Source organism: Lachnoanaerobaculum saburreum DSM 3986 (assembly GCF_000185385.1).
GTDB lineage: Bacteria > Bacillota > Clostridia > Lachnospirales > Lachnospiraceae > Lachnoanaerobaculum > Lachnoanaerobaculum saburreum.
Window position 1 is genome coordinate 1,567,354 of sequence record NZ_GL622296.1, and the last position, 52,330, is coordinate 1,619,683.

Genomic DNA, 52,330 nt, shown 5'->3' on the forward strand with positions numbered 1-52,330 from the left:
AACAATATTGAAATCTACAGATATAATTGACTGTAAAAGTGATTGTGAGACTTATATACAGTTTAATTTAATAAAAATTAAAAAAAACAGTAAAAGTATTGAAATTAAAAACATGAAAAAATTATCTGAATTTATTCAAAAAGAAAAAAATGGAAGAATAACTATTTGTGGAGAAAATGGAAGCGGTAAATCCACTATTCTTGCCGTATTAAAGGAAAAACTTGGTGATGATGCATATTTGTTTAGCCAATATTTAAACTTATATTTTGATGGTTCAGATAGTGATAGTAAGTCAAGTGGAGAGGAAGTGGTTATAAAATTAGAAAATATTTTAAATAAAGTTTATGTAAAATATCTTTTATTGGATGAGTGGGACGCGAATTTGGATAAGCATAATATTTCCATATTGAGTAGTAAAATAGATGATGTAGCAAAGCATAAACTGATAATTGAAGTCAGACATAGGAATAATAAGTAGGATAATTACAAAAACAATTTATAGACAAGTGTCTATTAAAGTTCTAATGTTGATATTTACAAATGTGTTGATTTACAATATACTTACATCTTGTTAATGAAGTTTTAGAGAGGTTAGATGAGATGAAGGAAACAAACCGAAAGGATTTTGCGGGTTTTATTGTAGATCATAATAAGGGAATAAGAAGAGTTTTTTTGATTTTGCTCTTTATTTCACTGATTTTTACACCATTTGTAAATATAAACTATGATTTGACAAAATATTTGCCTGCAAATGCACCTTCAAAGGCTGCAATAAATAAGATGGAAGAGACATTCGGATATCCCGGTACTGCAAGATTGATGCTAAAGGATGTGACTATATATGAAGCCAATGCTATGAAGCAGCAGCTTGAAAAAATAGAGGGAGTGGACAGAATACTTTGGCTTGATACCACTGAAAATGTATATGAGTCAAACAGCTTTATGAAGGATGATGATGTATCAGATTACTATAAAGATAATAAGGCTGTAATGGATGTAACATTTGTAAAAGGGGATTCAAGTAAGCTTACACATAAAGCCATTGACAAGATTGAAGAAATAATAGGAGATAAGGGATATCTGGTAGGAAGTGCGCCACAGAATAAATTTACCGAAGAAGAAGTTTCATCACAGATGAATCTTATACTTGCAATAGGTGTAATATTTGTATTTTCGGTACTCCTTGTAACAACCAGTTCATGGTTTGAACCTGTGCTTTTTTTAAGTGTTATCGGAACTGCCATATTTATAAACAGAGGTACAAATATATTCTTAAACAGTATTTCATTTATTACAAATAATGTATCGGCGGTACTACAGCTTGCAGTGTCTATGGACTATTCAATATTCCTGTTGAATGCCTATAAGGTAGAACAAAAAAAGGAGACAGATAAGACTGTTGCACTGAAGAATGCACTTAGAACATCTATAAAGACTATTTCAGCCAGTTCGCTTACTACATTTGTCGGTTTTATTGTCTTTGTAATAATGAAGTTTTCAATGGGCTTTGACCTTGGCATTGTACTGGCAAAAGGAATTGTATGTTCCATATTTTCTATAGTATTTTTTATGCCTTCACTGATACTTAGCTGGATGCCTATTATTGAAAAGACAAGGCATAGAGAATTTTTGCCGGAATTTGACAAGACTTCAAAGTTTGTAAACAAGGTTTCAAAGGGATTTTTTATATTTGCAATGATTATACTGATTCCTTCATATGTGGCACAGGGAATGACAAATTTTATGTATGGTAATGATGCGGTAGGTGCAGGAGAAGGTACATTATTATATGAACACAGTGAGGAGATAAATAAGGTATTCGGAAGGTCAAATCTAAATGTTATATTGGTACCGGCTACCAATAATGTGACTGAGAGGGCATTGGCAGAGAAATTAAAATCACTTGACTATGTAAAGAGTGTTACATCTTTGGCGGATACATTGCCTGAGGGAATACCTGAAAGAATCATACCAAGTGATACTGCAAGTCTGTTGCATAAGGCCGGCTATGCCAGAATGCTTGTATTTACCAAGACAAAGGGTGAGAGTAAGCTTGCATATAAGGCTGCAAATGAGATAAAGCAGATAGTAAACGAGTATTATCCGAATGAGAACTATATTACAGGTAATACCTATGCCACTATGGATATGGAAAATATACTGAAGGATGATTATAATAAGGTAAATAATTTATCACTGCTTGGAGTATTCTTGGTAGTTGCATTCTCATTTAAATCTGTGCTGCTTGCAGTGCTTGCTATGATACCTATTGAGATGGCTATTTTTGTAAATATGAGTTTTTCATATATATATGGAACAAAGTTGGCTTTTATAGGATATATAGTTGTAAGCAGTATTCAGCTTGGTGCAACTGTAGACTATGCCATACTTTCTATTTCAAACTATAGAGAGCTTAGAAAGAGACTGAATAAGAAAGAATCTGCAATTAAGATGACCAAGTTCAGTATGCACTCCATACTTACTTCAGGTACAATTCTTGTAATCTGTGGTTATGTTGTAAGTTTTATTTCAAAGCTTCCCGCAATAGGTCAGCTCGGACATCTGATTGGCAGGGGTGCAATAGTGTCTATGACATTTGTTATCTTCTTATTGCCTGCACTTCTTATATTATTTGACGGTCTGCTTGTGTGGGAGAATAAAATGATAATTATATTAAAGCAAAAACTTGGAATGAAATAGATATTTATATTATTTTCACAGCGTCATTATATGTTGTTTACTCATATGATGACGCTTTTTATTTTTTTTAAATATATTCAAAAATATTTTAAAAAATGCTTGACAATAAAAAGGTAGTCTGTTATAGTACATATATAACAAAGAAAATAAAGGTGGTGAGAAAATGAACATTAGCAAGTTTACGCAAAAGTCCATTGAGGCCGTTCAGAATATGGAAAAGGTTGCTGCTACTCATGGTAATCAGCAAATCGAGCAGATACATCTGTTGGCATCACTGTTAGATATAGATGGCTCATTGATAGTCAATCTTATAAAGAAAATGGGTATCAATGAAATTGAATTTAGAAATGAAGTTGAGGCTGCTATTGAAAAACTTCCAAAGGTCAGCGGCGGTCAAAGCTATATAGGCAATGATTTAAATAAAATATTGATAACAGCTGAGGATGTTGCAAAGAGTATGGGAGATGAATATGTCTCTGTAGAGCATATTTTCTTAAATATGATTGAGAATCCTTCATCTGATATAGCACAGATTTTTAGAATGTACGGCATTGATAAGGATAAATTCTTAAAGGTGCTTTCAGAAGTCAGAGGTAATCAAAGAGTTGTTTCAGACAATCCCGAAGCGACATATGATACACTTAATAAGTACGGTTATGACTTGGTTGAGCGTGCAAGAGCTCAAAAGCTTGATCCTGTAATAGGTAGAGACAGCGAGATAAGGAATGTAGTAAGAATACTTAGCCGTAAGACTAAGAACAATCCTGTACTTATAGGTGAGCCGGGTGTAGGTAAAACTGCGGTAGTAGAGGGGCTTGCGGGCAGAATAGTGGCCGGTGATGTTCCGAACAATCTGAAAGATAAGAGGCTTTTTGCACTTGATATGGGCGCACTTATAGCAGGTGCCAAGTACAGAGGTGAGTTTGAGGAGAGGCTTAAGGCTGTACTTGATGAAGTAAAGAAATCAAACGGAGAGATAATACTTTTCATTGATGAGCTTCATACAATAGTAGGTGCGGGTAAGACTGAGGGAAGCATGGATGCGGGAAATATGTTAAAGCCTATGCTTGCAAGAGGCGAGTTGCATTGTATCGGTGCTACTACACTTGACGAGTACAGAAAGTATATTGAAAAAGATCCGGCACTTGAGAGAAGATTTCAGCCTGTACTTGTAGAGGAACCTTCTGTAGAGGATACAATATCCATACTTCGTGGACTTAAGGAAAGGTATGAAAGTTATCATGGTGTTAAGATAACGGACGGTGCGCTGGTAAGTGCAGCGGTACTTTCAGACAGATATATCAGTGACAGGTTTTTGCCTGATAAGGCAATCGACCTTGTAGATGAGGCATGTGCCCTTATAAAGACAGAGCTTAACTCGGTTCCTACAGAGATTGACGAGTTAAACAGAAAGCAGATGCAGCTTCAGATAGAAGAAACCGCGCTGAAAAAAGAGGATGACAATCTTTCAAAAGAAAGACTTGAGGCACTCCAAAAAGAGTTGGCGGAGGTCAATGACGAGCTTAACGCCGCAAAGTCAAAGTGGGAAAATGAAAAGAAAAGTGTTGAGGGACTTGCAAAGCTCAGAGGTGAAATAGACGAGGTAAACAGGCAGATAAGTGCCGCAAAACAAAGCTATGACCTTAACAAGGCGGCAGAGTTGCAGTACGGTAAGTTACCTGAACTTAAAAAGCGGTTACAGGCTGAAGAAGAGAAGGTAAAGAAAGAAGATTTAAGCCTGCTTCGTGAGTCGGTTACAGATGATGAGATTGCAAGGATTATATCAAGATGGACAAATATCCCTGTATCAAAGTTAAATGAGAGTGAAAGAGAAAAGACACTTCATCTTGCGGATACTTTGCATGAGAGGGTAATAGGACAGGATGAAGCTGTTGATAAGGTTACAGATGCTATCATCCGTTCAAGAGCCGGTATCAAGGATCCGTCAAAACCTATAGGATCATTCCTGTTCCTCGGACCTACAGGTGTAGGTAAGACAGAGCTTGCAAAATCACTTGCAAGGGCGTTGTTTGATGATGAGAACAATATGATAAGAATTGATATGAGTGAGTACATGGAGAAGTTCTCCGTGAGCAGACTTATAGGAGCTCCTCCGGGATATGTAGGATATGATGAGGGCGGTCAGCTTACAGAGGCTGTCAGAAGAAAGCCTTATTCTGTAGTACTCTTTGATGAGATTGAGAAGGCACATCCTGATGTATTTAATGTACTTTTACAGGTATTGGATGACGGTAGAGTTACAGACTCTCTCGGTAAGACAGTAGACTTTAAGAATACTATCATCATTATGACATCAAATATCGGCTCGGCATATTTGCTTGACGGTATCAATACCTATGGTGATATCAGTGATAATGCCAGAGATAAGGTTATGAATGAGCTTAGAAACAGCTTCAGGCCGGAATTCCTTAACAGACTTGATGAGATTATCATGTTTAAGCCTCTTACAAAGGACAATATAGGCGGTATTATAAGTCTGCTTATTGATGAGCTTAATTTAAGGCTTAAGGATAAGGAACTTACGGTAGAACTCAGTGATGCCGCCAAGAATTATATTATTGACAACGGCTATGACCCTGCATACGGTGCCAGACCGTTAAAGAGATATCTGCAAAAGAATGTAGAGACAATGGTTGCAAAACTGATACTTTCTGACGGTGAGCTTAGGGCAAAGGATATTATATATATTGACCTTGATCCTTATAATGAGCTTACTGCGACTGTAAAAAAATAAGTTGTGACATGTTTAAAGAGTCGGGAGACCGGCTCTTTTTTTTATACCAAAATTAGACATTTGTGGTATAATGAAGCGGATTGTATTTTAAGAAATCAGAATTTCTCAAGTAGGAGTTTTATGTTTGAATTTTTTAAGACCGGACATTTTGCCTTTGTGCATTTGTTTTATTTGAATTTAATATTATCCGTTGTAATTGTTTTCTTCCAAAGAAGAGAACCGAGGACTGTGTGGACATGGCTTTTGGCACTGAACTTTCTGCCTGTAGTCGGTATTATACTGTATCTGCTTATAGGTCAGGACTACAGAAAGTCTAAAATGTTTAAGATAAAAAATGTTGAGGACAGTATAAGAAAGGCTGCAATAAAACAGGAAAAGTTTTTTGCCAACAATGACAGGGTATTAAACGATCCTTATACAAAGGATTATCAAAGGCAGATGCAGTACAATCTGATGTCGGGCGGCTCACTTATGACCATGAAGAATACTTTAACTGTATTTAAAGACGGCAATGATAAGTTTGATGCACTGATTGATGATATAAAAAATGCCAAGGAGTATATTCATTTACAATATTATATAATAAAAAATGACTACCTCTTTAGAAATATATCAAGAGAACTTATAAAAAAGGCCGATGAAGGAGTGGAGGTAAGAGTACTGTTTGACGGAATGGGCGGCAGATTTATGTCAAAAAAAATTTTAGACAATATGAAGGCTCATAAGATCAAAATAGGTATATTCTTTCCCGCTGCACTTGGTAAGGTAAACTTTCGTATAAATTATAGAAACCATAGGAAGATAGCTGTTATTGACGGAAAAATAGGCTATGTGGGCGGCTTCAATATAGGAAAGGAGTATGTGGACGGATCAAAGAAGTTCGGACATTGGAGAGACACGCATCTAAGAATAGAGGGTGAGGCGGTAAATGGGCTTGAACTTAGATTCGGTCTTGACTGGAATTATGCCACTAAGGAAGATATATTTGACATTGACAGATATTTTAAGCCGCTTGAGGAGATGAACATTGTTCCTAAAAACGGTGATGATATTCTTAGAATGCAGATAATATCAAGCGGTCCCGATTCGGAGACTAAGCTGATTAGAGACAATTATATAGAGATTATTAACCATGCAAAGGATCATGTGTATATTCACACGCCATATTTTATACCTGATGAAGCTTTTATGAGTGCATTAAATATAGCAGCCAGATCAGGTGTGGATGTCAGGCTTATGATACCATGTATGCCTGATCATCCGTTTGTATATTCGGCTACTCTTAGTTGGGCGGGTACACTGCTTGAGGCGGGTGGAAAGGTTTACACTTATGAAAAAGGATTTCTGCATGCAAAATCTGTGATGGCGGATAACAGAGTATCCTGTGTCGGAACTGCAAATATGGATATCAGAAGTTTTGAATTAAATTTTGAGGTTAATGCCATGATCTATGACGATAAAGTTACAGGGGAACTTGAAGATAATTTCATGAGAGATATTTATGATTCAAAGGAATACACATTTGAAATGTATAAGAATCGCTCACTTGTGCAAAGAATAAAGGAGCAGGTGAGCAGGCTCCTAAGCCCATTACTATAATGAGAGGAAGTTTTATATGATAAAGTTTATTTTAGTAGCACTTGGACTGTTTTTGTACCTAGTACTATTTATACCGGCAATGCTTATATTATTAATTGTAAGGAAGTTCAGACCTGATATTTCAACATCTGTCGCACAGGGTATGGTAAGTGCGGTGTTTAGACTGATGATATTCATAACAGGTTCAAAAGTAGAGGTCAGGGGAAGTGAAAATATACCTGAAAACGGAGGAGTACTGTTTGTAAGTAATCACAGAAGCTATTTTGATATTCTTACAGGCTATGGATATACAAAGAAACCGCTTGGATTTGTGTCAAAATATGAAATGATTCATGCGCCGCTGCTTAAACAGTGGATGGATTTGTTGAATTGTCTGTTTTTAAACAGAAAGGATATTAAGCAGGGGCTGAAAACTATATTAAAGGGTATTGATCAAGTAAAGTCAGGTGTTTCAGTGTGGATTTGTCCGGAAGGCGGCAGAAATATGAATCCCGATGTCACCAATGTAAAAGAGTTTAAAGAAGGATCTCTAAAGATTGCAGAAAAGGGCAAGGTACCTATAGTGCCTGTAGCAATATACGGTACTTATGAGATATGGGAAGAACATCTGCCTTATATGAAAAAGAGCAAAGTGATAATAGAGTACGGAAATCCTATTATCATAGATGAATTAACTGATAACGAAAAGAAAAAGCTTGGAGCATATACCAGAAGTAAGATAGTAGATATGCTTGAAAATATCGTAAAAGAAAAGAAAGCTCATAAGTAATATGCAAAAACTTGAAGATATAAAAGAGAAACTGGATGAGATTGATAAGGATATAATAGGGCTGATAGATAAAAAGAGAGAACTTTCAAAGCTTATATCAGAGATAAGCTATGATGACAGACCTGTCGGATTCAGTTGTAAGGAGTATATGGATCTTGATATAAAAAGAGTAGTGTATCAAGGCGTGGAAGGTGCATACTCACATATAGTTACAAGAAAGCTTTTCCCTGATGTGGAGGCGGAGAATGTAAATACCTTTGAAGATGCGATAAATGAGGTGTTAAAAGGCAAAGCAAAATATTGTATAATTCCTATTGAAAATTCATCAGCCGGAATAGTAAGTGATGTCTATGACTTGCTTTTAAAAAAGGATGTTGTGATTGTGGCGGAATATGACCTTAATATAAGTCATTGCCTTTTGGGAGTAAGAGGAGCTAAGCTTAGTGATATAAAGACCATATATTCACATCCACAGGCACTTATGCAATGTGGTGCTTATCTGAAGGAGCATTCAAACTGGAGCCAGATAAGTTTTTTAAACACGGCCGTTGCCGCAAAAAAGGTAAGAGATGACAAAGATATTTCACAGGCCGCTATAGCTTCCAAACTGTCGGCGGATCTATACGGTCTTGAAATTTTGGATAGAGGAATCAATAGAAACACCAATAATACCACAAGGTTTGTAGTATTAAGTAAGGAGAAGATTTTTTCAAAAGCTTCCGATAAATTGAGTTTAATACTTGAGCTGCCACATGAAAAAGGTATGCTTTACAATATCTTAGGTATTTTTGTACTTAACGGGTTAAATCTTGTTAAGGTGGAATCAAGACCGATACCTGAAAAGACTTTTGAGTACAGGTTCTTTATTGATATTGAGGGAAATTTAAGTTCGCCAAATGTTTCAAATGTACTTGAGATACTGAAGAAAAAAATTACATTTTTAAAGGTTTTAGGCAATTATTGTTCAACAAAGTAAGGAGTATATATGTACAGTGTAATTGATGATTTGATATTATATAGGAATTTGAAGTTTGAGGATACTATAAGGGAATTTTGTACTTTAAATAAAGGCTGTCCTGATATAAGTAAGACTGTTTCAGGTCTGCTTGAAGTTGCCGGAGAATATGGTTTGGACGGCAATCTTTGGGAAAATATCTTGGCACTTGCACTTGCATATAATGAAAATGTCTACTCAAAGGCTACAGAAATTATCGGTGAGACTACAGGCAGTATCAATACTTTTGCATTACATGATTTTAAAATATTTAGAAAACTGTTTCATTTTACTCCAAATATTGATAATATTCTATTAAAGGCAATATTTGAATATGTGGGCAACGGAAAAGACTCCAAATTGGTTAATACCAGGGTCAGAGACAGAATTTTGAAATTGTCACGGCAACTGTCAAATACGGGCTCTGATGAGGAGTTTAAAAATACCGTTACAGAGTTTTATAAGGAGTACGGGGTAGGTAAGTTCGGTCTGAATAAGGCTTTTCGTATTGAAGAAAGTACCGATTTAAACTCTGCAAATATTATACCTATTACAAGGGTTGAACATGTATATTTAAAGGATATTATAGGTTATGATATTCAAAAGAAAAAACTTATAAACAATACTGAGAGCTTTATAAAAGGAAAGCCTGCCAATAACTGTCTGCTCTATGGTGATGCCGGAACCGGAAAGTCCTCAAGTGTCAAGGCTATTGTAAATGAATACTATGAAAAAGGGCTTAGAATCATAGAGATTTATAAGCATCAGTTCAGATATCTGTCTGATATACTTGAACAGTTAAAGGATAGAAACTATAAGTTTATAATATATATGGATGATTTAAGCTTTGAGGAGTCTGAGCTTGAATATAAATATCTCAAGGCCATTCTTGAAGGAGGTTTCGGAAAGAGACCTGAGAATGTACTTATCTATGCCACCAGCAATAGAAGACATCTTATAAGAGAAAGCTTTAGAGATAAGACTGAAACTGATGAAGAGCTTCACAGTCGTGATACAGTGGAAGAAAAACTTTCACTTTCCGCCAGATTCGGTGAAAAAATCTACTATGGCTCACCGGATAAGAAGGAGTTTAACAGGATTGTACTTTCACTTGCTAAAAAGCATGGCATTGATATGGATGAGAAAGAAATTCTTGCAAAGGCAAATATGTGGGAGCTCTCACATGGCGGTATGTCGGGAAGAAGTGCAACACAGTTTATAACTTATTTACAAGGTCAAAAATAACTTGGAGAGCGTATGGGAAAGGGAGACATAAGATATTTTGCAGCTGTTGATGTAGGTTCATTTGAACTTGAACTTGGAATATATGAAATATCGGCTAAGTCCGGTATAAAGAGAGTCGATTATGTGAAGCATACTATTGCACTGGGCAGTGACACTTATAAGTATGGTAAGATAAGCTATGAGATGATTGATGAATTATGTGATGTTTTATCTGATTTTAAAAAGATTATGGAGTCATATAAAGTAGATAATTATAGAGCTTATGCAACCAGTGCTATGAGAGAAGCCTCCAACAATATGCAGGTTATCGATCAGATAAAGGTGAGAGCAGGTATAGACATAGTTATAATATCCAACTCTGAGCAAAGATTTATCAACTATATGTCTATTGATGCTAAGGGAGAGCTTTTTGAAAAATATATAAAGAGCGGTACCGCAATTGCAGATGTAGGCTTTGGAAGTATGCAGCTTACACTCTATGACAACGGTGCGATACAGAGTACTCAAAATCTTTCTTTGGGAGTTCTAAGACTTAGAGAGATGGTTGAAGAAATAGACAATATAACCGAGAAAAAACATAATATACTTACCGAGTTGATAGACAATGACTTAAATACCTTTAAAAAGATATATCTAAAGAATAAAAGGGTAAAAACTATCATAGGTATAGGTGAACCGCTGATGTATATGTTTAAATATATGAACGGCAATTCAAATGATATGATAGTGGATTATGAGGAGTTTATCACACTGTTTGACAAGATAAAGGGCAAGGGTGTGGAGGAGATAGAAAATATACTTGGAGTAAGTAAAAACTATGCAAAGATGATAATGCCGGGTGTACTTATCTTCCAAAGAATATTTGACCTTTTTAATGCTAAAGAAATATGGATGCCCGGTACACTTCTTATAGACGGTATCGCAGCCGAATATGCCAAGAAAAGCGGTATAATAAATACCGGACATGATTTTACGGCAGATATTATCGCCTCATCAAAAAGTCTGGCTAAAAGATATAGAGGCAACAGTAAGCACACCACTGTGGTAGAAAAAAATGCCCTGATGATATTTGATGCTATAAAGAGCTTAAGCGGACTTAATGAAAGAGACAGACTGCTTGTGCAGATAGCAGCCATCTTACATAATATCGGAAAATTCATCAATTTGAAAAACAGTGATATAGCCACCTACAATATTATTTCATCAAGTGAAATAATAGGCATATCACATGATGAGAGAATGTTGGTTGCCGAGATGTCAAATATTGATACTGAAGAAAGTATTTACAACAAAAGAGATATCAGACTTGTAAAGTTAAGTGCAATATTGCAGATGGCAAATGCACTTGACAGGTCACATAAACAAAAGATAAAAGACTTCAGTTTGAAGCTTAATGACAATAAACTCATATTAGAGATAAGGTATATGGGAGATTTAAGTCTTGAGATACTCAGCTTTAATTCACATAGAGACTTTTTTAGAGAGATTTTTGGAATAGAGTTTGTTTTGAAACAGATAAGGACTTTTTGATAGAAAGGAGTTACTTTATGGAAAAGTTTGACAATGTGGAATATTTTATAAATAGAGAGTTATCCTGGTTAAAGTTCAATACAAGAGTTTTGCATGAAGCTAAGGATGATGATGTGAAGCTTTTTGAGAGATTGAAATTTTTAAGTATTACATCATCAAATCTGGATGAGTTTTTTATGGTAAGAATTGCATCGCTAAAGGATATGGTGGATGCGGACTATAAGAAAAAAGATATTTCAGGAATGAGTGCAGACAAACAGCTGAATGTGCTTGCAAAGGAAACACATGATTTTGTGAAAAAGCAGTATGAAGTATATAATAATTCACTGCTGCCGCTGCTTAAAGAAAATCATCTGCATATAGCATGTCATGGTGATGAACTTTCTCATCATGAGAAGAAATTTATAAATGAATACTTTGATGAATTTGTATATCCGGTTCTTACACCTATGGCAGTGGATGCATCAAGACCGTTTCCGCTTGTAAGGAATAAGACACTTAATATTGCGGCACTTATCAGAAAGAGAAAGGATGAGAACTCAAAGAAGAAAAAAAAGGATGTATATCTTGGAAATGTAGACGGAGATATGGACTTTGCAATGGTACAGGTGCCTTCAGTACTTCCGAGAATTGTAGAAATTCCTACCGAATCTGAAGAAAGAAAGATAATCTATCTTGAAGATATTATTGAAAAAAATATTGATAAGCTTTTCTTGAATTATGAGGTAATCTCTGCGGCAACCTTTAGGGTGATGAGAAATGCGGAGTTTAAGCTTGATGAGGATGAGGCACTTGATTTACTTGAGGAAATTAAGAAAAAACTGAAGAAAAGGCAGTGGGGAGAGGCCATCAGACTTGAAGTGGAAGAGAGAATGGATACCGGTCTGCTTAACTTTTTAAAGAATGAGCTTAATGTGGATGAAGATGATGTGTTTAGAATAAACGGACCTCTTGATCTTACAGTCCTTATGAAGATATATTCACTTGACGGCTTTGACAATCTAAAGGATAAAAAGCATATTCCTGTAGTCAATGCAAGACTGTCGGATTGTGAAGATATTTTTGAGGAAATAAAGAAAAAGGATATCTTGCTTTCACATCCATATGAGAGCTTTGATCCTGTGATAGATTTTGTATCAAAGGCGGCTGCCGACAAAAATGTACTTGCCATTAAGCAGACATTATATAGAGTCAGCGGTAATTCTCCTATTATAAAGGCACTTGCAAATGCGGCGGATAACGGCAAGCAGGTCACTGTTTTGGTGGAGCTGAAGGCAAGGTTTGATGAGGAAAACAATATCAACTGGGCAAGAATGCTTGAAAAGGCAGGCTGTCATGTAATCTATGGACTGGTAGGATTAAAAACACACTCAAAAATCACTCTTGTAGTAAGAAGAGAAGAAGACGGTATCAGAAGATATGTGCATCTTGGAACCGGTAATTATAATGACTCTACAGCCAAGCTATATACTGATCTTGGTATGTTTACAGCAAGAGAAAGTTACGGTGAAGATGCTACGGCAGTCTTTAATATGCTTAGCGGATATTCCGAACCGCCGTTTTGGAAAAGATATGTGGTAGCACCGCTTTGGATGAAGGATACTTTCTTAAAAAAGATAAATCAATGTAGTGAGGCGGCAAAAAGCGGTTGTGATACTCAAATAATTGCAAAGATGAATTCACTCTCAGATAAGGATATTATAGAGGCACTTTATAATGCAAGCTGTGCCGGAGTAAAGATAGAGCTTATAGTAAGAGGTATATGTTGTCTTAGAGTAGGAATAAAGGGAGTATCTGAAAATATAAAGGTGAGATCAATTGTAGGTACTTTCCTTGAACATGCCAGAATATTTGATTTCCGTATAGACAGTGAAGAAGAGATTTTCCTTGGCAGTGCCGACTGGATGAACAGAAACCTTGAAAAGAGAGTGGAGATAGTATTTCCGGTAGCAGATGAGGATATCATAAAGAGTATCAAGCACTATCTTGAGGTTGAACTTGAAGATAATGTAAAGGCCTCAATACTTTTACCTGATGACAGTTATGAGAAGGTAAAGAGAAACGGTGAGGCAAAGAAAAATTCACAGGATATCTTTGTAAAAGAAGCAATTAATGCATACGAAAATGCCCTAAAGGCAGGTAGGACGGAAGACAGCAGAACATTTGTACCTTTAAAGAAAGAATAGGTATAGTTTGATTACAGCAGTATAATAAATTTAAAATCAGAATATAGAATTGTTTAAACAATATGCAACAGTACGTGAATATATACAACAAATATTGATATAAAGGCTTATGGTATACATTAAACATAAAAAGAACATAATTAATACTTGACGAACTTTATATCTGCATTTATACTGTTAACTGTTAAATACAACTTGTATAAACAAATTTTGATTTATACTTTCTATACTTTCTAAGGAACTTTTTGCATTTCCTCTTAGTTAAAGAGAAATCCTTAGTAAGTATAGATTTTTTTGTATAAAAGTTAGTAAGTACTAACTTTAATTTTATACAATTAAGTTAGTATAAGCTAATCAAATATATGATACTGTAAAGTATATTGTAATCAGATATCATAAACATCATAAATGTTTTACACAGGAAATATATAATTGTTTATCAGGAGGAACAATATGGTTAAACGTATTTTTAAAGTCGGTCTGTGTAGTGTATTGGCGACAAACTTAGTTATGTCTTCTACATTTTATACAAAGGTTCTAATAAGTCTGATAATAAAGGCATAGACAGTGAAGAAATTCCTGCAAGCAAACAGGATAATTCTAAGAATACCGCCGATAAAAATGATCCTGACACCTCACTTGTGATAGAGGGTGATGCTGACTTTAAGTCAACACCTAAGGTAAATCCGGGACAAAATACAGAGATAAAGTCCGAGGTAAATGCGGAAAATGAATGGGTATCATATAAGAATAAATGGTATTATGCAGGTTCTGACGGTGCTATAGTAACAGATAAATGGGAGAGTATAAACGGAAAAGATTATTATTTTAACAGCAACGGAGATCTTTTGGTAAATACTGTAGTAGACGGATATAATGTAGATGCAAACGGAGTAAAAATAAAAACGGGGGTAGCGCTTGCTACCCCTGTTTTTGTAAAACTTAGTTGTTGATAAGTTTCTCATCATCATTATTCCAGCTGTAGAGCTTTCTGATTTCCGCACCTATTTTCTCTGACGGATGTTCGGAAGCAAGTTTTCTCATAGCCTTAAAATGTACCTGACGACCGGCAGGAGACATATCAAGTAAGAACTCCTTAGCAAATGTACCGTCTTGGATATCTGAAAGGATTTTCTTCATAGCCTTCTTTGTATCCTCTGTAATAATCTTTGGACCTGTAATATAGTCACCGTACTCAGCCGTATTTGAGATAGAATATCTCATTCCCTCAAATCCTGACTGATAGATAAGGTCTACAATAAGCTTCATCTCATGGATACATTCAAAATATGCATTTCTCGGATCATATCCCGCCTCACAAAGAGTCTCAAAACCTGCCTGCATAAGAGCGCAAACTCCACCGCAAAGAACAGCCTGCTCACCGAAAAGGTCAGTCTCTGTTTCTGTACGGAATGTTGTTTCAAGAAGACCTGCTCTTGCACCACCGATACCTGCACCATAAGCAAGTGCAAGTTCAAGTGCCTTACCTGTAGCATCCTGCTCTACGGCAACAAGACATGGTGTTCCCTTACCCTCAAGGTACTCCGAACGAACGGTATGTCCCGGAGCTTTAGGAGCTATCATTGTAACATCAACATCTTTAGGTGCTTTGATACAGCCGAAATGTACATTAAAACCATGAGCGAACATAAGCATATTTCCGGCCTCAAGGTTCGGCTCAATATCTTTTTTGTACATATCGGCCTGAAGCTCATCATTGATAAGAATCATAATGATATCAGCTTTCTTTGCGGCTTCTGAAGCTGTATAAACCTTAAGTCCCTGTGACTGTGCCTTAGCCCATGACTTGCTGCCTTCATATAGACCGACGATTACATCGCATCCGCTTTCCTTTAAGTTCAATGCATGTGCATGTCCCTGGCTGCCATATCCGATGATGGCAATAGTCTTACCCTCAAGCATTGAAAGATTACAGTCTTCCTGATAATAAATTTTAGACATAAAATACCTCCTGAAATACTTTTATGATTAACCTGTTAGGTGAATCGTTAAAATTAATTTAAAACAACTACATCCTCACTGCCTCTTGAAAGGGCAGTAAGTCCTGTTCTGGCAAGCTCCAAAACTTCATAGTCTGAAAGAAGATTTGAAAGTGCCTCAAGCTTTGAATTGTCTCCTGTAAGCATAACCGTCAAACAATCCTTAGCCACATCTACAATAGTGGCTCTGAATATATCACAAAGTGCCGCAATATCCTGCCTTTGTGAAGCGTTTGCTTTAACCTTTATCATGACGATTTCACGGAAGACACTTTTGCCTTCCTCTAAAACCTTGATATCTCTTACATCTTCCAGTTTTCTCAGCTGTTTTACAATCTGATCAAGTGTGTCCTCGTCTCCTATAGAGACCACAGTCATTCTTGAAAAGCGCGGGTCGGCCGTTTCTCCGACAGTGAGAGAGTCAATATTATAACCTCTCCTTGAAAAAAGGCCGGCTACACGGCTCAAAACACCTGAAGAATTATCTACAATAAGTGAAAATACTCGTCTCATGTTACCTCTCAATATTTTAAAGCAGTAGTGATAGTTTTGACAAAACAATAAAAAATGGTTCGCCCTTTACTATAGCACCAATATAATAAATGTCAATTTATTATATAATATAATACATATAACCAAATGTTATAGTATTTTACATCAGTTATAATTTTACCTGTGATCCGCACCGAAATCTATATTTGATAAATCATATCTTTGCGGCTCATCATCATCATTTAATTCATATGCATATAGAATGGTTCTGGTGTCGTCACCTTCATATGAGCAGGTGATAAAAGACCATATTTTATCGATACCGCTTGCAGGAATATCTCTGAACTTACACTTCTCTGTCATTTTGTCTACATATTTGTGGAAATAGTCCATATCATCAAAGTATGTCTGTCTTCTTTCAGGAGCCGAATCAGAGTAAAGCGCTGCAAAGGCCCTTAATCTATATGTCTTATTTGGTGTATAAATATATATCATCCTATGTTCATTGAAAAAGTTTTCATCTTTAAATTTGGTTATATCTGTGAACATCTGTCCGTCCTTCATATGATGGCCGTATATGATATTATTAAGTGTTGAAAAATCTGAATTACTGTATCCGTCCATATATACGGAATAGTAGGACTCCTTATGATTTATATCATGGTGCAGGTAGTATTCAATATCATATTCCTTCCATAATATCGGATAGTCAATAACAGTACCGGGAATATATATCCAGGCTATAACATCAGGATTGGTAGCCTTAAGTGAGTTAAAATCTATTTTTCTTTTATAGTTCTCATCTGTTTCATACGCCTTTGTAGGCGGAACAGTGGTTGTCTCCACTTCTGTGGTAGTAGTTTCTACAGTAGTTTCCGTTTCTTTTTTTCTTCTTCTATTTGAAAATATAACGGCAATCACAATAAGTATTATGGCGAAAGCCAAAATATACAATAAAACTTTCTTCTTCATATATCTCCTAATAACTTTTAGGTAGAAGTATAGCATTTTTTTTTAGTATTGTATATAAATCTTATTAATTAGATTGATAAAAAAAATGACCTCTACTATAATTAGTTAGGAAACGGAGGAAGAAGATGGAAGATTTGAATTTGAATCATAGAGAAGAAACTATACTGGATAAAAGGGCGTTATTTATTGTATCCTTTTTTGTACCGGTTTTTATAATGGTATTGATATTTGTGCAAAGAGGTATATTCCCCTTTGGAGATGAGAGCTTTTTAAGAACTGATATGTATCATCAGTATGCTCCGTTTTTTTCAGAGTTTAAATATAAACTAAGCCATGGCGGTTCACTGCTGTATAGTTGGGATCTGGGTATGGGGATCAATTTTTCGGCACTGTATGCATACTATCTGGCAAGTCCGCTTAATTGGTTGATTGTACTTTGCCCACAGGCGTATGTGATAGAGTTTATGACATATATGATTGTGGTAAAGATTGGATTGTCGGGGCTTAGCTTTACATATTATCTGTCAAAGCATTCTATAAAGAAAAAATCCGGGATAGTTTTCTTTGGAATATTCTATGCACTTTCAGGATATATAGCGGCGTACAGCTGGAATATTATGTGGCTTGACTGTATAGTATTGTTTCCGATAGTATGCCTTGGCCTTGAAAGTCTTGTGAAGAAAAATAAGGGATTTTTGTATGCCGTCAGTCTTGGCATATGTATACTTTCAAACTACTATATTTCTATAATGATATGTATTTTTATGGTGATATACTTTATCTCATTACATATATTGAAGCGTAAAAATGATTTAAGAAGATTTTTATTATCTTCTGTACAGTTTGCAGTATATTCACTTCTTGCCGGAGGGCTTAGTGCAGTGGTACTGTTACCTGAGATATATGCCCTGAAGCTTACAGCATCGGGAAATTTTAACTTTCCTACAACATTTGAATCATATTTTTCAATATTTGATATGATTGCCAGACATATCGGCAATGTACAGATAGAAATAGGGCTTGACCACTGGCCGAATATCTATTGTGGAGTAGGAGTGTTTTTGTTTACAGTGCTTTATCTGCTTAATAAAAAGATTGGCAAAAAGGAAAAGGCGGTATATATGTCACTGCTTATGTTTTTTTTGGCAGGCTTTTCTATAAATGTGCTGAATTATATTTGGCATGGACTGCATTATCCGAATTCACTCCCTGCAAGACAGAGCTTTATATATATTTTTCTGGTACTTTATATATGTGCAAGGGCATATGACAGGCTTGAGGAAAATACCGCAAGGGATCTTAAAATAGCTTTAGGTGTAAGCATGGGCTATATTTTATTGGCACAAAAGATAGTGAACAATGAGGATTTCCACTTTGCAGTATTCTATGCGGCAATGATTTTTATTGCCATATATGCACTTCTTATATATCTGTATATAAGAAACAGGTTTCCGGCTACAAACTTATTTTTAATTGCACTTGCATTGGTGGTAATAGAATCAAGTATAAATATGTCCGTAACCAGTGTCACTACAATAATCAGAAGCGATTATATAAAGGACAATAAGGATGTAAGGGCACTTGTAGCAAAACTGCCGAAGGATGATTTTTACCGCATTGATAAAGTTGAAAGAAAAACAAAGGATGACGGTGCATGGATGAACTTCAGATCCGTATCTATATTTTCATCAACTGCCAATGCAGCACTTTCAGATCTTTTTGAAAAGCTTGGAAATGAGGCATCTACAAATGCATACTCTATTACAGGAGAGACACCGCTACTTGATATGCTGTTTAGTGTAAAGTATGCAATATATACAGGAGAGACAAGAAATACAAATATTTCATTATTGGATGTATCAGGTAACAGCTACCTGTATGAAATTCCATATACTTTGCCGCTTGGATTTATGGTGGATGAAAGATTCACTGATGAGTGGAATCTAAACCTTGGCGACCCTATAGAGGTACAAAATGATCTTGCCGCTGTATATGGTTTGCCGGACATATTTGAACAGATAGAAACTGTAAGTGAGTCAAGTTCTGTAAACTTTATTACAGATGAAGACGGTGAGTACTATGCCTATATAACCAATCCGGTTATTGATGAGGTAGAGTTCAGCTTTGGAGACGGTAAAAATAAGAAATCATTCAAAAATCTAAACAGGCATTATATCCTTGAACTTGGTACTTTGGACGGTGAGAAGAACGGTCGATTTGTAAATACAGACAGTAAGAATAAGGGAGAATCAATTGATGCCAGAGTATACAGAGTAAATTATGATTCACTGAAGAAACTTTACTATATTTTGAATACAAATCCGTTGACACTCAGTAAGATATCGGATACAAATCTGGTTGGAAATGTCCATTCGGTAGAAAGCACTACACTTTTTACAAGCATACCATATGATGAGGGATGGGATGTATATGTAGACGGTAAAAAAGCTGAGAAGATAAAGCTTATGGATGCCTTCATAGGTCTAAAGCTTGAAAAAGGTCAGCATCAGATAGAGTTTAAGTATCAGACTGTCGGTTTTTTGAAGGGAGTAATAATAAGCGGAGCTTCAATAGCTATATTGTTATTAATATATCTGTTTATACACTTTAAAAACAATGACTTTAAGTTTATTAAAAAAGAAATTGGACTTAGAGAAGATGAAATGGAAGAGATAGATTTAGAAGATGATGAAGATGAATCGGATGAATATGATGACGACACTGATGTGAAATCCGGTAACGATGCTTTGTCTGAATCGGATACTGAGAGCTTTGAAAATACAGAAAGCAAAGATACAAAAAGAGATTCTAAAATAGTGGATCTTAGAATTCGTAAGGCATTAACCGGTACAGGTGAAAAAGATAATAAAGAAACCGATACAAAGAATGACGGCGATAATAAAGAATAGAAATTTGGAGAATATATGAAACTTTGGGGTGGAAGATTTACAAAAAAGACAAATAAACTTGTTGAAAATTTCAACGAGTCACTTTCATTTGATCACAGATTTTATAAGCAGGATATCAGAGGCAGTATTGCTCATGTAACTATGCTTGCAAAACAGAATATATTAAGTGCTGATGAAAGAGACAGAATTATTGAGGAGCTTAAGTCAATAGAAGAAGATATAGAAAAAGGAAATTTAAGGTTTGATGACGGCAGTGAGGATATACATTCATTTGTAGAGGCACATTTGATAGAGAGAATAGGTGATACCGGAAAGAAGCTTCACACAGGAAGAAGCAGAAATGACCAGGTTGCACTTGATATGAAGCTATATATCAGAGATGAGATTGATACTTTTAAGGAGTTATTGTATGAGCTGTTATCTGAAGTACTTCATATAATGGAAGATAACAGGTCTACATATATGCCCGGATTTACACATTTGCAAAAAGCACAGCCGACCACATTGGCACATCACTTCGGTGCATATTTTGAAATGTTTCTTAGAGATTATGACAGATTAGTCTCTACAAGAAAGAGGATGAATCTTTCACCGCTTGGCAGCGGTGCTTTTGCAGGAACCACATATGAGCTTGACAGAGATTATGTTGCCGATTTGCTTGATTTTGATACCGCTACAAGAAACAGTATGGATTCTGTAAGTGACAGAGATTATCTGTTAGAATTGCTGTCCGATCTCTCTATAATATCAATGCATCTAAGCCGCCTCAGTGAGGAGATTATCATATGGAACACTGATGAGTACAGGTTTGTAGAGATGGATGATACATATTCTACAGGCTCATCTATAATGCCGCAGAAAAAAAACCCTGATATTGCAGAACTTATCAGAGGTAAAACCGGCAGAGTTTACGGAAGTCTTATATCACTGCTTACCGCTATGAAAGGATTGCCGCTTGCTTATAATAAGGATATGCAGGAAGATAAAGAGATGTCTTTTGATGCTATAGATACTGTAAAGAGCCTTATAAAGCTGATGAGTGGAATGTTATCAAGTATGAAATTTAATCACAGCAGAATGGAAGCAAGTGCAAAGGGAGGCTTTACCAATGCCACTGATGCAGCTGATTACCTTGTTAAGAAAAATGTAGCATTCAGAGATGCACATGAAATAGTTGGCAGGCTTGTATTGTATGGTATAGAGCATAATAAGGCACTTGATGATTTTACTTTGGAAGAGTTCAAAAATATTTCGGAGGTTTTTGATAAGGATATTTATGAGGCGATTTCTTTAAAGACCTGTGTAGAAAAGAGAAATACTAAGGGTGCTCCGGGATTGGAAGCTATAAATAAAGAAATCGAAGCTTCAAAAAGAATTTTGGAGAGCCTAAAGTAATGAAGCTGAAAAGAAATGATATTATTTTGATTATTGTTGTGCTTATAATAGGTATTGCAGCCGGGCTGTATTTTTTCTTAAATAAAAAGACAAGCGGCAAGGCGGTATTAAAGTACGGCAATAATCTAAGTATGGATATTGATTTATCAAAAGACAGGGAAATAGATTTAGAAAGTAACGGTATTAAAATACATTTAAATATAAAGGACGGTGCGATTGCCTTTATCCACAGTGAATGTCCCGACCATATCTGTGAACAGTTCGGCTATATAAAAAATGTCGGAGATTCCGCAGTTTGTCTGCCGGCCAGGGCATCAGTTACTATAGTAAAATAGGAGAAAAAAATGATTTCAAAAAAAATGCTTGATCTTGGCACAAAAAGGTCGGTTATAAGAGATATATTTGAGTATGGGAACAAATTGGCAAAGGAGATTGGAGCGGAAAATGTAATTGATTTCAGCCTTGGCAATCCAAGTACTCCGGCTCCGAGAGAAGTGGCAAATACCATAAAGTATATGGTGGAGGGACTTTCACCAAAGGATTATAACAGTTATACTTCATCAGCCGGTGATACTGATACAAGGCTTGCAGTTGCTAAAAATTTGAATAAGCGCTTTTTTACCGACTATACAGACAAAAATATTTTTATGACCTGTGGTGCCTCCGCCTCACTTAATATTATATTTAAAGCGATTATAGAGCCTAATGATGAGATAATAGTAAATATTCCGTATTTCCCTGAATATAAGGTATTTATAGAGGGGCAGGGAGGTAAGCCGGTATTTGCAAAATGCAGTGAAAATCTTTGTCTTGATATCTCTGAAATTGAGAATAAAATAAATGAAAATACAAAGGCAATACTTATAAATTCTCCAAATAATCCGTCAGGTGTAATCTATCCTAAGGAAAACTTATCGGCACTTACAGAACTTCTGGAGAGAAAACAAAATGAGTACTCTCATCCTATATTTCTTATAAGTGACGAGCCGTACAGAGAACTTGTATTTACAGATGAAAAGCCTGAGTTTTTGCCGAATCTATATAATAATACCTTGGTGGCATATTCATGGTCAAAATCTCTTTCACTTCCGGGTGAGAGAATAGGATATATTCTGGTACCGAATAAGGTGAAAAATCATGAAGATGTCTTTGCGGCTGTAGGCGGTGCCGCCAGAGTCCTTGGATATGTATGCGCACCTTCTATGTTTCAGTATGTAGTAAAAAGCTGTGTGGATGTAGAACCGAATATAGGTGTATATAGAACCAACAGAAATATTTTATTTAAAGAATTACTGAAGATGAGATATACGGTAGCAAATCCTGACGGAGCTTTTTATATGTTTATCAAATCCCCAAATAATGACGGTGTAGATTTTTGTGAGAGAGCAAAAAAATATAATATGCTGCTGGTACCGGGGGAGGGCTTCGGTATGAAGGAGTATGTCAGGCTGTCATTCTGTGTTGAAACGGAAAAAATAGAAAAATCTATAGATATATTTAAAAAACTTATATCGGAGTATGATGGAGAAAAATAGAGAACATGTGCTGTTATAGAAAACGGCTCATGGGCACCAAATTCAGGCAATCTTATGAAGGCTGAACTTGAAAACTTAAAGCATATGGATATTTTAGATGATGAGGTGAGTGTAACTTCTTCATACAGAGAGAACAATGAAAGCGATATGGATGCATTGGTAGATGCTTTAGTGGCTTCAATTAATAAAAAATAATATTGTATTAAAAACAGGTCGAAGGGTGAACCTCCGGCCTGTTATTATGAGCTCTTTTCTCTAAGTTTTATAATGACCTTTGTTCCCATACCGGGTGCGGACTTTATGCTTATGCCATAATTATCGCCGCAAAGAAGTTTGATTCTGTGGTCAACATTTTTAATCCCTATGCCGCCCAGATAAATTTTATTATCGGAAGGACTGTCTTCTTTTAGCTTTTCGGTATCAAAACCCTTACCATTATCAGATACGATTATAATAATATCATTATCAAAGCTTTCAAAAGAGATATTTATCTTGCCCCCACCATTTGGGCGAAGTCCGTGATATATTGCATTTTCAACTATGGGCTGAATAATAAGTTTGGGGATAAAAGCATCCTTTAAATTATCAATAGAATCTATTTCATATACAAGCATATCCTCATATCTGATTTTTTTGTATTTCAAGATAATTTTTTACATGCTCGATTTCATCCTTAATGCTGACAAAATCAAGATCGGTACTTAAGGAAAATCTTAAAAGCTTACCAAGGGCGGAAGTAACTTTAATTACCGCTTCATTTTCATTTAGTTCCGAAAGCCAGAGTATTGTATCCAGAGTATTATATAAAAAATGAGGATTTATTTGACTTTGTAACATTTTAAGTTCAAAAACTCTTCTTGCCTTTTCCTCTTTTGTTATATTCTCTGTAAGAGCTTTTATTCTGTCAATAAGTCTGTTGTATTCATTTTCAAGCTCCGACACTTCAGTTATATTCGTGGATATTTTTATATGAGTCCATTTTTTATCCATATCTATCATGGCAATCTTAAGGCGTGTAATAGGTTCACTTAGTATTTTAGAGGCTATTATACCTATAAATAAACTTAGTATTATAAGGATACAGGACAAAATAAGAATATTTTTAGTCAGATTTTTTTGGAGGATTTTTAAATTATCCGAAGATGCAACTCCAAAAAGTTTCCAGGATGAATTATTTATTATACCCTCATAAACCACCTTACCGTCTGTTATATCGCCGTCCATAAGAGATTTAAGCTCTTCACTTTTTTTAGTATCATTAAATATATCTTCATTAGGATGATAGATAATATCGCCTGTTTCAGACATTATATATACATAACCACTTTTTCCGAGATCAAGATTTTTGATATAATCTTCTATAAAATTATAGGAAATATCAATAAGTACTACCCCAAGATGTTCATTATTCTGCCCTGTAATTTCTCTGTATACTGAGATTGTCCATGCTCCTTTATCCGATGCAAATGCACTGTGTCCTGTTTTTGAAAGCATAGGCATGCGATTTGATGCAAGGGCTTTTTTATACCATTCTTCATCCATCATATCTTCTGAAAGCGTAATACTCATATCACTGTCACCGGTAATTGCAAAGCCGTTTTTAGAAATAACCGCCACGGCACTTATATTTTCATCAACTTCTTTTGCAAGGTGTATAAGTGATGAAATGGACTCCAAAGCTTCGGGAGAAGATTTAGCAAGAGCGGATTTTATATCCTTATGTTCTGCAATAATATTGCTGAAATCTCTAAGTTTTTTAAGGTAAGAGGATATATACTCACCTGTTTGATTTACCATGGTTCTTGTACGCACTACATCATTTTTAATCAGCATATCTGATGTAAAATGATATATACTGCCTGAGAGCAGAAGTATTATAGACAGAGAAAACAATAAAAATGTAAGGGAAATCCTTACATGAAGCTTTGAAAAAAAATTTAATTCAGTTTTCATTTAATTTTATCCCCTGTTTAAACTGCTTTGGAGTAATGCCGAAAGTTTTTTTGAATTTGTTTGTAAAATAATTCACATCATCATATCCTATTTTTTCCGCTATCTCATAATTTTTCATGTCGGTGGAGAGACAAAGTATTTTTGCCTGCTCCATCCTTTTAATACCTACATATTCCTGAAAAGGTATACCATAAATCTGCTTTATTATGCCGCTTAGATAGCTGCTGTTAAACCCAAGTTCTTCAGCCATAAGTCCTAGTGAAAGCTTAGAGTCAAAAATATTTTTTTTCATATATTCCTTTACAGCTTTAAAGCTTGAATTGTCATAGGATATATTCTCATATTCTGAATGAAGCTCCATAAGCTTATCCTTAACTATATTTGTTTTTATCTTATCTATTATTCGCCTGAGAACAAGTTCTATATCTGTTTTGTTTACAGGCTTTAAAAGGTAATCATCCACTCCTATTCTGATTGCGGTTTGCATATATTCAAAATAGTCATAACCTGTAATCATAATAATTGCGATTTTTTTGTTTTTTTCTTTAAGTATTTTGGCAAGAGTAAGCCCGTCGGTATTTGGCATATTTATATCAAGCATTATAATATCAATATGCTCTTTATCTACTGTCTCCAGGCATTTATCAGCATTACCGGCTTCAAATATCTCATCTATACCTATTTCAGACAATATGGCGAGGGTTTTAATCCCTCGCCTGATTATCGGTTCGTCATCAACTATAAGCAGCTTATACATCATCTCTCCATAATTTGCAATATTATTCAACTAAGTACTTTAAATAGCCATAACCTCTTTCATCCATCTGTGAGTATGGAATAAATTCAAGAGAAGCGCTGTTGATACAGTATCTTTTTCCACCCTGATCCTTTGGACCGTCATCAAAAACATGTCCTAAATGTGCGTCTCCGCTTCTGCTTCTTACCTCGGTTCTTGTCATATTAAAGCTGTTGTCTTCATTATATTTTACCACATCTTTATCAATAGGTTTAGAGAAACTCGGCCAGCCACATCCTGACTCAAATTTATCTGTGGATGAAAAAAGCGGCTCCTTTGTTGTGATATCTACATATATACCTTTTTCAAAATTATTCCAGTATTCATTTGAAAATGCTCTTTCGGTATTGTTTTGAATAGCAACGCTATACTGAATACTGTTAAGTGATTTTTTAAGTTCTTCATCGGAAGGTCTCGGATATTTTGATGGATCAATCAAAGGCTTGTCCTCAGAATGTATTTTTTCATTTTCAGACAAAGGCTTATCCGCAAGTGAGAGGTCTATATGACAATAGCCTGTAGGATTTTTTGTAAGATAATCCTGATGATATTCCTCAGCATCATAAAATTGCTTTAGGGTTTGAACCTCTATTGCAATGGGTTTATCATACTTTGTCTGCTCATTTTCCAAAACCTTATCTATTATTTTCTTATCATCATTATCAGTATAATATATTCCGCTTCGATATTGTGAACCCGTATCATTGCCCTGTTTATTTATACTGACAGGATCAACCACTCTAAGATAATATGCCAATATATCTTCAAGACTGATTATTTCGGGATTATATACTACCTTTACAGTTTCGGCATGCCCGCTGTTATGAAGATCTTTATAGCCGGGATTTTCAGTTTTCCCATTGGCATAACCGCTTACAGCATCTTCAATACCGTTTATCTTTTGCATATAGGCTTCAAGCCCCCAAAAACATCCACCTGCAAGATAGATTTCTTTGTATTGAGCAGATTGCTTTATATTTTCCATCTTTTTGTTTGCTTCAATATTATTTGTTGATTTTGCTTCACTTACCTCCTTGCGGCTTTTAAAAACATTTACCGACAGGAAAACTATCATAATAAAAAATACAGGTAGTATAAAAAGTAATTTATCTTTGTTCATATATTCCTTTCTTATATTTATATTATTTTATCCGATATTAATTTGTTTCGGATTTATATTTTATATGATAAAATAAAATCATTATATATGTAATAGAATTTTATTTAGAAAAACATGAATATTATTATGTATAGCCGAAATTTATAAAAGGTAAAGGTTTTTTATGAAAGAGAATTATTTTGATACCCTTGCAAAGGGATGGAATACTCCACAAAGAAAGAATACAAGTGAAAATATAAAAGAAATTATTTTAAATAAATTTGATAATAAACCTCATTCACAGATAAAAGCACTGGAAATAGGGGCGGGAGACGGTATACTTGCAATACTGCTTTCAGAGCATTTCAGTAAAATAGATTGTATAGACAGTTCAAGCGGCATGAGAGAGGAATTCTTAAAAAACAAAGAAAAATTTATGACTGAAAATATTTTTATCTATGATGAGAGTTTTTTATCGGATAATGTTCACAGATATGATCTTATATATAGCCAAAAGGCGTTCCATCATATCGTGGATATTGAGGCTGAACTTAGAAGTTTAAAAGAAGTAATTGATAGGGATGGAGTATTTTATCTTATAGATTTATGTACTGTACCAAGAGAATTTCATAATGATTTTCCGTATTTTGACGGTCATGACGGCTTTTCAAAGGATGAGATTTATACATACTTTGAAAATACAGGTTGGGAAGTGACAGACTATGAAATAATTATGCAGGGTAAAAGAAACGGTATATATTTCAGTATGTTTATGGCAGTAGGAAAAGTGAAGCAACAGTAAATATTATCTTATGTATAAATTAAAACAGGAGATATTATGATTTTGGATGAGATAAGAGATGAATTATTTAAAATGCAGGATATAGGGTATAGAGATTTTAACAGTAAGCTTATTCCTACAGTAAAAAAGGAAGATATGATAGGAGTGAGAACTCCGGAGCTTAGAAAGTATGCAAAGAAACTTTTAAAAGAGGAAGGTGTGGAGGATTTTTTACATTCACTTCCACATAAATATTTTGATGAAAATCAGCTTCATGCATTTATAATTTCAGAGATAAAGGAATTTAAGTTATGTATTGACGAGTTGATAAATTTTTTGCCTTATTTGGATAACTGGGCAACCTGTGATCAGCTTTCACCAAAGATATTAAAAAAATATCACAATGATTTGCTTCCACATATATATGAATGGTTAAAGTCGGATAAAACCTATACTGTAAGATTTGGTATAGGTATGCTTATGGAACATTTTTTGGATGAAGATTTTAAAAGCGAATATCCTAAAATGGTGGCAGCTGTAAGGTCGGAGGAATATTATATAAATATGATGACGGCATGGTATTTTGCAACTGCACTTGCAAAGCAGTATGAAAGTATACTGCCGTTTATTGAGGGTAATAAGTTGGATACTTGGACGCATAATAAGTCTATTCAAAAAGCGATAGAAAGCAATCGTATCAGTGCGGAGCAAAAGAATTACCTTAAAGGACTGAAGATAAAAAAATAATGCAGTGCATTTTTCTTAAAAGTTTACAGTTCATGCAATTAGAAAATACCTGTTAAAAAGAGAAATTTACCAAGGCATAAATGTTTTAATGTTAGAATTAGAAACTGTTACTTTATATTGGTAATATAAGAGAGGATTATTATGAAAACGAAGGAAGAGGCATGTAATTTCGGCTTATCATTTGAAAATACATATTTGGATACTCCGTTTAGAAGAGCCGAGTGGCAGCTTGTCAGGATAAAAGACAGCAAGAAAACATTTCTTTGTGTATATGAGAAGGAAGGTTTTATAAATTTAAATGTAAAAGTAAGCCCTGAGTGGAGGGATTTTTGGAGAAGCACTTATGCTTCCGTAATGCCGGGATACCATCAAAATAAGGAACATTGGAATACCATTATACTTGACGGTACTGTAAAAGAAGATGATATTAAAAGAATGATTGCGGAAAGCTATGACCTTGTAACAGATTCTCCGACTAAAAGAATCTATGAGGCGGTAAAAAGGATACCGAAAGGTCATGTTGCAACTTATGCAAAGGTTGCAGAAATGGCAGGCAATAAAAAGATGTCAAGGGCTGTGGGGAACGCACTTCATAAAAATCCGGATCCTGATAATATCCCATGTTTTAGGGTGGTAAATTCAAAAGGTGAGTTGGCTCCCGAGTTTGCCTTTGGAGGAATGGGAGAACAAAGAAAGCTGCTTGAGGCAGAGGGGATTGAGGTGAAAGATAACAGAGTTGATTTATCAAAGTATGGAATATAGAGGGGGAGAATGAAACTATTTACAGGATGTTGTATTCTATAAGAGAAGTTATTCCAATATAGAATAACCTCAAATATAAAATACAAATTATCAAGCCTACCTACGATTGTTAAAACAAAATACACAGATTAAAATATTAGGACTACCTTTTTCTTTTCCTAAAGTTGATGCCTGAGTTTTTAATGGAAGGAGATTTTTTTAGCAGTTTTCTAAAAGATTCTTTTTCGCTTTCCGATAACCTTTTATATTTTATCCCCATGGAAGAACAGAAAACCTCAATATACTTATCAATGTTCTTTCCGGAAGATTTCATGATTTGACGAACTTTCTGAACGGACAAGACATTTTCATCGTTATCGGCGATACTATCAATATCATGTTCGTGATTTTTACGAATATCTTTTAGAATGGCATCCCAAGTCTTATGGGTAATATGACAAAAGAAATCCTCTTCTCTTATCTGAGCAGCTGAAAGAGTTTTTAGTGGGAGATCTTATTTCACATAAGGATTTTGACTGATAATTTCAGTCCTTACATCTTTAAGATAATCATTTATGTCATTAAAACACTTAGTAGCAATACCGTCAATAAAAATCTCCGTATCAGCCATAAGCTCCTTAAACTTATCATGTGTAGCAATTTCACAAAGTAAACGGTTATTGATAGAACCGCTTAACAACAAATCAATCATATTATCACTCAAATGTAGATTAGTCAAATCTGTATTTGGGTGATTTTTATTTTCTGTTAAACCGAGAAGATAATCAGTAGAAACCTTATAAAATTGTGCAAGTACAACCAAATTGCCATGATTGATTTCTTTGTAATCATCATTCTCATAGTTACCTAAAGCAGATTTTGAAATACCCGTAAGTTTAGCTAATTCCTCCAAATTCAACTTATGTGAAACTCTTAAATCTTTTAAGCGTTCTTGTAAGGTTATTTTACACTTCATAGATATAGCCTCCGTTTAATACAAATATTTTCATAAGGATTATACCATATTTTCCACAATCGTGGAAAAATGAAAAAATTACCTTAAATTCCAACTTTGTGGACATACAGGAAGAACAGCAAAAATACACTATCATACAGACATAAAGAAATTGTTCTTTGACAATTGAATGATCGGTCTGTAAGGATATGTATTTATGGGGAAGTAGGCGATGACTTTCTAAGTATCAGAAAAGAGCCTGCCAAGTAGAACAAAACGTTGCTGTGAGATACAGGGGCAGGAACTATATCAGGTCTAACCGACAAAATATAGAGTGCATATTTACTCAAGGTATCCATATAACATCTTAAATGTAAAAAAACAAACAGGAGGTTAAAAATATACTAGTGTCTTGACATATTGATATTTATCTTTATTTCCTGCCTTTGATATAAACTGAAAGAGTTCATATCAAAGTCGGAATTACTATGAATTTCAACGTGCCGTTATACTAGTGTACTGACATATTGATATTAGTCTAAATAGTCCTATCTATTGTTACTGACTTATGATATACTAAAACCACTAAAAAAATGGTGGTGATATCCTATGGCAAGACCAAGAAGGTATAAAATCGAACTTACCGATGAGCAATTAGAGTATTTAAAATCTGTTATCCGAAAAAAGGATACCTGTAAAACGATTCGATGCAGATGCCAGATTCTTATTGATCTGGATGAATCGCACGCAAAGATGCTTACTCATGAACAGTCTGCAAAGTCGAATGGTGTATCTATGTCGACAGTAACCAAAACTGTGCAAAAGTATGTTCATGGTGGTATTGATGAAGTAACAACATTTAAACGTAGCGTCAATTCAGACAATGCAAGGCGTGTATTGGATGGGTGTGCAGAGGCACGTATCATTGAACTTGCCTGTGGTCCGGTTCCGGATGGACACTCCAGATGGACGATCCGCTTACTGGAAGAAAAATCAAGAGTTGTTCTTGACACTCCTGTTAGCCGTGAGGCAATCCGAAGAGCGTTAAAAAAAACAAACTTCGACCTCACAAAAACGACTACCGGTGCATCCCGACCAAAGAAAGTGCCGAATTCATAGCATGTATGGAAGATATCCTTGATGTATATGAACTCCCATATAATCCCAACATCCCACTTGTCTGCATGGATGAAAAACCCTACCGGTTACTGGGTGATGCAAGACAATGCTTGCCTATGCGTCCGGGCAATGATCAAAAAATAGATTCTGAATATGTTCGAAATGGTACATGCAGTATCTTTGCTTTTGTCGAGCCACTTGGAGGCACTCATCATGTCAGTGTGAGAGAACATCGTACTGCCCTTGATTGGGCAGAAGAGATCAAATACCCGGTTGATGTGATGTATCCCTACGCTGAAAAGATCATTCTTGTTATGGACAACCTCAACACGCATAAACCATCCTCTCTATATAAGAGGTATACGCCTGATGAGGCAAGAAGAATCATCAAGTGTTTAGAAATTCACTATACGCCTAAGCACGGGAGTTGGCTTAACATTGCAGAAATAGAACTTAATGCAATGAGTAGACAGTGCTTAGCGCGAAGAATCGAAAGTATTTCTATCCTTCGCGAAGAGTTAGCTGCCTGGGAAACAGAGCGCAATACTCTAATGGCAACAGTGAACTGGCAATTTCGAACCGCAGATGCCAGAGTGAAGTTAAGCTCATTGTATCCTAAGCTTACAACAGAGGATGAATAACTGTTATAATAGTAAATATCAACGTGTCAATACACTAGTATCGACAAAGGAACAGAATATAAACAGGCAATTAACAGCTATTTTATAAATAGGGAATAGAGATGAAGCAAATCTATATTGATAAGGCAAGCGGAAAAGACTTTAACCCCAGAAAATATAAAAGTCTTATTAGAAAACTCAAAGAGGGAGATGAACTGTATATTAAGTCAATTGACAGACTTGGAAGAAATTATGACGAAATTATTAAGGGAAAAACTTTTATAATATAGAGATATATTTTGACCAAAACAGTAATATACATTTTGTATAAAATTTTTAAAGATAGTACAATCAGAACGGAAAGAGTAAATGCTTATTTTTATATTGCAGAAATTTTAACATTCAAGAGAAATTAATAAAAAATAGCAATTAATACTTGCAATATATTTTTATGAATGATATAATCTAAATATAGTTAGAAAGGATTAACCTTATGAAAAATAGAATTAAAGAAATAAGGAAAGAGAAAAAAATAACACAACAGGAATTAGTTGATGATTTAGACATAACAAGACAATATATAAGTCTTATAGAAAAAAACGGGAAGTCAGAACCACCGTCATTAAAGGTGGCAAATGCGATAGCCACAAAATTGGGAGTATGTATCTATAGAGTATTTGATTTGGATGGAAAAGAAACCTATTCTTGCAAGAATTGTAGGTGTTAACTGGTTAAGGTTTCTTGATTAAAATAGATTACGAGGAGGTGCGTTTTGTATGAAAAATATAAATCCTCAGAGGTATAAAAACGGAGATGATTTTGTAATATTATTATAAAGCAATGAGAGGTGTTGAAAGGAATGAAAAATTTTTTTGATAGCTTTGATAATATTTTGCCTATTTATTTTGTCTCGCAAAACAATAACAAATAATCTATGAATGACTATATGTATTATGAACTAAAGGGTCTATCAGAAGAAAAGTTGTATAAAGTGTTTATTGAGAATGGTTTGGAAGTGGATGATGAATTAGAAGAATATTTAATTGAAGAAGAAATAGCAAAAATATTAAAAACAGATTTCGATTTGTGGATACAAGGGATTTCAAGTCGTTCTCATGCAATGTATTTTCGATTTGCAAAGGAAGTGAAAAGAGTATATGAATTGTTACTAGAAAAATATAGATAGAAATAAAGGAGGAATCAAGAAATGTTGGAGAAAATAAAAAAATATTTGTATACGTTAGCGTTTATTTTACTTGCTGTTATGGTTTTGCCACAAACATTAAGTTATGCTGATGAAGTTGAGTTATCAGCTGAAAAAATTTTATTGATGAATAAATCAGAACTTTTGGCTGAACTTGAAAATGGTGAATTGACCTTGCCGACGTATTATGATACTCACAGAGATGTAGCAGAGACCTTTGTGTACAAGTATACACCATTGTTATTAAAAGAGGAATTAGATACAAGTGTGCCGCAATTTAATTATATGCCATCGAATGAAATGCTTAAAAATCTTGAAATATCTCTTATAAAAAGAGGATTACTCAAAGAAAAAGATTTTTCAAAGATTTATCCTGAAACGAGTTATTTATCCAGATATTCTTTGAAAGATAGCACAATTTTAGGCACTTGGAATTCAAATTATGAAAACTATAATTGCTATGCATATTCGATAGGTTTGACAAGCTGGAGACAACCCGATGGTGGGGATGGATACAGCTATTACGATGTGTCTAAATCAATTTCAAGTATAGCGGATGACGTATTAGCAGACTTAGATTCTTTGGGGTATTGGGGTTATAAAACAACCACTAAACCTAAATCGCTTCCAGATAAACACTTTAGGGTGATTAGAAAAAGAAAATAGTAAAATTGAAAAAGCACAAAACAGAGCTAAGCAACTTAATCAAAAAATAAGTAAACTCAAAAGAAGTGCAGAAACCCAAAGAAAAGTAAGAAAAGGAGGAGTATTTGAAGCCTTTGAAAGAGAAATTACAGGTAGGCAAGAAGAGACAAATAATGATTTGATCTATGCCTTTTTAGACTATGTACTATCAGATAACAGGAACAGAGAAAAGCTAAAGGAACTTACAGAAATTCACTTGAAAGATAGAGGACTGGATAGGAAAGAAACAGAAAATCCTGATGATAAAAAGGATAATGCCGACAAACTGAAAGAGGAAAACTTTGATGAAGATATGGAAGCTGATTTTTTAGAAAATGAAGATTAAAAAGATAGATTAGATAGGTGGCTTTTAGGAAAACTAAATACGAAAATGGATGGTGCAAAGTGAAAAGGGTTTTAATACTTTGTTTTTTATTGATTTTTAATCAGTAAAAAACAAAGTTCACAGAAGTTTAAGGGGGAGTGTAGCCCCCTTTGAGCAAATAAAAATGCTTTAGCGTTTTTGTTTCCTTCGCGGAGCGGTAGGTTTTCCGCAGGAACGCAAAGCACCGAATGTAGTCGGTGTATCTTTGCGCCCTTTGAAAAAGGGAGTAAAGATAGCTTTCATCATCAGGATATTAAAAGTATGAAAATTAGATATTGGATAAAGATTGGCAGATAGAAAAAAATCAAGAAAAATCTATCTGCTTTTCTTATGCACGAAAATACAAAAATCGTAAATCGAAAGGAGCGGAAAAGAATGGAAATCAAAAGTTTGCATACCCATGTAGATATTGTTACAAGAACAGGTGGAGGGAAAGTTATCCCTAAAGCTGCATATAATGCGAGAGATAGATTAAGAGATAATAGATATGGGAAATTAGAGGATTACTCTAAAATAGATGATCTTGTATTTTCAAAAATATTTCTTCCGAAACATGTCCCTAAAAAATTTTCTGATAGGGAATACTTGTGGAACAGTGTAGAAGAGATAGAAAAAAGTAAAAACTCACAACTGGCAAGAAATCTGCTCTTTGCACTCCCAAGAGAATTAAGTGAAGAAGATAGGATAAACCTCATCAGTGAGTTTATAGAAGAAAACTTTACCTCTAAAGGGATGATAGCAGATTGTAATATTCATAATAAGAAGGCAAGCGACAATCAAGAACAACCTCATGCTCATATCTTACTTACCCTTAGAGAAATGGATCGTGAAGGAAACTGGAAACCAAAATGCAGAAAAGAATATATCCTTGACGAAAAGGGAGAAAAGATAAAACTGAAAAGCGGAAACTACAAATCAAGAAAAGTAAACTTAAATGATTGGAACGAGCCTGATAAAGCGAAAGAATGGAGGGAGAACTTTTCAAAGAAAGCAAATGAGTATTTAGCAAAAAATAATATAGATAAAAGAATCGATTCACGCACCTTTGAAGAACAAGGAAGAGAAGAACTCCCGCAAGTTCATTTGGGAACAGCAAGCTATCAGATGGAGAAAAAAGGAATACAGGCAGAAAGAGGAAATCAAAACCGAAAAATCATAGCTTTAAATACAGAGTTAAAAAAATTAAAAGAAGAAATGGCAGAAATAAGCAGTTGGATTTTAAGTTTGGTAACTATGGTAAAAGGCTTGTTGAAAGGATTTTCCAAAGAAAAACAAGAAGAGTATAACTTAACTCCGGACCTTTTTGATGTCTATTCCTATCTTGAAACCTACTATAACATTCAAAAAGAACTATCTAAAAATCTAAGTTATGATAGCAGAATGAGAAAAGAACAGTTTGATTCTAAAAAGTATATGCACACCTTATCCTATATGAGCAGGAATAACCTAAAAACAATCTTAGATATACAGGGTAAAAAAGAGGAAGTAACTACAAGACTGAAAGAAAATAAGGGGAAAATAGCAGACTGTAATAAGCAAATGAAGAACATAGAAACCCTAATCAAACAAGCGAAAATAATGAAAGAGCATAAAACGGTATACGATAGATACAAGGGAGCGGATAATTCTATCTTCAGTAAAATTGCTGGTGCAAGCAAAGAAGAATATTACAATTCCCATAAGGCGGACATCGATAACTATATCAGAGCAAAATCTATCCTCAAAAAATTAAGCGGAAGCGAAAAGATAGAAATAAAAAAATGGGAGCAAGCAAAAAGAGCGTTACAGACCGATATAGATCATCTCATGTTTAACCAAAAATTTATAAAAGAGGAAATCAGTCAAATAAAACATATCAAATATGTAGTAGATGAAGTAAATAAGAATTTTGGAATAGATATAAATATGGAGATAGAAATAGCCTATAAAAAAGCCATAGCAAGAGGAGAAAAGCCAAGTGTTAAAATGGCAATAGAGGAATTCCAAAAGCAAATCAAAAAAGAAGATCAGCAAAAAGCATGGACTAAAGAACATTCCAAGAACAAAGGTACAAAGTCAAAAGAAACAGAGAGATAGAAAAGAAGTGATATTTTTGGTATAATGCAGGATGAAATTAAAATTTTGAAGATAAAATGAACGTATAGTTATAGTCTATAAGCTGATTATGATAAAAAAGATATTGGAGGTGGATTGTGTGGCAAAACAACATAATGAAATCGTAGTAATCGAAGAAGATACTATAAAGAGTAGGATTTATGATATAAGAGGTCAAAAGGTGATGCTTGATTTTGAACTTGCTGAAATTTATGGATATACAACGACAAGATTTAATGAACAAGTAAAAAATAATTCGGAGAAATTTGATGATGATTTTATGTTTCAGTTAACGAAGTCAGAGTTTGAAAACTTGATATCGAAAAAATCGACATCAAGTTGGGGCGGGCGTAGAAAACTGTCATATGCCTTTACAGAACAGGGAATATATATGCTAATGACTGTATTAAGGGGAGAACTTGCAGTGAAACAAAGCAAGGCTTTAATACGAATGTTTAAGCAGATGAAAGACTTTATTATTGAAAATCAGGATTTTATCGGTTCAAAGGAATTTGTTCAAATAGCAATTCAAACAAACCAAAATACAAATGATATAGCAAGACTCGATAGCAAGGTGAATACCTTAGCTACAAAAGAAGATTTGAAAAAGGTTATGGATCATTTTATAGACCCGGACACATATAAACATTTTCTCTTGATGAATGGAGATAAGATAGAGGCAGATGTTGCCTACACAAAAATATATAAGTCAGCAAAGAAAAGCATTTATGTCATAGACAACTATATTGGACTTAAAACATTGGAACTTTTAAGAGCCGCAAGGGATAATACCCAAATTATAGTTTTCAGCGATAATGTAAAAAATAAGGATATGCTCACAAAAAACATCTTAGATGATTTTAGAAAAGGCTATCCTACAATCAACTTGAAGATGAAGATAGCCGGAAAAAAATATCACGATAGGTACATTGCAATAGACTATGGAACAGAGCATGAAGCTTTTTATCTTTGTGGAGCTTCGTCAAAGGAAGCAGGAAATAAAATATCAAGTATTACCAAGATAGAAGAATCATCGAAAGATATGTATCATATGATGTTTAGCGGAATGTTAAGCAATAAAGACTTAAAAGTCTAATATGGAAACACGAAACAAACATAAAAATTTATGAAAGGGCGGTAGAAGTAAACATCTATCGTCTTTTTTATTGGAAGAAAGGGAAGAATAAATGGCAGAAAACAGAAGATATTATTGGATAAAACTGAAAGAAGATTTCTTTATAGACAAGAGGATAAAAAGGTTAAGGAGAATATACGGAGGAGATACTTACACAATTATCTACCTCAAACTCTTGTTATTAAGCCTAAAAGATAGTGGAAAACTATATTATGATGGGGTGGAAACAGACTTTATAAAAGAACTTGCATTAACTATTGATGAAACGGAAGATGATGTAATGGTTACAGTAAACTATCTTGTGGCACAGAATTTAATGGAAGTGATTATGGAAAATGATGAATACTTTCTAACAGAACTACCAAGTCTTATAGGCTCAGAAACAGCTTCCACAAGGCGTTCAAGGAAATCACGAGAGCAAAAAGCGTTGCAATCTGGCAACGGTGCAACACCTTGCAACCTTTTGAAACAAAACTGCAACGGAGAGATAGAGAAAGAGATAGATATAGAGATAGAGATAGAGATAGAGATAGAAAAAGAGGGAGAGATAGAAGAGCAAAACCTACCCCATATTTTTTACGGAGAATATAAAAATATCCGTTTAACGGATGAAGAATACCGAAAGTTAACAGATAAGTTGCAAAGTCATACCGATACGATGATTGAAAAACTCTCCAGATACATCAAAAGCAGTGGGAAAATTTATCAAGACCACTATGTAACAATCCTTAATTGGTATGAACAGGATAAGGAAAGACTATCACAGATAAATAATAAAAGTGGAAGTTCTAAAACCTATTCAACCAACTATGAGGATAGCGACAGCCTATAAATATCATACAATGAAGCAGAAAGGTGTTTTTAGAGCGTTAAGGAGAAAAGAGGTATCAGAGTATGCCTAAGATAAAAAACAAGCCTTAAAACGCATTCCACCATTTAAGATGAAAAAAGGAGAATGAAAATTATGGATAACAAAGAAAATCAAAATATGGTAACTACAAAAATACAAGGTACAGATTTTACCTACAACAAAGATATTCACTATGAAAAGGACGGACACATCTATTGCAAGACTTGTAATGAGAGAATAGACGGCAGATCAATTCCTATGTTAGATAAAAAGCTAATGATAATTAGAAAAGCTTGTAAATGTGATAGGGAGAGAAAAGAACAGGATGAACTTAGAGAAAAGCAGATTGAACAGGATAGACTAAGACGAAACTGCTTTATATCCAGAAATCAAATAGCCTATACCTTTAAAAATGCTGATGAAGACACAGACAAGGACATTATCAAAAAAGCAAAGAACTATGTAAAGCATTTTGAAGAAATGAGAAAAGACAATGTAGGTTTGCTTTTATTTGGAAATGTAGGAAGTGGAAAAACATTCCTAGCTTGTAGCATTGCAAATGAAATCATCACGGAGTATTCCTATACGGTTAAAATGAGAAACTTCGCACAGATACTAAATGACCTACAAAAAGGCGGCTTTAACCTTGACAGAAATGAATATATCAAGCAAATAATAAATCCAACCCTACTAATACTTGATGATTTTGGAATAGAGCGAAACACAGAGTATGCCTTAGAGCAGATTTACAATGTAATCAACGCAAGATACCTAAAGGCAAGACCGACCATAATAACGACAAACCTTAATTTCAAAGACATAGAGAAAGAACAGGAAGATATCATGCTTGGCAGGATTTATTCAAGAATAATAGAAATGTGTTTACCACTTAGAGTTGTAGGAGCAGATAGAAGAAAGATACAAAGTAAAGAAAAACTGAAGAAAGCACAAAACGTAATAGATGAGTAAAGGCGATTAGAAAGTAAAGAATCTAATCGCTTTTTATTTTTACAGGAAGGAGAATTTATGAATAAAACAAAAAAAGAGAATACAGACAATAAAAAGACGAAGGTAATTCAAAAAGAAATTGGAAACACAAGATACACCGTAAATATCTTCTGCAAGAAAAATGGAAAAGAGCTGAAAGATAAGATGAAATCCATCATTAAGCAGGAAGTTATGAAAAATAACAATTAACAGTGGTAAAAATCATGAAAAAGGAGTATAATGAAACTATCGTAGGTAGTCTTGATAGACAGGAGGAAATGATGTCTATTCAAGCGAACAGAAAAACAGCTCTTTATTGTCGTTTATCAAGAGATGATGAACTTCAGGGAGAGAGTAATTCCATTACCAATCAAAAAAAGATGTTAAGCCAGTTTGCCAAGCAGAGTGGCTTTTTTCAGTGTGAATTTTTTATTGATGACGGCTACTCCGGAACGAATTTTGACAGACCTGAATTTCAAAATATGATAACAAGGGTTGCAAATGGAGAAATAGGAACGGTAATCGTAAAAGACCTGTCCAGATTTGGAAGAAATCATCTTCATGTAGGTATCTATACAACGGAGTTTTTTCCAAAGCATAATGTAAGATTCATTGCCATAAACGATAATGTGGATACCTTTACTACCGATATGGAAACAGATATAAGTATTCCAATCAAAAATATTATCAATGAAATCTATGCAGTCGATACAAGCAGAAAAATAAAAGCGGTATATAAGGCAAAGGGACTTGAGGGAAAACACACAGGAAGTCATGCGATTTACGGATATAAAAAAGATCCTGACAACAAAGAGAAGTGGATCATTGATGAAGAAGCTGCAAAGGTAGTAAAGAGGATTTACTCTTTCGTTGTAAGTGGACTTGGACCCTATCAGATAGCAGATTTATTATATAAAGAGAAAGTCTATTCCCCATCATACTATATGGCTATGAACGGTTACGGAAATCGTATCAATAAAGAATTTGACACACCCTATCGTTGGTGGGGAACAACAGTGCAATATATAGTTAGAAGAGAAGAATATTTGGGACATACCGTAAACTTTAAGACCATAAAACCAAGTTTTAAGGATAAGAGAAGGTACACCAATAAAAAAGAGAATTGGGCTATTTTTGAGAACACTCATGAAGCGATTATTGACAAAGAAACATGGGAAATTGCGAACTCTCTATTAAACACCGTAAGAAGACCGTCAAGAGAAGGAACAGTAAATCCACTTACAGGGAAGCTGTTTTGTGGAGATTGTGGAGAAAAACTATACAATTCAAGAGGAACAAATCATAAAGGAACAGGACATTACAAAGAAGATGTCAGGTATGATAATTATATATGCTCAACCTATCAGAAGCATAGAAATGAATGCTCTGCACACTATATCAGAACAGAAGTAGTCAGAGAGCTTATTTTAGAAACTCTAAAGGATATTAGTAAATACATTGAGAATAATGAGGAAGAATTTAAGAATATCGTTATATCTACAAGAATTGAAGAAAGAGAGAAAAGTCAAAAGGAACATATAAAAAAACTACAAGCCGATAAAAATCGACTTGCTGTAATAGACAGGCTGTTTGTAAAACTGTATGAGGACAATGCAAGTGGCAGAATCAATGATGAAACCTTTAATAAGATCGCCATTCAGTATACAGAGGAGCAAAACACCTTAAACAGTGAAATATTGGAACTTGAGGAAGTAACGGAGAAATTACAATCCGTTAGTGACAATACAGAACAGTTTATAAAGACTATCAAGAGTTTTACTGACTTTTCTATACTCACAACATCAATGATAAATCAATTGATTGATAGAATAGTGATATTTCAAAAGCAGAAACTTAAAAGGTATAAGTTTACCCAAAGGATCGATATTTACTTTAGCTTTATCGGTAAATTTGAGATAGAAAAAGAGGGTGAAATAAAGGAAACGGAATATATAGAGGAAACGGAAGACAAAAAGTATATTCATAAAGACAGCAGATTTTCACCGATAACAAACTATCTGAAAGAACAAGGAAGAGAAGTAGAACTTGAGTTTTCAAAGGTGGAAGAACTGATAGGCAGAAAACTTTGTAAATCAGCAAGGAAATATCTGGGTTATTGGTATGCAAGTGATAATAGACCGATGGGAAATGCTATTTATAACGCAGGATATGATATTGTAAAGGTCGATGTAAAAAAAGAAACAATAAAACTTATAAATTATGACAAGTAGCATATAGATGTGATTAGAGGTAACTACTACAAAAATGGTGGTTACCTCTTTTTTGTTGGAGAAATATTTGAAAAACTTTGTTGACAAATATCGACCGAGCGGATCTGATTATATATTTTTTTATATATGGTATTTTGGCATGGATAATAAATACAGCTATTTACAGTCTTAAGGAGCAAAAATATGTCAGTACCGGAGTGCTTGGTATACCGATACTTGGAGTACCGGCAATACTTATGACTATAATAATTATAGTATCATCCGGTAAAAATGTAAGTTATTATGGAATGCTCTTGATGGCATTTATAGATTATCTTATTTTGGAAAAGCTTGGGCTTGTTTTTTCGCAAAGGCTTTTATTGAAAAAAGAGATAAGGTCTGAAAAAGACAGATATGGCAGGAGTTTACAGCTAAGCTGTATAAATTCATGTATTGTTGTAGCCATAGCTTTTATATTTTTGCAAGCGGTATAAATATAGATAAGCTTGTATGGGTACTGGGTGCTGCAATACTTACTGTGGCACTTTCAAGAGTGAAAAGGCGGAATAATATATCTGTTTTTATTTCAGGATTCTTCTTTGGGGGTGTTTTTGAGTATCTGTGTTCGGTGTTTACTGAAGTCTTCTTTGGAATGAAGTTTTGGGATTATTCATATATGCCTTTTAATATTGACGGAAGAACGAATCTTTTGTTTATGTTCTTTTGGGGTATAGTTGCACTGGTATGGTTTAGATTTATTTATCCGCCGATATCAAAAACAATTGAAAAGATTCCGCCTGTAACAGGAACTGTTTTAGCCTTTATAATAACGGCATTTTTTATATGTAACGGTATAGTAACATCCATGGTAATGATAAGGACAACCGGCAGAAAAGAACAACCTGTGGCAAGAAATGTAATAGAACAGTTTATAGATGATGAGTATCCCAATGATGTGGTGAGAAAGCTTTGGCCTAATATGGATTTTTTGGAGGAGTAATGTAACTGTTGACATTACAATGACATATAGTATACTGATACCTAAAGATTGGAAGTCTGATATAAATTTCCGGATTTTATATTATACGAAAGGGTTGACTTTAATGCAGATTTCAAGCAGATTTACCATTGCATTACATATTTTTACATGTGTAGAATATTTTAAGGATAGAGAAAAAATAACAAGTGATTTTCTTTCAGGAAGCATAAGTTCAAATCCTGTTATTATCAGAAATATACTTTCACAACTAAGAAAGGCAGGTCTGATTACTGTAGCAAGGGGAACAGGCGGAATAGAAATTACAAGAGATTTATCGGAGATTTCTTTTTATGATATATATATGGCGGTTGAAGCTGTAAAGGAAGAAGGATTATTTCATTTTCATGAGTCACCGAATCCCCTGTGTCCTGTAGGAAAGAATATACATAGATTACTGGATGACAAATTGGTGAAAATACAGGAAGCCATGGAAAATAAAATGAAAGAATATACTCTTTTAGATATAAAAAGAGGTATGGAAGAGTTTTGTTAAAGATGCCTGTAGGGCATCTTTTTTGTTTTTAGAGAGTAACATAAGGAAATAATAGTTTAAAATGTAGGGACTTCCAAAGTATAATTTGGTTTATATTTAAAAGGTATTGACAAAGCGGATGTAATGATTTATATTACAACAAGTAACAAATATTAATTTGAAGCTTTTTAATACTGCTTTAGCATTAGGAGAATGATGTGAAAATATTTTGTATCACTATTTGTGCTATCATTTTGAAGAAAGGGGATTATTATGTCGGAGAAATTAAATAATGCAAAGAATTTATATATAAGAGGTATACAGGATGGAGAAATTGAGGAAGTTTTATCCTGCTATATGGGAGAAAGTTATACTCAACATAGTACAGGTGTAGGAGAAGGCAAGGAAGGATTTAAGGCATTTTTCATAGATTTCTTTAAAAGAAATCCCGAAAGAGATATTCAGATTATCCGTGCTATAGAAGATGGAGATTTTGTATTTTTACATGTTTTACAAAACTTAAATGACGGCAGTGTAAAATGGATTACTATGGATATTTTCCGTGCAGATAATAATGGAAGGATAGTTGAACATTGGGATAATAGAGAAATAGTACCAAGTAGGGAGGAATTGACCAATTCGGGTAAGTTCCGGTACTGTAGGAGGATAAATGATAAAGGAAATAGGGATATTATTAAGTACTAAATGGGATTTTTTTGGAAAGCTTTTGTTGGAGCATATTGAAATCTCATTGATTGCCATATTGATTGCAATAGTGTTTGGAGGTATAGTAGGGATTTTTATAAGCGAGTTTCAAAAAAGTGCAAAACTTACTTTGGGAGTGATAAACTTTTTATATACGATTCCATCTATATCAATGCTTGGATTTTTAATACCTTTTTCAGGTATAGGAAATGCCACGGCTATTATTGCTTTGACAATATACGCACTCCTACCCATGGTTAGAAATACCTATACAGGAATGATAAATGTGGACGCAGGCATTTTGGAAGCGGCAAAGGGTATGGGAAGTACAAAAAAGCAGATACTTTTCAGAGTACAGATACCTCTCGCAATGCCTGTTATAATCTCAGGAATCAGAAATATGGTCACAATGACAATAGCACTTGCAGGTATTGCTTCATTTATCGGAGCCGGAGGACTGGGAGTAGCTATTTACAGAGGCATTACCACAAATAATGCTGCAATGACTATAACAGGAAGCTTGCTTATCGCAGTTTTGGCATTAGCGGTAGATTTCATTCTTGGTTTTGTTGAAAAAAGAATGCAGATACATGGAAAGGCTGCAAAAAAGCAAAACAGAATACTTGCTGTTATTTCGCTTGTCTTAATTTTTTGTATCTTCATTGTGGGATTACTTCCAAAGAAAAATAAAAATATAATCCATCTTGCGACAAAGCCTATGACTGAACAATATATTCTTGGTGAGATGTTAAAATTATATATAGAAAGGAATACCAATTTATCCGTAGATATTACACAGGGAGTAGGTGGAGGAACCTCAAATATAGAACCGGCTATGGAAAGCGGTGAGTTTGATCTCTACCCGGAATACACAGGTACAGGCTGGAATATGGTATTAAAACATGAAAATCAATACAGTGAAGTACAATTTGATATTTTACAAAAAGAATATCAGGAAAAGCTCGGACTTACATGGGATGTAATGCTTGGTTTTAATAATACCTACGGCATTGCCGTTAGAAAAGATATTGCAGTAAAGAATGATATAAAAACATATTCCGATTTACAAAAACTGAATGGGAAGCTGATTCTTGGTGCCGAATATGACTTCTTTGAGCGTCAGGACGGATATGATATGTTAAGAAAAACATATAATCTTTCATTTGCTTCTACAAGTGATATGGATATGGGACTTAAATATCAGGCGATAAACAGCGGTAAAATAGATGTAATGCCTGTTAATACTACAGACGGTCAGCTGGCTCAGGCGGATGTTGTATTTCTTGAAGATGATAAAGGAATGTATCCTTCATATCAGGCGGGAATGGTGGTAAGAGAGGAAATATTGGATAAATATCCACAGCTTCACAGTGCTTTGCAAAAATTTGATAAGCTGATAAATGAGTCGGATATACAGAGGATGAACTATGAAGTGGAGAGTGAAAAGAAAGAGCCCAGGGATGTTGCAAAGGCATTTTTATTAGAAAAAGGACTTATAGAATAGGAGGATTTATGGCAATAGCTATTGAGTTTTCACATATAAGAAAGAGTTATGGAGATACGGTAATTATACCGGATTTGAATTTACAAATAGAAAAGGGAGAGTTTGTTACCATTGTAGGCTCTTCAGGTTGTGGAAAAACTACCGCTTTAAAGATGATTAACGGACTTTATGAGCCTACATCAGGAGATATTTTTGTAAATGGAGAAAATATCAAGAATACGGATATGATTAGGTTAAGAAGAAGTATCGGCTATGCTATACAGGGCAGTGTTTTATTCCCGAATATGACGGTGGAAGAAAATATTTCCTATGTTCCAAGCCTATGGAATAAAAATGACAAGGAAAAGACTAAAAAGGCTGTGGATAAATGGATGGAGGTAATAGGTTTGGATCCGTGTATGAAGGACAGGTATCCGTCAGAACTTTCCGGAGGGCAGCAGCAAAGAGTAGGAATTGCAAGAGCGCTTGCGGCATCTCCTGATATTTTACTGATGGATGAGCCATTCGGAGCAGTAGATGCTATCACAAGGGAACAATTACAAAATGAATTGAAGTCTTTGTATAAAAAAACAGGTATCACTATATTGTTTGTCACTCATGATATTGAGGAGGCATTAAAGCTTGGTACAAAGGTTTTGGTACTTGATAAGGGTGAGATAGAACAATATGATAAGCCTTCTGAGATAGTGCAAAACCCTGCCACGGATTTTGTAAAAAAGCTTGTGGAAAAGCAAAGAAGAGCTTGCAACCTGCCTGATGAAAAGCTTAGAGAGTGCGAGTATTGCAGTGCCTATATTCTTTAACAGCAGGAGGTATATATGAATCAAAATGAAAGACTGGATTTTCTTATAGATGCTTTTAAGGAAGATTCACTTGAATACAAAAATCTAAAAGTACCGGATGATATGGAGGGAAAGCAAAGGATACTGCGATCTCTTATGAATATCAGAATGCCGAGGCAGATGAAAAATGAAGTATTGCAAATTCAGGATGACTATTTAAAGGAAAGAATAGATGAAAACGGTATAGTAAAGCTTTCTGATATACCTGTAATAGAAAACAACATTTCAATATGGCAGGGTGATATAACAAGATTAAAGGTGGATGCAATTGTGAATGCGGCAAATTCCAAGATGCTTGGCTGTTTTATACCTATGCACAGTTGCATCGATAATTGTATACATACATTTGCCGGCATACAGCTTAGAAATGAATGCAATAAAAAAATGAACATGCAAAAAATTCGTTATGGTAAAGAGTATGAGCAGCCTACAGCCGTTCCAATGTTAACAGATGCCTATAATCTGCCTTCAAAAAAGATTATTCATATAGTAGGTCCGATTGTACAGGGGGCTTTGACAAGAAAGCTTGAAGAGGATTTGGAGAATTGCTATAAAAATACTCTGGATATCTGTATGAAAAACAATTTAAGAACTGTGGCATTTTGCTGTATATCTACAGGAGTATTTAATTTCCCAAATAAAAGGGCGGCACAGATTGCAGTTAAGACTGTAAGAGAGTGGTTAAATAGATTCCCGAATGCAGTGGACAGGGTTGTTTTTAATGTATTTAAGGATGAGGATAGGGAATATTATGAGAGGGAACTGATAAATCATTCAAGTTAAAGAAATCGGTAAAAAAGCTTGAATTAATTTGATTTTTCAGGAGTTTTGAGAGGTAACTATGGATAAAAATGAATGTTGGTTACAGTGGGCAATAGAATTACAGAGTCTTGCACAGACAGGTCTTAATTATTGCAAAGATATTTATGATAAAGAAAGATATCAGAGAATCAGAGATATTTCCGCAGAAATAGTTTCACATATGACAGATATTCCCAATATAAAAGTTAAAGATCTTTTCTGCAATGAAAGTGGTTATCAGACACCAAAACTTGATACCAGAGCTGCTATTTTTGAAGATGGAAAAATTCTTCTTGTACATGAAAATGATGGTAAATGGTCCTTACCGGGAGGATGGGTTGATGTTAATGTTTCAGTAGGTGAAAATGTAGTAAAAGAGGTTAAGGAAGAATCAGGATTGGATGTTATCACAGAAAAGGTAATAGCCATTCAAGACAGGTCAAAACATAATCTACCCATCTATGCCTATGGAATATGCAAAATTTTTGTTCAATGTTCAGTTATTGGTGGTAAATTTGAAGAGAATAATGAAACCACAGAATATCATTATTTTTCAATATCGGAATTACCTGAGCTGGCAACAGAGAAAAATACTGTAGAACAAATCAAAATGTGTTTTGAGGCTTATGAATCAGATAATTGGAAAACATTATTGGATTAACAGCAAGGTAAAATGTTAGATACATTAACTATTTATCTTATATAGTTAAGTAATAAGTTCAGGTCTTGAATTAATTTTTAGAAAATTTACAGAAAGGAGCAGAACTATGGATATGGATTTTTTTAAAGCATCTGACGGTTACAGAGAGTCTATAAGCAAAGGAATAGCTGCCATACAGTATTTTAAGGGCAGAGCTATGTATGGAAAGGGCAACAGAGAAGAACAGTTACAAAGATTAAAGGATGAAATCAAAAGTTGTGATGCTGTTTTGATAGGAGCAGGTGCAGGGCTTTCCACATCGGCAGGTTTTACATATAGTGGAGAAAGATTTGAAAAGTGTTTTTTTGACTTTTCAAAATCTTTTGGTATAAAAGATATGTATTCGGGAGGTTTTTATCCATTCCCAAAGAAAGAAATATTTTGGGCATGGTGGTCAAGGCATATTTACTTTAACAGATATATTGACGCTCCAAAGCCTGTATATAAGGATTTGTGCTTCAAGTAATTATGCAGATTTTTTAAGACGACATGAGAACTTGCATGTTCTTTTTTTAGAACTTGGTGTAGGGGCAAATACACCTATTATTATAAAATATCCGTTTTGGCAGATGACATATGATAATGAAAATTCAATCTATGCCTGCTTAAATTTGAAAGAGGCATTTTGCCCTGAAAATATAAATGACAGAAGTATTTGTATAGATGGGGACATTGGAGAGGTATTGAAAGAATTAAAATAGATTAATAAAATATGAGTACCCCACATCAAATAAATAAGAAATTAGTGTGGGGTAGTTTGTGTATAAATCAGAGCATATTTCTAAAAAAGCAGGCATTAAATACTCTTTTTTATATAAAAGCTCACAACTAACCAAAAGTACAATTTTTATAGAGTTAATATACAATAAAAATATTAATATTTCTAATCTTTTGATACTAAATGAGTTTAATTCCGGTTTATAAGATTTTATTATCCTAAAAAAATCATTATTATGGTTATAACAACAACAAACAGAACCGTACTCAGGGTAACAATATTTGTTGAAAATTCCACATCTCCATTACCCTGACCTGCAAGTATAGGTAAGACTGCTAAGGCCGGTGCCGCTGATTGAATAACAAATGTCTTGAATTCAGCTGTCGGCATATCTTTTGCCGCTAAAGTAAGAATAATAAACATGATAATCGGTCCTAAAATAAAACGACCTACCAATGATACAATTGTGTCCTTATCAAATGTAATAGTATTTAAACCTGCTTTTCCAAGAACAATGCCGATATAAATTAGAGATAAAGGGGTGACTATATTTCCGATATAAGTTAATGTATTAGTTGCGAAAACAGGTACCGGAATACGAAGAATTAAGAATGCAAGTGCAATCAGAAAACCTACAAGGGGTGCAGGCAGCAATTTCTTCAAGTCAAATTTAGCTGTTTTTTTACTTTTCCCTGATTTAGCGTCACTTGTCATTAAATATACACCAAGTGTCCATGTGGAAATTGTATTGGTAATATAGTAAATCAAGAAATAGGGGAGAGCTTCTTCTCCAAAAAGAGCGACATTTAACGGTAAACCGATAAAAATGGTATTGGCATTTACAAAAGTGTTAATCAAAGTTCCACGACGGCCTGAGGGAACTTTGAAGATAATGACAGCAATATAAGCTACTATGTAACCCAAGATAAATGCTCCGAAAGTATAAATAAGTCCTCCTGAAATACTGATAAGTTTATCAAGTGTCAAGTATTTCATAACAGATACAAATATTGAAACAGGCAAGGCCACATTCATAATAAGGTGAGATAAATTAGAACCGAAATCATCGGCAAACCAACCACGAACCTGTAATATATATCCAAGTGTGATAATAACAATAATTGGAATAATACTCTCAATAGAAGTTAATAATATCTTCATGCAAATCCTTTCTTAAATTATTTTAAAAGTGTACTAAGCAGTATAGAATCAGGCTTAGTACACTTCATCCCTATGTTATTTAATTGATATTTTAGTAGGTCGGGTACCACTTTAAATCACGAACCGCTTTTGCCATATCTGTTTCTTGTGAACGGGCTAGACCTTGTTCTTGTGCTTTTTTAGCTACTGCTTCGGCAACTTTAATAGAAACATCGGCTACATACTTAAATGGTGGTAAGACAGGTGCACCGGCTTGCCCGGGATTTACAATACCACTCAATGAATGTGCGGCTGCTCCAATCATTTCATCTGTCAAAAGACTTGCTTCAGAGGCCAACATACCAAGTCCAAGACCCGGATAGATCAAAGCATTATTAGCTTGGCCAATAATATAGTCCACACCTTTATAAGAAACGGTACCGGAAGGAATTCCCGTTGCAACAAATGCTTTTCCGTCCGACCATTCAATTAAATCTTTAGCCTTTAGCACTAGCTTCTGCCAGAATTGTAGGATTTGAGAGAGGGAAGATTATTGGACGTTCGGTATTCTTACACATAGCCTCTACAATTTCTTTAGTGAAAGTATTAGGTTGAGTTGAAGTTCCTACAAGAATAGTCGGCTTGACTGTCTTCACCACTTCCAAAAGAACTGTCAACTTATCTGCATTAGCAAAGTCTGAACGTTTCTTGGCAAAAGGCTTTTGCTCAGGGGTTAAGTCTTCCATGTCATCAAAGAGAAGACCTTGTTTATCAACCATAAAGAAGCGTTTATAAGCTTCTTCTTCTGATAGACCTTGATTTATCATTTCACGTAGAACACGAGAGGCAATTCCTGCTCCGGCAGTACCGCCACCATAACAGAGATAAATTTGATCCGTTAATTTTTCACCGGTAATATCAAGAGAACCGAAGATACCGCCCAAAGTTACAATTCCTGTACCCTGAATATCATCATTAAATGTTGGAATTTGTTTACGATATTTTTCAAGGATATTTGCAGCATTTAAGCGACCGAAATCTTCCCAGTGAAGATAGAGCTTAGGAAATAAACGTTCTGCAGTTTTGACAAATTGGTCAATGAAGTTGTAGTAACGATCACCACGGACACGTTCGTGACGATTTCCTAAATAATTTGGATTGTTTCGAAGTTCATCACGGTTAGTACCTGCATCAATGACTAAAGGAAGCACCATAGAAGGATCGATCCCTGCTGCAGCAGTATAAACCATCAATTTTCCAACAGAAATATCCACACCATTTGTTCCCCAGTCACCAATACCAAGTATTCCTTCTGCATCTGTTACAACAATCAAACGAATCTCACGTTCACCCGCCGCATTTTTTAAAGTATCCTCTATATTTTCAGGGTGGTTAATATCCAAATATCCGGCGTACTGAGGATTTACAAAGAGATCACTATAACCTTCAATAGAATCTGCAATAGTCGGGTCATACACAATAGGATTGAATTCTTCCAAAGCAAGAAGCCGGCTTATATTAAAATGTGTTACCAAACGACGATTTAGCATACTTATAAGAGATACCTCAAGTATATTTACACCGAATAATAATGAATATACCTTAGGCTGTATGTGGAAATAGTTAATATAAATATCGGATGAACCTGTAATAAAAGCATAAACCGCCACATAAAAGAAGGTTACACTCATTGTATAAACCATAAACTTCTTTGATTTTAAAAGGAAAGCATAATTTCTGAAACTGTTACCAAGAGACAAACTTCCTCTTTTCTCTTTTTCCAATGTCTCAGGTAAAAGATTAACTGAAAGAAATAAAACAATCCCTATTATTACCATTAACCAAAATATTAATCTCCAAGAACCTAGGGATAACAGCCCGCCACCGAGAAGAGGACCGATAATAGGTGCGGCAGCCATTATCATCATTAAAGTTGATAACATTTGTGCAGCTTTAGTACTGTCATAGCGATCTCTAATCATAGCACGGCTGATCATAGGTCCGGTACAGGCTCCAAGTGCTTGGAATACACGCCATATTACAACTATTTCCATTGAAGGAGATAGTGTATATCCTATAGAACCGATAACAAATAAAATTGTTCCGATAAAGAGAGGTTTGTGATAAGAGGTGAAGTATGTGCACAAGGCCCTGCTTTTAAAATAAATAAAATGAAGAATGAAAATCAAATTGCTGTTGAAGTAAAGCTGAAAAAGGAAACAGATTTAGTTTCGGATTTAAAAGAGGATAATACAGATTTTATTGTTACAACATATCAGATAACAGATGATACAATTGAGTCACATTATTTTTTTCATGAACAGATGTATTTATCCATGCCAAAGGAACATCCACTTTATGAAAGAGAATTTGTCAGCCTATCAGAGTTTAGCGGACAGACCCTTTTAGTTAGAACCGAGCTTGGAGTTTGGCAGGAGCTTATAGACAGTTTGACAGATATAAACTTTGTAGTACAGGAGCGTAAGGCTTTTGATCAACTTATCAGTAAGTTTTCTTTGCCTGCATTTACAACAAATATTTCACAGCAATATGATTTGTGAGATAAAAGAAAGAATATACTTGTTACTGACGATATAGCAAACAAGGATTATTATTTATCCTTTTATCCGGGATATAAAGATAAGCTTTTATTTTTATTTGATAATGATAAAAGTGAGTTGAAAGAGTGAAGGATTGGAGAAAGCAAAAATATTACAGAATTTGACCTAAGTAAACTTCCAAATTTCCTCTTTATTATTGACGAAATAAATCGTGCGGAAATTTCAAAGGTGTTGGGGGAGATTATGTACTGTCTTGATCCAGATTATAGGGGAATAAAATGTGAGATTTCAACACAATACTCTGCATTGGCAGATTGTATAAAGAATACAATAGAAGTAAGCTCTTTAATATATAAAGATAATATATATTAAAATAAATAATTTAATCTTTTTTAAAGAGAGCATAC

At 34.6% G+C, this 52,330-nt stretch carries 50 protein-coding genes and 2 pseudogenes; 41 read left to right on the plus strand and 11 right to left on the minus strand.

Going from position 1 to position 52,330, the window contains the following annotated elements; genetic code table 11:
- The 10 genes from HMPREF0381_RS07285 to HMPREF0381_RS15570 all read left to right on the plus strand — a co-directional run.
- The coding region (locus HMPREF0381_RS07285; RefSeq protein ID WP_169311798.1) for an ATP-binding protein at positions 1–478 on the plus strand (478 nt) is incomplete at its 5' end.
- A gap of 122 nt (positions 479–600) precedes the next feature.
- Positions 601–2,700, plus strand: coding sequence for an efflux RND transporter permease subunit (locus HMPREF0381_RS07290; protein WP_008751297.1), 2,100 nt, complete (start codon positions 601–603; stop codon positions 2,698–2,700).
- Between the two features lie 163 nt (positions 2,701–2,863).
- A complete protein-coding gene (gene clpB, locus HMPREF0381_RS07295) occupies positions 2,864–5,455 on the plus strand; it encodes an ATP-dependent chaperone ClpB (protein WP_008751298.1) in 2,592 nt (863 codons plus the stop codon).
- Positions 5,456–5,575: 120 nt separating this feature from the next.
- Complete coding sequence (cls, locus tag HMPREF0381_RS07300) at positions 5,576–7,054, plus strand: cardiolipin synthase (RefSeq protein WP_008751299.1); 1,479 nt, start codon at positions 5,576–5,578, stop codon at positions 7,052–7,054.
- A 16-nt stretch (positions 7,055–7,070) separates the two neighbouring features.
- Positions 7,071–7,823, plus strand: a complete 753-nt coding sequence (locus HMPREF0381_RS07305) for a lysophospholipid acyltransferase family protein (protein WP_008751300.1) — start codon at positions 7,071–7,073, stop codon at positions 7,821–7,823.
- A gap of 1 nt (position 7,824) precedes the next feature.
- Positions 7,825–8,799: a prephenate dehydratase gene (gene pheA / locus HMPREF0381_RS07310; protein ID WP_008751301.1), complete on the plus strand. Its 975-nt coding sequence runs from the start codon at positions 7,825–7,827 to the stop codon at positions 8,797–8,799.
- A gap of 9 nt (positions 8,800–8,808) precedes the next feature.
- Positions 8,809–10,062 (plus strand): ATP-binding protein, encoded by a 1,254-nt coding sequence (locus HMPREF0381_RS07315; RefSeq protein ID WP_008751302.1) that lies wholly within the window; start codon positions 8,809–8,811, stop codon positions 10,060–10,062.
- Between the two features lie 12 nt (positions 10,063–10,074).
- On the plus strand, positions 10,075–11,592 hold the full coding sequence (locus tag HMPREF0381_RS07320; protein ID WP_008751303.1) for a Ppx/GppA phosphatase family protein: 1,518 nt from the start codon (positions 10,075–10,077) through the stop codon (positions 11,590–11,592).
- A gap of 17 nt (positions 11,593–11,609) precedes the next feature.
- On the plus strand, positions 11,610–13,778 hold the full coding sequence (locus HMPREF0381_RS07325) for an RNA degradosome polyphosphate kinase (RefSeq protein WP_008751304.1): 2,169 nt from the start codon (positions 11,610–11,612) through the stop codon (positions 13,776–13,778).
- Between the two features lie 641 nt (positions 13,779–14,419).
- Entirely contained in the window at positions 14,420–14,731 is a 312-nt protein-coding gene (locus tag HMPREF0381_RS15570; RefSeq protein WP_008751305.1) for a cell wall-binding repeat domain protein, read from the plus strand.
- Here HMPREF0381_RS15570 and ilvC read toward each other — a convergent pair.
- The 3 genes from ilvC to srtB form a co-directional block, all read right to left on the minus strand.
- Positions 14,721–15,740 carry a ketol-acid reductoisomerase gene (gene ilvC, locus HMPREF0381_RS07335; protein WP_008751306.1) on the minus strand — a complete coding sequence of 340 codons (1,020 nt, stop codon included), beginning with the start codon at positions 15,738–15,740 and terminating at the stop codon, positions 14,721–14,723. The two genes, HMPREF0381_RS15570 and ilvC, sit on opposite strands and share 11 nt — an antisense overlap.
- Positions 15,741–15,793: 53 nt before the next feature.
- The gene (gene ilvN / locus HMPREF0381_RS07340) at positions 15,794–16,291 is read right to left on the minus strand and encodes an acetolactate synthase small subunit (RefSeq protein ID WP_008751307.1); all 498 of its coding nucleotides are present in this window, start codon (positions 16,289–16,291) and stop codon (positions 15,794–15,796) included.
- Between the two features lie 156 nt (positions 16,292–16,447).
- Positions 16,448–17,242 carry a class B sortase gene (gene srtB, locus HMPREF0381_RS07345; RefSeq protein ID WP_008751308.1) on the minus strand — a complete coding sequence of 265 codons (795 nt, stop codon included), beginning with the start codon at positions 17,240–17,242 and terminating at the stop codon, positions 16,448–16,450.
- Positions 17,243–17,367: 125 nt separating this feature from the next.
- Between srtB and HMPREF0381_RS07350 the strand changes: the two genes are divergently transcribed.
- From HMPREF0381_RS07350 to HMPREF0381_RS07370, 5 genes are read left to right on the plus strand one after another with little or no spacing between them, the layout of a single operon-like run.
- A complete protein-coding gene (locus HMPREF0381_RS07350) occupies positions 17,368–20,151 on the plus strand; it encodes a YfhO family protein (protein ID WP_008751309.1) in 2,784 nt (927 codons plus the stop codon).
- Between the two features lie 15 nt (positions 20,152–20,166).
- Positions 20,167–21,546 (plus strand): argininosuccinate lyase, encoded by a 1,380-nt coding sequence (gene argH, locus HMPREF0381_RS07355; protein WP_008751310.1) that lies wholly within the window; start codon positions 20,167–20,169, stop codon positions 21,544–21,546.
- Positions 21,546–21,881, plus strand: a complete 336-nt coding sequence (locus HMPREF0381_RS07360) for a NusG domain II-containing protein (RefSeq protein ID WP_008751311.1) — start codon at positions 21,546–21,548, stop codon at positions 21,879–21,881. Before argH ends, HMPREF0381_RS07360 begins: the two co-directional genes overlap by 1 nt.
- Before the next feature lie 9 nt (positions 21,882–21,890).
- A complete protein-coding gene (locus HMPREF0381_RS07365; protein ID WP_008751312.1) occupies positions 21,891–23,081 on the plus strand; it encodes a pyridoxal phosphate-dependent aminotransferase in 1,191 nt (396 codons plus the stop codon).
- A 54-nt stretch (positions 23,082–23,135) separates the two neighbouring features.
- Positions 23,136–23,276, plus strand: coding sequence for a hypothetical protein (locus tag HMPREF0381_RS07370; protein WP_008751313.1), 141 nt, complete (start codon positions 23,136–23,138; stop codon positions 23,274–23,276).
- A gap of 44 nt (positions 23,277–23,320) precedes the next feature.
- Here the strand turns inward: HMPREF0381_RS07370 and HMPREF0381_RS15385 are convergent, their stop codons facing one another.
- From HMPREF0381_RS15385 to msrAB, 4 genes are read right to left on the minus strand one after another with little or no spacing between them, the layout of a single operon-like run.
- A complete protein-coding gene (locus HMPREF0381_RS15385; protein ID WP_008751314.1) occupies positions 23,321–23,725 on the minus strand; it encodes a sensor histidine kinase in 405 nt (134 codons plus the stop codon).
- Positions 23,700–25,034, minus strand: a complete 1,335-nt coding sequence (locus tag HMPREF0381_RS07375; RefSeq protein ID WP_008751315.1) for a cache domain-containing sensor histidine kinase — start codon at positions 25,032–25,034, stop codon at positions 23,700–23,702. Before HMPREF0381_RS07375 ends, HMPREF0381_RS15385 begins: the two co-directional genes overlap by 26 nt.
- Positions 25,024–25,821 carry a response regulator transcription factor gene (locus HMPREF0381_RS07380; RefSeq protein WP_242824404.1) on the minus strand — a complete coding sequence of 266 codons (798 nt, stop codon included), beginning with the start codon at positions 25,819–25,821 and terminating at the stop codon, positions 25,024–25,026. The genes HMPREF0381_RS07375 and HMPREF0381_RS07380 overlap by 11 nt, the downstream gene beginning before the upstream one ends.
- The gene (gene msrAB, locus HMPREF0381_RS07385) at positions 25,814–26,950 is read right to left on the minus strand and encodes a bifunctional peptide-methionine (S)-S-oxide reductase MsrA/peptide-methionine (R)-S-oxide reductase MsrB (RefSeq protein ID WP_008751317.1); all 1,137 of its coding nucleotides are present in this window, start codon (positions 26,948–26,950) and stop codon (positions 25,814–25,816) included. The genes HMPREF0381_RS07380 and msrAB overlap by 8 nt, the downstream gene beginning before the upstream one ends.
- A 163-nt stretch (positions 26,951–27,113) precedes the next feature.
- Here msrAB and HMPREF0381_RS07390 point away from each other — a divergent pair, with 163 nt between their 5' ends.
- From HMPREF0381_RS07390 to HMPREF0381_RS07400, 3 genes are all read left to right on the plus strand, one after another.
- The gene (locus HMPREF0381_RS07390; RefSeq protein WP_008751318.1) at positions 27,114–27,731 is read left to right on the plus strand and encodes a class I SAM-dependent methyltransferase; all 618 of its coding nucleotides are present in this window, start codon (positions 27,114–27,116) and stop codon (positions 27,729–27,731) included.
- A 36-nt stretch (positions 27,732–27,767) separates the two neighbouring features.
- Positions 27,768–28,457, plus strand: coding sequence for a DNA alkylation repair protein (locus HMPREF0381_RS07395; RefSeq protein ID WP_008751319.1), 690 nt, complete (start codon positions 27,768–27,770; stop codon positions 28,455–28,457).
- Between the two features lie 141 nt (positions 28,458–28,598).
- Positions 28,599–29,219, plus strand: coding sequence for a methylated-DNA--[protein]-cysteine S-methyltransferase (locus HMPREF0381_RS07400; RefSeq protein WP_008751320.1), 621 nt, complete (start codon positions 28,599–28,601; stop codon positions 29,217–29,219).
- A gap of 142 nt (positions 29,220–29,361) precedes the next feature.
- Here the strand turns inward: HMPREF0381_RS07400 and HMPREF0381_RS15870 are convergent.
- Positions 29,362–30,174 (minus strand): annotated as a pseudogene (locus tag HMPREF0381_RS15870) (helix-turn-helix domain-containing protein).
- Between the two features lie 588 nt (positions 30,175–30,762).
- Between HMPREF0381_RS15870 and HMPREF0381_RS07410 the strand changes: the two are divergent.
- The 22 genes and pseudogenes from HMPREF0381_RS07410 (at position 30,763) to HMPREF0381_RS15880 (ending at position 48,205) form a co-directional block, all read left to right on the plus strand.
- A complete protein-coding gene (locus HMPREF0381_RS07410; protein WP_008751323.1) occupies positions 30,763–31,272 on the plus strand; it encodes a helix-turn-helix domain-containing protein in 510 nt (169 codons plus the stop codon).
- A complete protein-coding gene (locus HMPREF0381_RS07415) occupies positions 31,242–31,913 on the plus strand; it encodes an IS630 family transposase (protein ID WP_154647090.1) in 672 nt (223 codons plus the stop codon). The genes HMPREF0381_RS07410 and HMPREF0381_RS07415 overlap by 31 nt, the downstream gene beginning before the upstream one ends.
- A 101-nt stretch (positions 31,914–32,014) precedes the next feature.
- Positions 32,015–32,182, plus strand: coding sequence for a recombinase family protein (locus tag HMPREF0381_RS16080; protein WP_008751325.1), 168 nt, complete (start codon positions 32,015–32,017; stop codon positions 32,180–32,182).
- Between the two features lie 203 nt (positions 32,183–32,385).
- The gene (locus HMPREF0381_RS07425; RefSeq protein ID WP_008751326.1) at positions 32,386–32,619 is read left to right on the plus strand and encodes a helix-turn-helix transcriptional regulator; all 234 of its coding nucleotides are present in this window, start codon (positions 32,386–32,388) and stop codon (positions 32,617–32,619) included.
- Between the two features lie 207 nt (positions 32,620–32,826).
- On the plus strand, positions 32,827–33,078 hold the full coding sequence (locus HMPREF0381_RS07430; RefSeq protein WP_008751327.1) for a hypothetical protein: 252 nt from the start codon (positions 32,827–32,829) through the stop codon (positions 33,076–33,078).
- Between the two features lie 21 nt (positions 33,079–33,099).
- Positions 33,100–33,762 carry a hypothetical protein gene (locus HMPREF0381_RS07435; protein WP_008751328.1) on the plus strand — a complete coding sequence of 221 codons (663 nt, stop codon included), beginning with the start codon at positions 33,100–33,102 and terminating at the stop codon, positions 33,760–33,762.
- A gap of 157 nt (positions 33,763–33,919) precedes the next feature.
- Positions 33,920–34,126, plus strand: a complete 207-nt coding sequence (locus tag HMPREF0381_RS16085) for a hypothetical protein (protein WP_008751329.1) — start codon at positions 33,920–33,922, stop codon at positions 34,124–34,126.
- Between the two features lie 414 nt (positions 34,127–34,540).
- Positions 34,541–36,241, plus strand: coding sequence for a MobQ family relaxase (gene mobQ, locus HMPREF0381_RS07445; RefSeq protein WP_040461268.1), 1,701 nt, complete (start codon positions 34,541–34,543; stop codon positions 36,239–36,241).
- A gap of 88 nt (positions 36,242–36,329) precedes the next feature.
- Complete coding sequence (locus HMPREF0381_RS07450; RefSeq protein WP_008751331.1) at positions 36,330–37,355, plus strand: ORF6N domain-containing protein; 1,026 nt, start codon at positions 36,330–36,332, stop codon at positions 37,353–37,355.
- Between the two features lie 91 nt (positions 37,356–37,446).
- Positions 37,447–38,226: a phage replisome organizer N-terminal domain-containing protein gene (locus HMPREF0381_RS07455; protein ID WP_008751332.1), complete on the plus strand. Its 780-nt coding sequence runs from the start codon at positions 37,447–37,449 to the stop codon at positions 38,224–38,226.
- 123 nt (positions 38,227–38,349) lie between these two features.
- A complete protein-coding gene (locus HMPREF0381_RS07460; RefSeq protein WP_008751333.1) occupies positions 38,350–39,213 on the plus strand; it encodes an ATP-binding protein in 864 nt (287 codons plus the stop codon).
- 57 nt (positions 39,214–39,270) lie between these two features.
- A complete protein-coding gene (locus HMPREF0381_RS14840) occupies positions 39,271–39,441 on the plus strand; it encodes a hypothetical protein (RefSeq protein ID WP_008751334.1) in 171 nt (56 codons plus the stop codon).
- Between the two features lie 14 nt (positions 39,442–39,455).
- On the plus strand, positions 39,456–41,462 hold the full coding sequence (locus HMPREF0381_RS07465) for a recombinase family protein (protein ID WP_008751335.1): 2,007 nt from the start codon (positions 39,456–39,458) through the stop codon (positions 41,460–41,462).
- 134 nt (positions 41,463–41,596) lie between these two features.
- Entirely contained in the window at positions 41,597–41,935 is a 339-nt protein-coding gene (locus tag HMPREF0381_RS15395; RefSeq protein ID WP_242824405.1) for a hypothetical protein, read from the plus strand.
- The gene (locus tag HMPREF0381_RS15400) at positions 41,890–42,441 is read left to right on the plus strand and encodes a putative ABC transporter permease (RefSeq protein WP_008751337.1); all 552 of its coding nucleotides are present in this window, start codon (positions 41,890–41,892) and stop codon (positions 42,439–42,441) included. Before HMPREF0381_RS15395 ends, HMPREF0381_RS15400 begins: the two co-directional genes overlap by 46 nt.
- A 103-nt stretch (positions 42,442–42,544) precedes the next feature.
- The gene (locus tag HMPREF0381_RS07475) at positions 42,545–42,973 is read left to right on the plus strand and encodes an Rrf2 family transcriptional regulator (RefSeq protein WP_040461774.1); all 429 of its coding nucleotides are present in this window, start codon (positions 42,545–42,547) and stop codon (positions 42,971–42,973) included.
- A gap of 252 nt (positions 42,974–43,225) precedes the next feature.
- Complete coding sequence (locus HMPREF0381_RS07480) at positions 43,226–43,657, plus strand: nuclear transport factor 2 family protein (protein ID WP_008751339.1); 432 nt, start codon at positions 43,226–43,228, stop codon at positions 43,655–43,657.
- Positions 43,623–45,161: an ABC transporter permease/substrate-binding protein gene (locus HMPREF0381_RS07485; protein ID WP_008751340.1), complete on the plus strand. Its 1,539-nt coding sequence runs from the start codon at positions 43,623–43,625 to the stop codon at positions 45,159–45,161. The genes HMPREF0381_RS07480 and HMPREF0381_RS07485 overlap by 35 nt, the downstream gene beginning before the upstream one ends.
- Positions 45,162–45,169: 8 nt before the next feature.
- Positions 45,170–45,964, plus strand: coding sequence for an ABC transporter ATP-binding protein (locus HMPREF0381_RS07490; protein ID WP_008751341.1), 795 nt, complete (start codon positions 45,170–45,172; stop codon positions 45,962–45,964).
- Positions 45,965–45,979: 15 nt separating this feature from the next.
- Positions 45,980–46,786 carry a protein-ADP-ribose hydrolase gene (locus HMPREF0381_RS07495; protein ID WP_008751342.1) on the plus strand — a complete coding sequence of 269 codons (807 nt, stop codon included), beginning with the start codon at positions 45,980–45,982 and terminating at the stop codon, positions 46,784–46,786.
- 58 nt (positions 46,787–46,844) lie between these two features.
- Positions 46,845–47,465, plus strand: coding sequence for an NUDIX hydrolase N-terminal domain-containing protein (locus tag HMPREF0381_RS07500; protein ID WP_008751343.1), 621 nt, complete (start codon positions 46,845–46,847; stop codon positions 47,463–47,465).
- A 106-nt stretch (positions 47,466–47,571) separates the two neighbouring features.
- Positions 47,572–48,205 (plus strand): annotated as a pseudogene (locus HMPREF0381_RS15880) (hypothetical protein).
- 230 nt (positions 48,206–48,435) lie between these two features.
- Here the strand turns inward: HMPREF0381_RS15880 and HMPREF0381_RS07510 are convergent.
- The 3 genes from HMPREF0381_RS07510 to maeA form a co-directional block, all read right to left on the minus strand.
- Positions 48,436–49,383 carry an AEC family transporter gene (locus HMPREF0381_RS07510; protein ID WP_008751346.1) on the minus strand — a complete coding sequence of 316 codons (948 nt, stop codon included), beginning with the start codon at positions 49,381–49,383 and terminating at the stop codon, positions 48,436–48,438.
- Positions 49,384–49,474: 91 nt separating this feature from the next.
- Positions 49,475–49,873: a malic enzyme-like NAD(P)-binding protein gene (locus tag HMPREF0381_RS15580; protein WP_008751347.1), complete on the minus strand. Its 399-nt coding sequence runs from the start codon at positions 49,871–49,873 to the stop codon at positions 49,475–49,477.
- On the minus strand, positions 49,860–51,551 hold the full coding sequence (gene maeA, locus HMPREF0381_RS15585; RefSeq protein ID WP_330370252.1) for an oxaloacetate-decarboxylating malate dehydrogenase: 1,692 nt from the start codon (positions 51,549–51,551) through the stop codon (positions 49,860–49,862). The genes HMPREF0381_RS15580 and maeA overlap by 14 nt, the downstream gene beginning before the upstream one ends.
- Here maeA and HMPREF0381_RS07520 point away from each other — a divergent pair.
- On the plus strand, positions 51,534–51,923 hold the full coding sequence (locus tag HMPREF0381_RS07520; RefSeq protein WP_154647091.1) for a LysR family transcriptional regulator substrate-binding protein: 390 nt from the start codon (positions 51,534–51,536) through the stop codon (positions 51,921–51,923). The two genes, maeA and HMPREF0381_RS07520, sit on opposite strands and share 18 nt — an antisense overlap.
- Positions 51,924–52,330: the final 407 nt, after the last annotated feature.

Coding starts and splice junctions, on each gene's coding strand:
- HMPREF0381_RS07450 (WP_008751331.1), top strand. CDS start 36,330: ATGATAAAAAAGATATTGGAGGTGGATTGTGTGGCAAAACAACATAAT.
- HMPREF0381_RS15400 (WP_008751337.1), top strand. CDS start 41,890: ATGTATTGTTGTAGCCATAGCTTTTATATTTTTGCAAGCGGTATAAAT.
- msrAB (WP_008751317.1), bottom strand. CDS start 26,950: ATGAACAAAGATAAATTACTTTTTATACTACCTGTATTTTTTATTATG.
- HMPREF0381_RS07520 (WP_154647091.1), top strand. CDS start 51,534: ATGAAGAATGAAAATCAAATTGCTGTTGAAGTAAAGCTGAAAAAGGAA.
- clpB (WP_008751298.1), top strand. CDS start 2,864: ATGAACATTAGCAAGTTTACGCAAAAGTCCATTGAGGCCGTTCAGAAT.
- HMPREF0381_RS07485 (WP_008751340.1), top strand. CDS start 43,623: ATGATAAAGGAAATAGGGATATTATTAAGTACTAAATGGGATTTTTTT.
- cls (WP_008751299.1), top strand. CDS start 5,576: ATGTTTGAATTTTTTAAGACCGGACATTTTGCCTTTGTGCATTTGTTT.
- HMPREF0381_RS07350 (WP_008751309.1), top strand. CDS start 17,368: ATGGAAGATTTGAATTTGAATCATAGAGAAGAAACTATACTGGATAAA.
- HMPREF0381_RS07400 (WP_008751320.1), top strand. CDS start 28,599: ATGAAAACGAAGGAAGAGGCATGTAATTTCGGCTTATCATTTGAAAAT.
- HMPREF0381_RS07320 (WP_008751303.1), top strand. CDS start 10,075: ATGGGAAAGGGAGACATAAGATATTTTGCAGCTGTTGATGTAGGTTCA.
- HMPREF0381_RS07435 (WP_008751328.1), top strand. CDS start 33,100: ATGTTGGAGAAAATAAAAAAATATTTGTATACGTTAGCGTTTATTTTA.
- HMPREF0381_RS07325 (WP_008751304.1), top strand. CDS start 11,610: ATGGAAAAGTTTGACAATGTGGAATATTTTATAAATAGAGAGTTATCC.
- HMPREF0381_RS07305 (WP_008751300.1), top strand. CDS start 7,071: ATGATAAAGTTTATTTTAGTAGCACTTGGACTGTTTTTGTACCTAGTA.
- HMPREF0381_RS07460 (WP_008751333.1), top strand. CDS start 38,350: ATGAAAATTATGGATAACAAAGAAAATCAAAATATGGTAACTACAAAA.
- ilvC (WP_008751306.1), bottom strand. CDS start 15,740: ATGTCTAAAATTTATTATCAGGAAGACTGTAATCTTTCAATGCTTGAG.
- HMPREF0381_RS07475 (WP_040461774.1), top strand. CDS start 42,545: ATGCAGATTTCAAGCAGATTTACCATTGCATTACATATTTTTACATGT.
- mobQ (WP_040461268.1), top strand. CDS start 34,541: ATGGAAATCAAAAGTTTGCATACCCATGTAGATATTGTTACAAGAACA.
- HMPREF0381_RS07370 (WP_008751313.1), top strand. CDS start 23,136: ATGAAGGCTGAACTTGAAAACTTAAAGCATATGGATATTTTAGATGAT.
- HMPREF0381_RS07490 (WP_008751341.1), top strand. CDS start 45,170: ATGGCAATAGCTATTGAGTTTTCACATATAAGAAAGAGTTATGGAGAT.
- HMPREF0381_RS07315 (WP_008751302.1), top strand. CDS start 8,809: ATGTACAGTGTAATTGATGATTTGATATTATATAGGAATTTGAAGTTT.
- HMPREF0381_RS07395 (WP_008751319.1), top strand. CDS start 27,768: ATGATTTTGGATGAGATAAGAGATGAATTATTTAAAATGCAGGATATA.
- HMPREF0381_RS07375 (WP_008751315.1), bottom strand. CDS start 25,034: ATGAAAACTGAATTAAATTTTTTTTCAAAGCTTCATGTAAGGATTTCC.
- HMPREF0381_RS07495 (WP_008751342.1), top strand. CDS start 45,980: ATGAATCAAAATGAAAGACTGGATTTTCTTATAGATGCTTTTAAGGAA.
- HMPREF0381_RS16080 (WP_008751325.1), top strand. CDS start 32,015: ATGAAGCAAATCTATATTGATAAGGCAAGCGGAAAAGACTTTAACCCC.
- pheA (WP_008751301.1), top strand. CDS start 7,825: ATGCAAAAACTTGAAGATATAAAAGAGAAACTGGATGAGATTGATAAG.
- argH (WP_008751310.1), top strand. CDS start 20,167: ATGAAACTTTGGGGTGGAAGATTTACAAAAAAGACAAATAAACTTGTT.
- HMPREF0381_RS07455 (WP_008751332.1), top strand. CDS start 37,447: ATGGCAGAAAACAGAAGATATTATTGGATAAAACTGAAAGAAGATTTC.
- HMPREF0381_RS07290 (WP_008751297.1), top strand. CDS start 601: ATGAAGGAAACAAACCGAAAGGATTTTGCGGGTTTTATTGTAGATCAT.
- HMPREF0381_RS07425 (WP_008751326.1), top strand. CDS start 32,386: ATGAAAAATAGAATTAAAGAAATAAGGAAAGAGAAAAAAATAACACAA.
- HMPREF0381_RS07510 (WP_008751346.1), bottom strand. CDS start 49,383: ATGAAGATATTATTAACTTCTATTGAGAGTATTATTCCAATTATTGTT.
- HMPREF0381_RS07500 (WP_008751343.1), top strand. CDS start 46,845: ATGGATAAAAATGAATGTTGGTTACAGTGGGCAATAGAATTACAGAGT.
- HMPREF0381_RS07360 (WP_008751311.1), top strand. CDS start 21,546: ATGAAGCTGAAAAGAAATGATATTATTTTGATTATTGTTGTGCTTATA.
- HMPREF0381_RS14840 (WP_008751334.1), top strand. CDS start 39,271: ATGAATAAAACAAAAAAAGAGAATACAGACAATAAAAAGACGAAGGTA.
- HMPREF0381_RS07430 (WP_008751327.1), top strand. CDS start 32,827: ATGAATGACTATATGTATTATGAACTAAAGGGTCTATCAGAAGAAAAG.
- HMPREF0381_RS07410 (WP_008751323.1), top strand. CDS start 30,763: ATGGCAAGACCAAGAAGGTATAAAATCGAACTTACCGATGAGCAATTA.
- HMPREF0381_RS07365 (WP_008751312.1), top strand. CDS start 21,891: ATGATTTCAAAAAAAATGCTTGATCTTGGCACAAAAAGGTCGGTTATA.
- HMPREF0381_RS07465 (WP_008751335.1), top strand. CDS start 39,456: ATGAAAAAGGAGTATAATGAAACTATCGTAGGTAGTCTTGATAGACAG.
- HMPREF0381_RS07480 (WP_008751339.1), top strand. CDS start 43,226: ATGTCGGAGAAATTAAATAATGCAAAGAATTTATATATAAGAGGTATA.
- ilvN (WP_008751307.1), bottom strand. CDS start 16,291: ATGAGACGAGTATTTTCACTTATTGTAGATAATTCTTCAGGTGTTTTG.
- HMPREF0381_RS07390 (WP_008751318.1), top strand. CDS start 27,114: ATGAAAGAGAATTATTTTGATACCCTTGCAAAGGGATGGAATACTCCA.
- srtB (WP_008751308.1), bottom strand. CDS start 17,242: ATGAAGAAGAAAGTTTTATTGTATATTTTGGCTTTCGCCATAATACTT.